The organism is Citrobacter rodentium NBRC 105723 = DSM 16636 (assembly GCF_021278985.1).
GTDB classification, from domain to species: Bacteria; Pseudomonadota; Gammaproteobacteria; order Enterobacterales; family Enterobacteriaceae; genus Citrobacter_A; species Citrobacter_A rodentium.
This window is the reverse complement of record NZ_CP082833.1, coordinates 634,388-689,460: the sequence shown is the minus strand read 5'-3', so window position 1 is coordinate 689,460 and position 55,073 is coordinate 634,388. Positions and strand designations below refer to the sequence as shown.

64 protein-coding genes, 3 tRNA genes and 1 pseudogene (2 of these 68 running past the window's edge) are annotated in these 55,073 nt (G+C 54.3%); 52 read left to right on the top strand and 16 right to left on the bottom strand.

Annotation, left to right across the window (positions count from 1 at the left end; all coding sequences use genetic code 11):
- From K7R23_RS03185 to K7R23_RS03165, 5 genes are all read left to right on the top strand, one after another.
- Positions 1–27, top strand: the 3' portion of a protein-coding gene (locus tag K7R23_RS03185; protein WP_148222121.1) for a hypothetical protein. It extends 822 nt beyond the left edge of the window; only the last 27 of its 849 coding nucleotides appear in the window; the start codon falls outside the window, past its left edge; it ends in the stop codon at positions 25–27.
- 179 nt (positions 28–206) lie between these two features.
- Positions 207–1,052, top strand: coding sequence for a prepilin peptidase (locus tag K7R23_RS03180; RefSeq protein ID WP_012908548.1), 846 nt, complete (start codon positions 207–209; stop codon positions 1,050–1,052).
- Positions 1,049–2,179 (top strand): M23 family metallopeptidase, encoded by a 1,131-nt coding sequence (locus tag K7R23_RS03175; protein ID WP_012908549.1) that lies wholly within the window; start codon positions 1,049–1,051, stop codon positions 2,177–2,179. Before K7R23_RS03180 ends, K7R23_RS03175 begins: the two co-directional genes overlap by 4 nt.
- A 214-nt stretch (positions 2,180–2,393) precedes the next feature.
- Positions 2,394–2,726, top strand: a complete 333-nt coding sequence (gene secG / locus K7R23_RS03170) for a preprotein translocase subunit SecG (protein ID WP_024133063.1) — start codon at positions 2,394–2,396, stop codon at positions 2,724–2,726.
- 9 nt (positions 2,727–2,735) lie between these two features.
- Positions 2,736–2,822: transfer RNA gene (locus K7R23_RS03165), tRNA-Leu, on the top strand.
- Between the two features lie 317 nt (positions 2,823–3,139).
- Here K7R23_RS03165 and K7R23_RS03160 read toward each other — a convergent pair.
- Positions 3,140–5,461 carry a glycoside hydrolase family 18 protein gene (locus K7R23_RS03160; protein ID WP_012908551.1) on the bottom strand — a complete coding sequence of 774 codons (2,322 nt, stop codon included), beginning with the start codon at positions 5,459–5,461 and terminating at the stop codon, positions 3,140–3,142.
- Between the two features lie 336 nt (positions 5,462–5,797).
- Positions 5,798–7,141: an argininosuccinate synthase gene (gene argG / locus K7R23_RS03155; RefSeq protein WP_012908552.1), complete on the bottom strand. Its 1,344-nt coding sequence runs from the start codon at positions 7,139–7,141 to the stop codon at positions 5,798–5,800.
- A 296-nt stretch (positions 7,142–7,437) separates the two neighbouring features.
- Between argG and K7R23_RS03150 the strand changes: the two genes are divergently transcribed.
- From K7R23_RS03150 to mtr, 12 genes are all read left to right on the top strand, one after another.
- Positions 7,438–7,514, top strand: a tRNA-Met gene (locus K7R23_RS03150).
- Positions 7,515–7,721: 207 nt separating this feature from the next.
- Complete coding sequence (gene rimP / locus K7R23_RS03145; RefSeq protein ID WP_024133064.1) at positions 7,722–8,174, top strand: ribosome maturation factor RimP; 453 nt, start codon at positions 7,722–7,724, stop codon at positions 8,172–8,174.
- Between the two features lie 28 nt (positions 8,175–8,202).
- Positions 8,203–9,690, top strand: coding sequence for a transcription termination factor NusA (gene nusA / locus K7R23_RS03140; protein WP_012908554.1), 1,488 nt, complete (start codon positions 8,203–8,205; stop codon positions 9,688–9,690).
- A gap of 24 nt (positions 9,691–9,714) precedes the next feature.
- Complete coding sequence (gene infB / locus K7R23_RS03135; RefSeq protein WP_012908555.1) at positions 9,715–12,399, top strand: translation initiation factor IF-2; 2,685 nt, start codon at positions 9,715–9,717, stop codon at positions 12,397–12,399.
- Positions 12,400–12,555: 156 nt separating this feature from the next.
- Positions 12,556–12,957: a 30S ribosome-binding factor RbfA gene (rbfA, locus tag K7R23_RS03130; protein WP_001040201.1), complete on the top strand. Its 402-nt coding sequence runs from the start codon at positions 12,556–12,558 to the stop codon at positions 12,955–12,957.
- The gene (gene truB / locus K7R23_RS03125; protein ID WP_012908556.1) at positions 12,957–13,901 is read left to right on the top strand and encodes a tRNA pseudouridine(55) synthase TruB; all 945 of its coding nucleotides are present in this window, start codon (positions 12,957–12,959) and stop codon (positions 13,899–13,901) included. Before rbfA ends, truB begins: the two co-directional genes overlap by 1 nt.
- 153 nt (positions 13,902–14,054) lie before the next feature.
- The gene (gene rpsO / locus K7R23_RS03120) at positions 14,055–14,324 is read left to right on the top strand and encodes a 30S ribosomal protein S15 (protein WP_000059465.1); all 270 of its coding nucleotides are present in this window, start codon (positions 14,055–14,057) and stop codon (positions 14,322–14,324) included.
- Positions 14,325–14,567: 243 nt separating this feature from the next.
- Positions 14,568–16,703 (top strand): polyribonucleotide nucleotidyltransferase, encoded by a 2,136-nt coding sequence (pnp, locus tag K7R23_RS03115; protein ID WP_024133065.1) that lies wholly within the window; start codon positions 14,568–14,570, stop codon positions 16,701–16,703.
- Between the two features lie 109 nt (positions 16,704–16,812).
- Positions 16,813–17,697, top strand: a complete 885-nt coding sequence (nlpI, locus tag K7R23_RS03110) for a lipoprotein NlpI (protein WP_012908558.1) — start codon at positions 16,813–16,815, stop codon at positions 17,695–17,697.
- A gap of 105 nt (positions 17,698–17,802) precedes the next feature.
- Complete coding sequence (yrbN, locus tag K7R23_RS03105) at positions 17,803–17,883, top strand: protein YrbN (protein WP_010723222.1); 81 nt, start codon at positions 17,803–17,805, stop codon at positions 17,881–17,883.
- Positions 17,876–19,756, top strand: a complete 1,881-nt coding sequence (gene deaD, locus K7R23_RS03100) for an ATP-dependent RNA helicase DeaD (RefSeq protein WP_012908559.1) — start codon at positions 17,876–17,878, stop codon at positions 19,754–19,756. The genes yrbN and deaD overlap by 8 nt, the downstream gene beginning before the upstream one ends.
- 144 nt (positions 19,757–19,900) lie before the next feature.
- A complete protein-coding gene (gene mtr, locus K7R23_RS03095) occupies positions 19,901–21,145 on the top strand; it encodes a tryptophan permease (protein WP_024133066.1) in 1,245 nt (414 codons plus the stop codon).
- Positions 21,146–21,233: 88 nt separating this feature from the next.
- Here mtr and K7R23_RS03090 read toward each other — a convergent pair whose 3' ends face one another.
- From K7R23_RS03090 to ubiU, 3 genes are all read right to left on the bottom strand, one after another.
- Positions 21,234–22,241, bottom strand: a complete 1,008-nt coding sequence (locus K7R23_RS03090; protein WP_012908561.1) for a luciferase-like monooxygenase — start codon at positions 22,239–22,241, stop codon at positions 21,234–21,236.
- 320 nt (positions 22,242–22,561) lie between these two features.
- The gene (locus K7R23_RS03085) at positions 22,562–23,440 is read right to left on the bottom strand and encodes a U32 family peptidase (RefSeq protein WP_012908562.1); all 879 of its coding nucleotides are present in this window, start codon (positions 23,438–23,440) and stop codon (positions 22,562–22,564) included.
- An 8-nt stretch (positions 23,441–23,448) separates the two neighbouring features.
- The gene (ubiU, locus tag K7R23_RS03080) at positions 23,449–24,444 is read right to left on the bottom strand and encodes a ubiquinone anaerobic biosynthesis protein UbiU (protein ID WP_012908563.1); all 996 of its coding nucleotides are present in this window, start codon (positions 24,442–24,444) and stop codon (positions 23,449–23,451) included.
- Between the two features lie 220 nt (positions 24,445–24,664).
- On the opposite strand from ubiU, the gene ubiT reads away from it, so the two are divergent.
- Both ubiT and K7R23_RS03070 read left to right on the top strand, forming a co-directional pair.
- Entirely contained in the window at positions 24,665–25,189 is a 525-nt protein-coding gene (ubiT, locus tag K7R23_RS03075; protein WP_012908564.1) for a ubiquinone anaerobic biosynthesis accessory factor UbiT, read from the top strand.
- Positions 25,183–25,686, top strand: a complete 504-nt coding sequence (locus K7R23_RS03070) for a GNAT family N-acetyltransferase (protein WP_012908565.1) — start codon at positions 25,183–25,185, stop codon at positions 25,684–25,686. Before ubiT ends, K7R23_RS03070 begins: the two co-directional genes overlap by 7 nt.
- Here K7R23_RS03070 and K7R23_RS03065 read toward each other — a convergent pair.
- Positions 25,673–25,966, bottom strand: a complete 294-nt coding sequence (locus K7R23_RS03065) for a GIY-YIG nuclease family protein (RefSeq protein ID WP_012908566.1) — start codon at positions 25,964–25,966, stop codon at positions 25,673–25,675. The genes K7R23_RS03070 and K7R23_RS03065 overlap by 14 nt on opposite strands.
- Before the next feature lie 51 nt (positions 25,967–26,017).
- Between K7R23_RS03065 and K7R23_RS03060 the strand changes: the two genes are divergently transcribed.
- Complete coding sequence (locus K7R23_RS03060; RefSeq protein WP_012908567.1) at positions 26,018–26,461, top strand: YhbP family protein; 444 nt, start codon at positions 26,018–26,020, stop codon at positions 26,459–26,461.
- On the opposite strand, the gene K7R23_RS03055 is transcribed toward K7R23_RS03060, so the two are convergent.
- On the bottom strand, positions 26,441–26,959 hold the full coding sequence (locus tag K7R23_RS03055; protein ID WP_012908568.1) for a type 1 glutamine amidotransferase domain-containing protein: 519 nt from the start codon (positions 26,957–26,959) through the stop codon (positions 26,441–26,443). The two genes, K7R23_RS03060 and K7R23_RS03055, sit on opposite strands and share 21 nt — an antisense overlap.
- 128 nt (positions 26,960–27,087) lie before the next feature.
- Between K7R23_RS03055 and K7R23_RS03050 the strand changes: the two genes are divergently transcribed.
- Both K7R23_RS03050 and K7R23_RS03045 read left to right on the top strand, forming a co-directional pair.
- Positions 27,088–27,726 (top strand): NAD(P)H-binding protein, encoded by a 639-nt coding sequence (locus K7R23_RS03050; RefSeq protein WP_012908569.1) that lies wholly within the window; start codon positions 27,088–27,090, stop codon positions 27,724–27,726.
- A gap of 277 nt (positions 27,727–28,003) precedes the next feature.
- Positions 28,004–29,041, top strand: a complete 1,038-nt coding sequence (locus K7R23_RS03045; protein ID WP_012908570.1) for a permease — start codon at positions 28,004–28,006, stop codon at positions 29,039–29,041.
- A 93-nt stretch (positions 29,042–29,134) separates the two neighbouring features.
- Here K7R23_RS03045 and dolP read toward each other — a convergent pair whose 3' ends face one another.
- From dolP to K7R23_RS03025, 4 genes are read right to left on the bottom strand one after another with little or no spacing between them, the layout of a single operon-like run.
- Positions 29,135–29,710, bottom strand: a complete 576-nt coding sequence (gene dolP / locus K7R23_RS03040; protein ID WP_012908571.1) for a division/outer membrane stress-associated lipid-binding lipoprotein — start codon at positions 29,708–29,710, stop codon at positions 29,135–29,137.
- 9 nt (positions 29,711–29,719) lie between these two features.
- Positions 29,720–30,310 carry a DnaA initiator-associating protein DiaA gene (diaA, locus tag K7R23_RS03035; RefSeq protein ID WP_012908572.1) on the bottom strand — a complete coding sequence of 197 codons (591 nt, stop codon included), beginning with the start codon at positions 30,308–30,310 and terminating at the stop codon, positions 29,720–29,722.
- A gap of 19 nt (positions 30,311–30,329) precedes the next feature.
- On the bottom strand, positions 30,330–30,725 hold the full coding sequence (locus tag K7R23_RS03030; protein WP_012908573.1) for a YraN family protein: 396 nt from the start codon (positions 30,723–30,725) through the stop codon (positions 30,330–30,332).
- Positions 30,683–32,734: a penicillin-binding protein activator gene (locus K7R23_RS03025; protein ID WP_012908574.1), complete on the bottom strand. Its 2,052-nt coding sequence runs from the start codon at positions 32,732–32,734 to the stop codon at positions 30,683–30,685. Before K7R23_RS03025 ends, K7R23_RS03030 begins: the two co-directional genes overlap by 43 nt.
- A gap of 64 nt (positions 32,735–32,798) precedes the next feature.
- Between K7R23_RS03025 and rsmI the strand changes: the two genes are divergently transcribed.
- Positions 32,799–33,659: a 16S rRNA (cytidine(1402)-2'-O)-methyltransferase gene (gene rsmI / locus K7R23_RS03020; protein WP_012908575.1), complete on the top strand. Its 861-nt coding sequence runs from the start codon at positions 32,799–32,801 to the stop codon at positions 33,657–33,659.
- A 162-nt stretch (positions 33,660–33,821) separates the two neighbouring features.
- Here rsmI and K7R23_RS03015 read toward each other — a convergent pair whose 3' ends face one another.
- From K7R23_RS03015 to K7R23_RS03005, 3 genes and pseudogenes are all read right to left on the bottom strand, one after another.
- Complete coding sequence (locus K7R23_RS03015) at positions 33,822–34,595, bottom strand: DeoR/GlpR family DNA-binding transcription regulator (protein WP_012908576.1); 774 nt, start codon at positions 34,593–34,595, stop codon at positions 33,822–33,824.
- 110 nt (positions 34,596–34,705) lie between these two features.
- Positions 34,706–35,302, bottom strand: a pseudogene (locus tag K7R23_RS03010) (zinc-binding dehydrogenase); the annotation flags it as partial.
- A gap of 272 nt (positions 35,303–35,574) precedes the next feature.
- Entirely contained in the window at positions 35,575–36,129 is a 555-nt protein-coding gene (locus K7R23_RS03005) for a helix-turn-helix domain-containing protein (protein ID WP_012908577.1), read from the bottom strand.
- A gap of 176 nt (positions 36,130–36,305) precedes the next feature.
- On the opposite strand from K7R23_RS03005, the gene K7R23_RS03000 reads away from it, so the two are divergent.
- The 15 genes from K7R23_RS03000 (at position 36,306) to K7R23_RS02930 (ending at position 44,721) form a co-directional block, all read left to right on the top strand.
- Complete coding sequence (locus tag K7R23_RS03000) at positions 36,306–36,536, top strand: helix-turn-helix domain-containing protein (protein ID WP_001575658.1); 231 nt, start codon at positions 36,306–36,308, stop codon at positions 36,534–36,536.
- 2 nt (positions 36,537–36,538) lie between these two features.
- A complete protein-coding gene (locus K7R23_RS02995) occupies positions 36,539–38,626 on the top strand; it encodes a Mu transposase C-terminal domain-containing protein (protein WP_012908578.1) in 2,088 nt (695 codons plus the stop codon).
- A 75-nt stretch (positions 38,627–38,701) separates the two neighbouring features.
- Positions 38,702–39,634, top strand: coding sequence for an AAA family ATPase (locus tag K7R23_RS02990; protein ID WP_012908579.1), 933 nt, complete (start codon positions 38,702–38,704; stop codon positions 39,632–39,634).
- A gap of 2 nt (positions 39,635–39,636) precedes the next feature.
- A complete protein-coding gene (locus K7R23_RS02985) occupies positions 39,637–39,858 on the top strand; it encodes a hypothetical protein (protein WP_012908580.1) in 222 nt (73 codons plus the stop codon).
- Positions 39,859–39,870: 12 nt separating this feature from the next.
- Positions 39,871–40,290, top strand: coding sequence for a hypothetical protein (locus tag K7R23_RS02980; RefSeq protein ID WP_012908581.1), 420 nt, complete (start codon positions 39,871–39,873; stop codon positions 40,288–40,290).
- Positions 40,277–40,507 carry a hypothetical protein gene (locus tag K7R23_RS02975; RefSeq protein ID WP_001536811.1) on the top strand — a complete coding sequence of 77 codons (231 nt, stop codon included), beginning with the start codon at positions 40,277–40,279 and terminating at the stop codon, positions 40,505–40,507. Before K7R23_RS02980 ends, K7R23_RS02975 begins: the two co-directional genes overlap by 14 nt.
- Positions 40,508–40,581: 74 nt before the next feature.
- A complete protein-coding gene (locus K7R23_RS02970) occupies positions 40,582–40,857 on the top strand; it encodes a hypothetical protein (RefSeq protein ID WP_012908582.1) in 276 nt (91 codons plus the stop codon).
- A gap of 4 nt (positions 40,858–40,861) precedes the next feature.
- Positions 40,862–41,155, top strand: a complete 294-nt coding sequence (locus K7R23_RS02965) for a hypothetical protein (protein ID WP_012908583.1) — start codon at positions 40,862–40,864, stop codon at positions 41,153–41,155.
- Between the two features lie 11 nt (positions 41,156–41,166).
- Positions 41,167–41,697 carry a host-nuclease inhibitor Gam family protein gene (locus K7R23_RS02960; protein ID WP_012908584.1) on the top strand — a complete coding sequence of 177 codons (531 nt, stop codon included), beginning with the start codon at positions 41,167–41,169 and terminating at the stop codon, positions 41,695–41,697.
- Positions 41,698–41,781: 84 nt separating this feature from the next.
- A complete protein-coding gene (locus tag K7R23_RS02955) occupies positions 41,782–42,360 on the top strand; it encodes a DUF5420 family protein (RefSeq protein WP_012908585.1) in 579 nt (192 codons plus the stop codon).
- Between the two features lie 3 nt (positions 42,361–42,363).
- Positions 42,364–42,897: a hypothetical protein gene (locus tag K7R23_RS02950; RefSeq protein WP_012908586.1), complete on the top strand. Its 534-nt coding sequence runs from the start codon at positions 42,364–42,366 to the stop codon at positions 42,895–42,897.
- Entirely contained in the window at positions 42,897–43,412 is a 516-nt protein-coding gene (locus K7R23_RS02945) for a hypothetical protein (RefSeq protein ID WP_012908587.1), read from the top strand. The genes K7R23_RS02950 and K7R23_RS02945 overlap by 1 nt, the downstream gene beginning before the upstream one ends.
- Before the next feature lie 3 nt (positions 43,413–43,415).
- The gene (locus K7R23_RS02940; RefSeq protein ID WP_012908588.1) at positions 43,416–43,967 is read left to right on the top strand and encodes a DNA-binding protein; all 552 of its coding nucleotides are present in this window, start codon (positions 43,416–43,418) and stop codon (positions 43,965–43,967) included.
- A complete protein-coding gene (locus K7R23_RS02935; RefSeq protein ID WP_012908589.1) occupies positions 43,964–44,296 on the top strand; it encodes a hypothetical protein in 333 nt (110 codons plus the stop codon). Before K7R23_RS02940 ends, K7R23_RS02935 begins: the two co-directional genes overlap by 4 nt.
- A 137-nt stretch (positions 44,297–44,433) precedes the next feature.
- The gene (locus tag K7R23_RS02930) at positions 44,434–44,721 is read left to right on the top strand and encodes a hypothetical protein (RefSeq protein ID WP_012908591.1); all 288 of its coding nucleotides are present in this window, start codon (positions 44,434–44,436) and stop codon (positions 44,719–44,721) included.
- Here the strand turns inward: K7R23_RS02930 and K7R23_RS02925 are convergent.
- Positions 44,702–44,941, bottom strand: a complete 240-nt coding sequence (locus tag K7R23_RS02925; protein ID WP_012908592.1) for a hypothetical protein — start codon at positions 44,939–44,941, stop codon at positions 44,702–44,704. The two genes, K7R23_RS02930 and K7R23_RS02925, sit on opposite strands and share 20 nt — an antisense overlap.
- A gap of 70 nt (positions 44,942–45,011) precedes the next feature.
- On the opposite strand from K7R23_RS02925, the gene K7R23_RS02920 reads away from it, so the two are divergent.
- The 13 genes from K7R23_RS02920 (at position 45,012) to K7R23_RS02860 (ending at position 54,660) form a co-directional block, all read left to right on the top strand.
- Positions 45,012–45,524, top strand: a complete 513-nt coding sequence (locus K7R23_RS02920) for a gp16 family protein (RefSeq protein WP_012908593.1) — start codon at positions 45,012–45,014, stop codon at positions 45,522–45,524.
- Between the two features lie 105 nt (positions 45,525–45,629).
- Positions 45,630–46,967 (top strand): IS4-like element ISCro3 family transposase, encoded by a 1,338-nt coding sequence (locus tag K7R23_RS02915; RefSeq protein WP_012904641.1) that lies wholly within the window; start codon positions 45,630–45,632, stop codon positions 46,965–46,967.
- 68 nt (positions 46,968–47,035) lie between these two features.
- The gene (locus K7R23_RS02910; protein ID WP_000852372.1) at positions 47,036–47,458 is read left to right on the top strand and encodes a Mor transcription activator family protein; all 423 of its coding nucleotides are present in this window, start codon (positions 47,036–47,038) and stop codon (positions 47,456–47,458) included.
- 71 nt (positions 47,459–47,529) lie between these two features.
- Positions 47,530–48,030, top strand: coding sequence for a lysozyme (locus K7R23_RS02905; RefSeq protein ID WP_012908594.1), 501 nt, complete (start codon positions 47,530–47,532; stop codon positions 48,028–48,030).
- A 112-nt stretch (positions 48,031–48,142) separates the two neighbouring features.
- Entirely contained in the window at positions 48,143–48,493 is a 351-nt protein-coding gene (locus tag K7R23_RS02900; RefSeq protein ID WP_231851626.1) for a hypothetical protein, read from the top strand.
- Positions 48,453–48,695 carry an Rz1-like lysis system protein LysC gene (gene lysC / locus K7R23_RS02895; protein WP_231851587.1) on the top strand — a complete coding sequence of 81 codons (243 nt, stop codon included), beginning with the start codon at positions 48,453–48,455 and terminating at the stop codon, positions 48,693–48,695. The genes K7R23_RS02900 and lysC overlap by 41 nt, the downstream gene beginning before the upstream one ends.
- A gap of 10 nt (positions 48,696–48,705) precedes the next feature.
- A complete protein-coding gene (locus K7R23_RS02890; protein ID WP_000342741.1) occupies positions 48,706–48,933 on the top strand; it encodes a TraR/DksA family transcriptional regulator in 228 nt (75 codons plus the stop codon).
- Complete coding sequence (locus K7R23_RS02885) at positions 48,914–49,225, top strand: DUF2730 family protein (RefSeq protein ID WP_012908596.1); 312 nt, start codon at positions 48,914–48,916, stop codon at positions 49,223–49,225. Before K7R23_RS02890 ends, K7R23_RS02885 begins: the two co-directional genes overlap by 20 nt.
- Positions 49,218–49,508 (top strand): VpaChn25_0724 family phage protein, encoded by a 291-nt coding sequence (locus tag K7R23_RS02880; RefSeq protein WP_001279080.1) that lies wholly within the window; start codon positions 49,218–49,220, stop codon positions 49,506–49,508. Before K7R23_RS02885 ends, K7R23_RS02880 begins: the two co-directional genes overlap by 8 nt.
- Positions 49,509–49,510: 2 nt before the next feature.
- The gene (locus tag K7R23_RS02875; RefSeq protein WP_000360581.1) at positions 49,511–50,092 is read left to right on the top strand and encodes a phage protein Gp27 family protein; all 582 of its coding nucleotides are present in this window, start codon (positions 49,511–49,513) and stop codon (positions 50,090–50,092) included.
- The gene (locus tag K7R23_RS02870; RefSeq protein WP_012908597.1) at positions 50,092–51,756 is read left to right on the top strand and encodes a hypothetical protein; all 1,665 of its coding nucleotides are present in this window, start codon (positions 50,092–50,094) and stop codon (positions 51,754–51,756) included. The genes K7R23_RS02875 and K7R23_RS02870 overlap by 1 nt, the downstream gene beginning before the upstream one ends.
- Positions 51,756–53,345: a DUF935 domain-containing protein gene (locus tag K7R23_RS02865; RefSeq protein WP_012908598.1), complete on the top strand. Its 1,590-nt coding sequence runs from the start codon at positions 51,756–51,758 to the stop codon at positions 53,343–53,345. Before K7R23_RS02870 ends, K7R23_RS02865 begins: the two co-directional genes overlap by 1 nt.
- A complete protein-coding gene (locus tag K7R23_RS02860) occupies positions 53,329–54,660 on the top strand; it encodes a phage head morphogenesis protein (protein WP_012908599.1) in 1,332 nt (443 codons plus the stop codon). Before K7R23_RS02865 ends, K7R23_RS02860 begins: the two co-directional genes overlap by 17 nt.
- 1 nt (position 54,661) lies before the next feature.
- On the opposite strand, the gene K7R23_RS02855 is transcribed toward K7R23_RS02860, so the two are convergent.
- A tRNA-OTHER gene (locus K7R23_RS02855) sits at positions 54,662–54,741 on the bottom strand.
- A 40-nt stretch (positions 54,742–54,781) separates the two neighbouring features.
- Between K7R23_RS02855 and K7R23_RS02850 the strand changes: the two genes are divergently transcribed.
- Positions 54,782–55,073: the 5' portion of a phage virion morphogenesis protein gene (locus K7R23_RS02850; protein ID WP_012908600.1), read on the top strand. The gene runs 182 nt beyond the window's last position; only the first 292 of its 474 coding nucleotides appear in the window; it begins with the start codon at positions 54,782–54,784; its stop codon lies off the right edge, out of view.

Sequence of the window (55,073 nt, the reverse complement as noted above, 5' to 3'; positions counted from 1 at the left end):
GCGCTTATTCCGGTTAACTGCCCGTGACGGAAAGCTGTTTTTATCAAATAAAAGGAACTTGGCCTTTTATTGATATCCGGTTGGCTTTTCCTGTCATACCTGTAACAGATGGCGTAAGAAAGAAAAACAGGTTGCATTAACTCTCCTTAAATAAGGTGGGTGATACGCCATTATGTTGTAAGCAATATTAAAAGGTTTACCTACGCATGGACGAATTTTTTACCCCCTGGTATCCGTGGCTGGCGCTGATGCTGGGCTTACTGATCGGCAGCTTTTTAAACGTGGTGATTTACCGTCTGCCGCTGATGATACTTCGCGACGCTGTGGATGACGCGGAGCGTGACCGTCTACCTAACGTCAATTTATGGTGGCCGCCGTCCCACTGTCCACGCTGCCAGCGGAATATCCTGCCGTGGGATAATATTCCCGTGGTGAGCTGGCTGCTGTTAAGGGGAAAGTGCCGTCACTGCCGCTGCGCGATCCCTTTTATCTATCCGCTTAGTGAAGCTGCAATCGGCGCCGTGTTCTGGGCGCTGGTCTGTTATCTGTACCCACAGTACAGCCTTGTCCAGCTTGCTTTTTTCGCTTTCTTTCTCTGCCTGCTCTATGCGCTGGCGGTTATCGATCTCAACACTTTTTTGCTGCCGGACAGTCTGGTTTATCTGTTGCTGTGGGGCGGACTGATTGCTTCGGTCCGCAACCTTATTCCGGTATCTCCGCGCGACAGCGTCATCGGCGCCGCCATGATCTGGAGCTTTACCTGGCTGATGGCGGAGGGATTTCAGCGGATCGTTGGGCGCGAAGGGTTCGGCAAGGGGGATGTTAAGCTATTTGCCGCCTGTGCCGCCTGGCTGGGTACGACCCACATTGCCGTTCTGATGCTGGGTTCCGCGCTGCTGGGACTCTGTTTTTTTCTGCTGCGCTTCGGCTATCTCCGTATCTGCAAACGCGCGCCGCGTAGCGACCTGGCTGAAAAAGGGTATCTTCCTTTTGGCCCGGCGATTGTTCTGATGGCGGTCTGGCTGATGTATGTGGAGGTGCTTCATTTATGATGGCTCTGGTGTTTCCTCTGCTGTTAACGCCTTCTCCGACCACGACCTTACCGCAGGCGGCCGTACCCGCAGTGTCGACGCAGCGTGAAAGCTACCAAAACTATTTCAGCACTCTGCTGACGGGAGAAGGGATTAAAGCGTCGCCTGAAAAACGTTTCCCGGCGGATCCGCTGGCGTGTCGGATTAGCGCCGCAACCCTCTGGAATGAAGCCTTCCCGTCATGGCCAGCGGCGGCGTTTCCTGACGGGGAGAAGAACGTTTGTTCTCTGGTGACGGCGCTGGCAACGTTTTTTCCTTTATCGCCGCGGACTAACGCTACGCAGGAAGATGCGGAAATGACGGACGATAAACCGGCCAGCAGCTTTATTTCCATTTTAAATCTGACTATGCCGTCAACCAGCGCTCTGCCCCCGACCTGGAAGCCGTTAACCACGCCACGCGTGGTATCCGGCGTGACGGACCTTCCGGAGGGGACCTTCATTTTTCCTCTGCCCCATGACATTGTGGTGACGTCACCTTATGGAATGCGCTACCACCCGGTGACGCATCAGTTTAAGCGTCATGAAGGGGTGGATTTGCGCGCGCCGATAAATAGTGAGGTGATGGCGGTTGCGGACGGTGAAATTGCGGCGACGGGCTACGGTCCGGTAACGGGATTCTACGTTACCGTCAATCATGCCGATGGCTGGAGCAGCCGCTATCTGCATCTGAATAAAATTAACGTGCAGACAGGCGATAAGGTTTTAAGAGGCAATGTTATTGCTTTGTCTGGGGCGAGCGGACGAACCAATGGTCCGCACCTGCATCTGGAGCTCAGCCATCGCCAGCAGCCGGCAAACCCCATGGCTATGCTTTCTGTTGCCACCTCAACGCCAAATCTTGCGCGTGCGCAGGCTGTTGCAGTAGAGGAGAAAAAGATAGTTGTGGAGCCTGTGGATATAACTCCGGTGATTACCCTGATTAGCGGTGAAGGGGAAGACATGCAAATAGGTGTGCGCATGGGTAAAAAAACCGCTTTTTACAGTCCGCGGGAGCCTGTGGAGACGGCTAACGGCATCTGGCGTATTGTGAAACGGTATGGAAAATACCGGCTCATAAAGCAGGGGGCCGAAAAGGAGCAGAAATAGCCGGCTGTTTTATGGTCGTTTGATGGTGTTAACCGCCGGAAAAAGCCGCTTTTGCTGTTTTTTTCCGCAGTTGATACAATGCACTAAAATTGCCCTTGCGAAGGTCATTCGCTTTGGTTAGTATTCACACCCGCTTCAGTGGGAAACAGTAAATTATCCCGCTTTATTGGTTGAAGCATTGGTACGCGGCAACTCCGCAAGGAACAGGTTGATTATGTACGAAGCTCTTTTGGTAGTTTTCCTTATTGTGGCAATTGGCTTGGTGGGTCTGATTATGCTGCAGCAAGGTAAAGGCGCTGATATGGGAGCCTCCTTCGGAGCAGGCGCTTCCGCTACGCTGTTTGGTTCAAGTGGTTCTGGTAACTTCATGACCCGCATGACGGCTTTGCTGGCGACCTTGTTCTTCATCATCAGTCTGGTGCTGGGTAATATCAACAGCAACAAGACCAATAAAGGAAGTGAGTGGGAAAACCTGAGCGCGCCGGCGAAGACCGAGCAGACTCAGCCAGCTGCTCCGGCTCAGCCGACCAGCGATATCCCGCAGTAAGATCTCAGTGCCGAGGTGGTGGAATTGGTAGACACGCTACCTTGAGGTGGTAGTGCCCAATAGGGCTTACGGGTTCAAGTCCCGTCCTCGGTACCAATATTCAGCGAATGGACGTCAATTGACGTCCATTTTCGTATCCGCAATCCACGTAAGCCCTGGCTTGTAGTTTGTCTTATTTCCCCTCTCCGTTACTCTATTTATTTGTGCCTGACGCTTATAAACGTGCTGGAGCGCTGCTGCTTGTGGCTCAGTTAGCAGAACGCGACTTACAGGTCTGACGCGCTCAGAATTCGTCCTGTCTGCTTTTCTGTCGAAGGCGGCGGAAATGACGGTTGCCAGTGCCCGGTTAACGTTCTCAGGTTCTCTATAAACAAAAATGCCCGGTTTCCCGGGCATGGCGTTGTTTTAAGACATTAATAGTAATCAAGACCACGGGGGACCGTCAGCGCAGCGGCCAGCGTTTTCTTATCCCCGTCAATGTGATAGACCTTAACGTTATCATTTTCCTTAACCACAATGCTGGCAACCGTGCTGTAAAGGACTCTTTTCGCAGTTTTCCAGCCGCACTCCATATTTTCCGTTACGCAATCACCTGTATTCTGGATATCGGCGCTGGCGACATACTGGTCGTTGAGGTAGATCTCGTAACGCGTATCAATAAAGCCATCCGTCAACAGCTGAATAGCATGGTCTGTGGTACTGGAACCGGCAATGTAGACATCTTTTAACACGCCACTTTCGTCAAAAACGGCATGTCCGAGCATTTCCCGGGTAACGGTTTTTGAGGCGTCAACATACTCTTTATCGCCATCCTGACGAACAACAGTAATAACATCGCCTTCATTAATGGTTAATCTGTTCGTGAGAATATAGGCGGTTTGCTCTTTATTGCCGGATTTACCTTCACTGACATAACCCTTTTTGCTTTTTGCTACAGAAACATTATTCAGACGAATATCAAAAACGCCGTTTTTAAATTCCGTCAGAGGCATTTCAGTATAAATGCCGGGATACATAACGTAACGATCTGTTTTGCTGTCAAAAATGAGTCCACGGTTAGCGCCGGGCTTTAAGTTCAAATAGGAGACGACGCCTGTTTCGTCGGCAGCATCATCACCATCCCCATCATCGTCGTCGCTGTCGCTATTTTTAAGCGTCGCAACAATTTTCCCTAACGTATGGTCGCTGGAATCACCGCTGATATCCCAGATGATTGCGCCGCCCAATGCCTGGTCTTTGATGTAATTCACTTTATCAGTGATAGACGCTTCATCATCATAGGTCAGGAACTCTCTGGTTTTCGCATTGTACAGATAGGGAACATGCGATTCCGCATCCCAATAGCGCGTGTAATCTCCGCTGGCAATTTTTTCCTGCAGGACATAGAAAGGATTCGTTCCGGTAAACTGGTCTTTATCATCCCAGGCGCCGTGTACGGTTGCGCTCCCTGGCGCAAATAATCCCGGCAACCCTTTAATGATTTCCGTTGGATTAACCTCTCCCCATCCACGACCATAGAAGGGAACCCCCATGGTAATTTTGCTTTTTGGTACATTCCAGGTGTTTACATATTCATTTATCGTTGCAGACACATTCAGCTTTTGATCTGCATCCTGGCTATTGGCATACAGCGGCGCATTGTGGCCCGTAATGGGATCGAAAGCGCCGTGGATGTCGTATGCCATCACGTTAACGGAATCAAGCAGAGGGGCCGTCACCTTAGGGTTAATATAAGCGATATTCTTATGGTTTACCGTAACTGCCGCCGACAGCTGATAGTAGATATCGTTTTGTTTACCCAGCACATCAAGTTTATTACGCAGGTTGGTAAGAAGATCGGTGAACTGCATTTTTTCAACTTCAGTGTCAGGATACTCCCAGTCGATATCAACCCCATCGAATTTCCATTTAACGACGTAGTCGACGATGCTTTGCGCCAGTTTTTCAACTCCTTCCGGCGTGGCGGTTGCTGTTTCAAATGCGCCTTCTTCAGAGTTGGTCCAGCCGCCAATTGAAAGAATATTTTTTACGCCCGCCTGCCTGCTGCTGTTGGCTATTTCTTTCATTAAGGTTGGGCCTTTCTCAGTATCGTGCGTCACGACGACACCATTTTTTACCACGCCGAATGCATACGCCAGATGGGTGAGCTGATCCCAGGCAATTTTATCCGGCGTAAAGTAATTGTGCGCCTCATACACGCCCCATTCAGGATAGTAACCATAAATGCGGGTTTGTTTCGCTACCTTGCTTTTTTGATCTACCTGATAGTCTTCCGCCTGCTGTCCTTGCCAGGGGGTAAAGTTATAAGTTCCGACAATATTCTGTTCGAGGTTAGTCGCGGCGCCTTTTAACCAGACTGCGTTCTTGCCAGGGATTTCGCCAGGGTTAGCCCACCACTGGTTTGTCCAGTAATAGCCGTCATAACGTACTCTCGTATTCGCGGTGCCGTAAGACAATGTTGGGTCATACAGCGGTGTTTTCATCACGTCGTCAAGTTTGTTGGCCACGACGACCGTTTCCGTACCCGGAAAATCGTTGTTTTTACCCTGATTGATTCCATCACTGATGCCTAATTCTAACCAGCTTTCACCATTATCAGTTGAACGCATCAAACTCTTATTATAAGTTCCTTCAATTTTATTCGTATCGTCATTCGCTCTTATTTCGGCCAGCGCATTCGCTGATAACAGGCAGGACGCGATCATAATAGCGATCCTGGAAGGTTTTAATCTCATACAATATCCTTATTAATTATCAATAAAACATATTAATTTATTGTTGGTATTGGCAAATAGCCATGGTGAGAATAGCAAAGTGCTATTTTAAAAACGAATGAAGAGGTATTTATAAAGTCTGAATATTAGCGGTGGGGTTATTTATTTGAAGTTATATATTAAAGTTATTTATTTTTGATTTATTATCCTGTGCAAAAATAAATCCCCTCCGCATGGCAGAAGGGGATGTATTTGTCGCAATTTCGATAGCTATTGTGCCGCCTGACTTCTGCTAAGTATCGGATAGAGAGGTGAAATCCGTATCCGACTTACCGCCATCAGGCTTCGCTTGTATCGTTACTTCGCTTTGTTTTCCAGATTCTCTACCTGCGGCAGACCGGTGGCGGAAGAGGCGGTCAACAAACCAGACCGGGCATAGCCGAACAGCTTCTCACGGGTATCGGTAATATCCAGGTTACGCATGGTCAGCTGACCGATACGGTCGTCCGGGGAGAAGACCGAGTCGCCTTTCTCCATCGTCAGACGTTCTGGTTTGTAGGTCAGATTATCCGATACCGTATTCAGGATGGAATAGTCGTTGCCGCGGCGCAGTTCCAGCGTCACTTCGCCGGTGATCTGGCTGGCGACCCAGCGTTGCAGACCATCGCGCAGCATCAGCGCCTGGGAGTCGAACCAGCGACCCTGATACAGCAGACGGCCTAACTGACGGCCATGGGCGTGATACTGTTCGATGGTGTCTTCGTTGTGAATGCCGGTCAGCAGACGCTCATAGGCGATGTGCAGCAGCGCCATCCCCGGGGCTTCATAGATGCCGCGGCTTTTGGCTTCAATGATCCGGTTTTCAATCTGGTCGCTCATGCCGAGACCGTGGCGGCCGCCAATGCGGTTCGCTTCCAGCATCATTTCCACATCGTCGCTGAACGTTTTACCGTTCAGGGCGACCGGATGACCCTGTTCAAAACGCACGGTCACTTCTTCCGCCGGGATCCTGACGTTTTCATCCCAGAACTTCACGCCCATGATGGGGTTAACGATCTTGACGCTGGAGTTAAGGTATTCCAGATCTTTGGCTTCGTGCGTGGCGCCGAGCATGTTGGAGTCGGTGGAGTAGGCTTTTTCGACCGACATTTTGTAGTCAAATCCGCAGGCTGCCATAAATTCAGACATCTCATGGCGACCGCCCAGCTCATCAATAAAGTCGGTATCCAGCCAGGGTTTGTAAATCTGCAGCTCGGCGTTGGTCAGCAGGCCATAGCGATAGAAACGTTCAATATCGTTTCCTTTATAGGTACTGCCATCGCCCCAGATATGGACGCCGTCTTCTTTCATTGCCGCAACCAGCATCGTGCCGGTTACCGCACGTCCCAGAGGGGTGGTATTGAAATAGGTGAGGCCGCCGGTGGTGTTATGGAATGCGCCACACTGAATCGCCGCGATACCTTCGGCAACCAGTTGTTTACGGCAGTCGATCAGGCGAGCGTTCTCTGCGCCATATTCCATTGCACGACGAGGAATCGCATCATAATCGTCCTCGTCTGGCTGGCCCAGATTCGCAGTATATGCATATGGGACAGCCCCTTTTTGTCGCATCCACAGTAGCGCAGCGCTGGTGTCCAGGCCGCCGGAAAAAGCGATGCCAATACGTTGACCTACGGGAAGATGCTTGAGAATCGTCGTCATAAAATAAAACCCTGCTTGGTAGACTGATGATGAGATCGGTTTTCTGCTCTCAGTGCATTTTTATGCAAAATAAATGAGTTTTCATTTAATCATCTTTTTTACGAGACAGGAAGCGTTTCGTGTTTTTTTCCGTAAAAACGCCGGGCTGGCGGGCGCGACACGCCATGAACAGTGGTTGACACAATGGGAAATTAGTCATTATAATGGCAGCAGATTTTACGTCCCGTCTTTGGTACCAAATCCCAACAGTGTTTGCATCTTTTACCCAAAACGAGTAAAATTTGCCACGTTTCAGGCGCGGGGTGGAGCAGCCTGGTAGCTCGTCGGGCTCATAACCCGAAGGTCGTCGGTTCAAATCCGGCCCCCGCAACCACTTTCCCTTAGAGTTCTTTTTCAAATATACTGTGAAGACTTAGGCCTTCGTAGCAGGATTTGAAAAAAATTCTTTCGGAAGGTTCTCCAGACCGCAGTTGCGGTTATAGGGTTCAGTTATCTAAAGCCCCGATTTATCGGGGTTTTTTGTTATCTGACTACAGAATAACTGGGCTTTAGGCCCTTTTTTTATGTCTTGGGGGTGGGCTTGTCCACATTAGAGCAAAAATTAACAGAGATGATTACAGCACCGGTCGAAGCCCTGGGTTACGAGTTGGTCGGCATCGAATTTATCCGCGGTCGCACATCCACACTGCGCATCTATATTGATAGTGAAGATGGCATCAATGTTGATGATTGTGCTGATGTGAGCCACCAGGTCAGCGCGGTAATGGACGTAGAAGATCCGATTACTGTGGCTTACAACCTGGAAGTCTCCTCACCGGGTCTCGACCGCCCGTTGTTTACTGCTGAACACTATGCGCGTTTCCTGGGGGAAGAAGTTTCGCTGGTGCTGCGTATGGCGGTGCAGAACCGTCGTAAATGGCAGGGCGTTATCAAAGCGGTGGACGGTGAAATGATCACTGTCGCAGTCGAAGGAAAAGATGAAGTGTTCGCGCTGAGTAACATCCAGAAGGCGAACCTGGTTCCCCACTTTTAACAGTCTGGATTGAGGTGAAAAGCCCGCGATGAACAAAGAAATTTTGGCTGTTGTTGAAGCCGTATCCAACGAAAAGGCGCTGCCACGCGAGAAAATTTTTGAAGCGCTGGAAAGTGCGCTGGCTACAGCAACAAAGAAGAAGTATGAACAAGAGATCGACGTGCGCGTTGAGATCGATCGTAAGAGCGGTGATTTCGACACCTTCCGTCGCTGGCTGATTGTGGAAGAAGTGACCCAGCCGACGAAAGAAATTACCCTTGAAGCCGCGCGTTTTGAAGATGAAAGCCTGAACCTGGGCGGCTATGTTGAAGATCAGATTGAATCTGTCACCTTTGACCGCATCACGACCCAGACGGCGAAGCAGGTTATCGTGCAGAAGGTGCGTGAAGCTGAACGCGCGATGGTGGTCGATCAGTTCCGTGAACACGAAGGCGAAATCATCACCGGCGTGGTGAAGAAAGTAAACCGCGACAACATCTCTTTGGATCTCGGCAACAACGCTGAAGCGGTGATCCTGCGTGAAGATATGCTGCCGCGCGAAAACTTCCGCCCGGGCGACCGTATTCGCGGCGTATTGTACGCCGTTCGTCCGGAAGCGCGCGGCGCGCAGCTGTTCGTGACCCGTTCCAAACCGGAAATGCTGGTGGAACTGTTCCGCATTGAAGTGCCGGAAATCGGCGAAGAAGTGATTGAAATTAAAGCGGCGGCTCGCGATCCGGGCTCCCGTGCGAAAATCGCGGTGAAAACCAACGACAAGCGTATCGACCCGGTCGGCGCCTGCGTTGGTATGCGCGGCGCGCGCGTGCAGGCGGTTTCTACCGAACTGGGCGGCGAGCGTATCGATATCGTTCTGTGGGACGATAACCCGGCGCAGTTCGTGATTAACGCAATGGCGCCTGCTGACGTCGCGTCTATCGTGGTGGATGAAGATAAACACACCATGGATATCGCCGTTGAAGCCGGTAATCTGGCGCAAGCTATTGGACGTAACGGTCAGAACGTCCGCCTGGCTTCGCAACTGAGCGGTTGGGAACTCAACGTGATGACCGTTGATGACCTCCAGGCAAAACATCAGGCTGAAGCACATGCCGCCATCGATACCTTCACCAAATATCTTGATATTGATGAAGAGTTCGCAACAGTTCTGGTTGAAGAAGGTTTCTCAACGCTGGAAGAACTGGCCTACGTGCCAATGAAAGAACTGCTGGAAATTGATGGCCTTGACGAGCCGACCGTTGAAGCGCTGCGCGAGCGCGCGAAAAACGCACTGACCACTCTGGCACTGGCCCAGGAAGAAAGCCTCGGTGATAACAAACCGGCTGACGATCTGCTGAATCTGGAAGGCATGAATCGTGAACTGGCCTTCAAACTGGCTGCCCGTGGTGTTTGTACGCTGGAAGATCTCGCCGAACAGGGCATTGATGATCTGGCTGATATTGAAGGGTTGACCGACGAAAAAGCCGGTGAGCTGATTATGGCTGCCCGTAATATTTGCTGGTTCGGCGACGAAGCGTAATAAACTGTAGCAGGAAGGAACAGCATGACAGATGTAACCGTAAAAGCGCTGGCCGCAGAGATACAGACCTCCGTGGATCGTCTGGTACAGCAATTTGCTGATGCCGGCATCCCGAAGTCTGCTGATGACTCTGTGTCCGCACAAGAAAAACAGACCTTACTGGCGCACCTGAACCGTGAAAACGGTTCCGGCCCGGATAAGCTGACGCTGCAACGTAAAACGCGCAGCACCCTGAATATTCCTGGTACCGGTGGAAAAAGCAAATCGGTACAAATCGAAGTCCGCAAGAAGCGCACATTTGTGAAACGCGACCCGCAAGAAGCAGAACGTCTCGCCGCGGAAGAGCAAGCGCAGCGTGAAGCGGAAGAGCAGGCCCGTCGTGAGGCTGAAGAAGCAGCCAAACGCGAGGCGCAACAAAAAGCTGACCGTGAGGCCGCAGAACAAGCTAAGCGTGAAGCTGCTGAAAAAGCGAAACGTGAAGCAGCGGAAAAAGACAAAGTGAGCAATCAACAGACTGACGATATGACCAAAACCGCCCAGGCCGAAAAGGTCCGCCGTGAAAATGAAGCTGCCGAGCTGAAGCGTAAAGCGGAAGAAGAAGCGCGTCGCAAGCTTGAAGAAGAAGCGCGCCGCGTAGCGGAAGAAGCTCGCCGCATGGCGGAAGAAAACAAATGGACTGATACCGCTGAGCCGACTGAAGACTCCAGCGATTATCACGTCACCACCTCTCAGCATGCTCGCCAGGCCGAAGACGAAAACGATCGTGAAGTGGAAGGCGGCCGTAGTCGTAGTCGCAGTACGAAAGCGGCGCGTCCGGCGAAGAAAGGCAACAAGCACGCTGAATCTAAAGCTGACCGCGAAGAAGCGCGTGCGGCGGTTCGCGGCGGTAAAGGCGGCAAACAGCGTAAAGGTTCCGCTTTGCAGCAGAGCTTCCAGAAACCTGCGCAGGCCGTTAACCGTGACGTTGTGATTGGTGAAACCATCACCGTTGGCGAACTGGCGAACAAGATGGCGGTAAAAGGCTCTCAGGTCATCAAAGCGATGATGAAACTGGGTGCGATGGCGACCATCAACCAGGTTATCGACCAGGAAACTGCGCAGCTGGTTGCCGAAGAGATGGGCCACAAAGTTATCCTGCGTCGTGAGAACGAGCTGGAAGAAGCGGTAATGAGCGACCGTGACACGGGCGCTGCGGCTGAACCGCGCGCGCCGGTCGTGACCATCATGGGTCACGTTGACCACGGTAAAACCTCTCTGCTGGACTACATTCGCTCCACGAAAGTGGCCTCTGGCGAAGCGGGCGGCATTACCCAGCACATCGGTGCTTACCACGTTGAAACTGACAACGGGATGATCACTTTCCTGGATACCCCGGGCCACGCCGCGTTTACCTCTATGCGTGCTCGTGGCGCCCAGGCGACGGATATCGTGGTTCTGGTTGTGGCGGCAGACGACGGCGTAATGCCGCAGACCATCGAAGCAATCCAGCACGCGAAAGCGGCGGGTGTGCCGGTGGTGGTTGCCGTCAACAAAATCGATAAGCCGGAAGCGGATCCGGATCGCGTTAAGAATGAACTGTCCCAGTACGGCATCCTGCCGGAAGAGTGGGGCGGCGAAAGCCAGTTCGTTCACGTATCTGCAAAAGCGGGTACAGGTATCGACGAACTGCTGGATGCGATCCTGTTGCAGGCCGAAGTTCTGGAACTGAAAGCCGTCCGTAAAGGGATGGCGAGCGGTGCGGTAATCGAATCCTTCCTGGATAAAGGTCGTGGTCCGGTTGCTACCGTTCTGGTTCGTGAAGGTACCCTGAACAAGGGCGATATCGTTCTGTGCGGCTTCGAATATGGTCGCGTGCGTGCGATGCGTAACGAACTGGGTCAGGAAGTGCTGGAAGCAGGTCCGTCCATTCCGGTTGAGATCCTCGGCCTGTCCGGCGTACCGGCTGCCGGTGACGAAGTGACCGTCGTGCGTGACGAGAAGAAAGCGCGTGAAGTGGCGCTGTACCGTCAGGGTAAATTCCGCGAAGTTAAACTGGCGCGTCAGCAGAAATCGAAACTCGAGAACATGTTCGCCAACATGACCGAAGGCGAAGTTCACGAAGTGAACATCGTGCTGAAGGCTGACGTACAGGGTTCTGTGGAAGCGATCTCCGACTCCTTGCTGAAACTCTCCACCGACGAAGTGAAGGTGAAGATTATCGGTTCCGGCGTGGGCGGCATCACCGAAACCGATGCGACCCTGGCAGCGGCTTCCAACGCCATTCTGGTAGGCTTCAACGTGCGTGCCGATGCTTCTGCGCGTAAAGTGATCGAAGCGGAAAACCTGGATCTGCGCTACTACTCCGTCATCTATAATCTGATCGACGAAGTGAAAGCGGCGATGAGCGGTATGCTCTCTCCGGAACTGAAACAGCAGATCATTGGTCTGGCTGAAGTGCGCGACGTGTTTAAATCACCGAAATTCGGTGCGATCGCGGGCTGTATGGTTACCGAAGGGACCATCAAACGTCACAACCCGATCCGCGTTCTGCGTGACAACGTGGTTATCTACGAAGGCGAGCTGGAGTCCCTGCGCCGCTTCAAAGATGACGTCAACGAAGTCCGTAACGGCATGGAATGTGGTATCGGCGTCAAGAACTACAACGACGTTCGCGTGGGCGATATGATTGAAGTGTTCGAGATCATCGAAATCCAACGTACCATCGCATAATCTTCGTAATGCCCGGTGGCACATCGTTTACCGGGCCTACGTAGCCGGGTTGTAGGCCTGATAAGCGTAGCGCCATCAGGCTTTAAAGCGCCACCCGGCATGAATTTCAAAAGGGGCTGATAGCCCCTTTTTTGTCTTTATTCTGGAGAATTCATTATGGCGAAAGAATTTGGTCGCCCGCAGCGCGTGGCGCAGGAAATGCAAAAAGAGATCGCGATCATTCTGCAGCGCGAAATTAAAGATCCGCGCCTGGGCATGATGACCACCGTTTCGGGCGTCGAAATGTCCCGCGATCTGGCGTATGCCAAAGTGTATGTCACCTTCCTCAACGACAAAGATGAAGACGCGGTAAAAGCGGGCATCAAAGCGTTACAGGAAGCTTCCGGCTTTATCCGTTCCCTGCTGGGGAAAGCGATGCGTCTGCGTATCGTGCCGGAACTGACCTTCTTCTACGACAACTCGCTGGTGGAAGGGATGCGCATGTCTAATCTGGTGACCAACGTGGTGAAACATGACGAAGAGCGTCGTGTGAACCCGGACGACAGCAAGGAGGACTAATGAGTCGTCCTCGTCGTCGTGGTCGCGACATTAACGGCGTCCTGCTGCTGGATAAGCCGCAGGGCATGTCCAGCAATGACGTACTGCAAAAAGTAAAACGTCTCTACAACGCGAACCGTGCCGGACACACCGGCGCGCTGGACCCGCTGGCGACCGGTATGCTGCCGATTTGTCTCGGCGAAGCGACCAAGTTTTCACAGTACCTGCTGGACTCCGACAAGCGTTATCGGGTGATTGCCCGTCTCGGGCAGCGGACCGATACCTCCGATGCCGACGGACAGATCGTGCAGGAGCGCCCAATAACCTTTACCCCTGAGCAGCTTGCTAGCGCGCTGGAAACCTTTCGCGGCGACATTGAGCAGGTCCCGTCGATGTACTCGGCGCTGAAATATCAGGGTAAAAAGCTTTATGAATACGCGCGCCAGGGGATTGAAGTCCCGCGTGAGGCGCGACCGATTACCGTTTATGAGCTACTGTTTATTCGCCACGAAGGGAACGAACTGGAGCTGGAAGTGCACTGTTCGAAAGGCACCTATATTCGCACGATCGTCGACGATCTGGGTGAAAAACTGGGTTGCGGCGCGCACGTTATCTTCCTGCGCCGCCTGGCGGTAAGCAAATACCCGGTCGAGCGGATGGTGACGCTGGAACGCCTGCGCGAGCTGGCGGACCAGGCTGAGCAGCAGGGTATTCCGGCAGCGCAACTGCTGGACCCGCTATTGATGCCAATGGACAGTCCGGCTTCGGATTTCCCTGTCGTCAATCTGCCGTTAACCTCTTCCGTTTACTTTAAAAACGGCAACCCGGTGCGTACGTCGGGCGCGCCGCTGGAAGGGCTGGTACGCGTAACGGAAGGTGAAGAGGGTAAATTTATCGGCATGGGCGAAATTGACGACGAAGGCCGCGTCGCCCCGCGCCGGTTAGTGGTGGACTATCCTGCGTAACGCCGCTCCGTCTTGCGATAAGAGGGCGCTGCGAGTAGAATACTGCCGCTTAACGTCGCGCGAATTTTTTAACAGTAAGTTAGCGCGGCGTACACTGGGATCGCTGAATTAGAGATCGGCGTCCTTTCATACTTAATACTTTGGAGTTTTAAAATGTCTCTAAGTACTGAAGCTACAGCTAAAATCGTTTCTGAGTTCGGTCGTGACGCAAACGACACCGGTTCTACCGATGTTCAGGTTGCTCTGTTGACTGCACAGATTAACCACCTGCAGGGTCACTTTGCAGAGCACAAGAAAGATCACCACAGCCGTCGTGGTCTGCTGCGCATGGTTTCTCAGCGTCGTAAACTGCTCGACTACCTGAAACGTAAAGATGTTGCACGCTACACCGCGCTGATCGAGCGTCTGGGCCTGCGTCGCTAATTCTTGCGAGTTTCAAAAAAGGGGGCCTTTATGGCCCCTTTTTTCAAGTGGACGGCAGCAATTCACTGGAAACTAATGTATTGTTGCTATGAATGATCTTCCGTCGCAGAGGTTCGCGCGGCTAATGAGAGGCTTCACCCATCGCGTGGGTTAGGGTTGTCATTAGTCGCGAGGATGCGCAGAAGATCGGGTCTTAACGGCGACTCAGCATGGGGTCGCCAGAAATCAGTAAAGGAAATTATTTTGTTAAATCCGATCGTTCGTAAATTCCAGTACGGTCAGCATACCGTTACGCTGGAAACTGGCATGATGGCTCGTCAGGCCACTGCCGCTGTTATGGTTAGCATGGATGACACTGCGGTATTCGTTACCGTTGTTGGTCAGAAAAAGGCGAAACCGGGTCAGGACTTCTTCCCGCTGACCGTTAACTATCAGGAGCGTACCTACGCTGCTGGTCGTATTCCGGGAAGCTTCTTCCGTCGTGAAGGCCGCCCGAGCGAAGGCGAAACGCTGATCGCGCGTCTGATTGACCGCCCGGTTCGCCCGCTGTTCCCGGAAGGCTTTGTCAACGAAGTCCAGGTTATCGCGACCGTGGTTTCCGTTAACCCGCAGGTTAACCCGGATATCGTTGCGATGATCGGCGCCTCTGCCGCGCTGTCCCTGTCCGGCATTCCGTTCAACGGCCCGATCGGCGCCGCGCGTGTCGGTTACATCAACGACCAGTACGTGCTGAACCCGACTCAGGATGAACTGAAAGAGAGCAAGCTGGATCTGGTTGTTGCCGGTACTGAAGCGGCTGTGCTGATGGTTGAATCCGAAGCGGAACTGCTGAGCGAAGACCAGATGCTGGGCGCGGTCGTGTTCGGTCACGAACAGCAGCAGGTGGTTATCCAGGCGATCAACGATCTGGTGAAAGAAGCCGGTAAACCACGTTGGGACTGGCAGCCGGAAGCGGTCAACGAAGCGCTGAACGCGCGCGTTGCAGCCCTGGCCGAATCTCGCCTGAGCGATGCTTACCGCATCACCGACAAGCAGGAGCGTTACGCGCAGGTTGACGCGATCAAATCGGAAACCATCGACGCGCTGCTGGCGGAAGACGAAACCCTTGACGCTAACGAACTGGGTGAAATTCTGCACGCTATCGAGAAAAACGTGGTGCGTAGCCGCGTACTGGCAGGCGAGCCGCGTATCGATGGCCGTGAAAAAGATATGATTCGTGGTCTGGACGTGCGCACCGGCGTGCTGCCGCGCACCCACGGTTCCGCGCTGTTCACCCGTGGCGAAACGCAGGCGCTGGTGACCGCGACCCTGGGTACAGCCCGTGACGCGCAGGTTCTTGATGAACTGATGGGCGAGCGTACCGACAGCTTCCTGTTCCACTACAACTTCCCTCCGTACTCCGTAGGCGAAACCGGCATGGTCGGTTCTCCGAAGCGTCGTGAAATCGGTCACGGTCGTCTGGCGAAGCGTGGCGTGCTGGCGGTTATGCCGGATATGGATAAATTCCCGTACACCGTGCGCGTCGTGTCTGAAATTACCGAATCCAACGGTTCTTCTTCCATGGCTTCCGTCTGTGGCGCATCTCTGGCGCTGATGGACGCGGGCGTGCCGATCAAAGCCGCCGTTGCCGGTATCGCAATGGGTCTGGTGAAAGAAGGCGACAACTTTGTCGTGCTGTCTGACATCCTGGGCGACGAAGATCACCTGGGCGATATGGACTTCAAAGTGGCGGGTTCCCGCGACGGTATCTCTGCGCTGCAGATGGATATCAAAATTGAAGGTATCACCAAAGAGATCATGCAGGTTGCGCTGAACCAGGCGAAAGGCGCGCGTCTGCACATTCTGGGCGTGATGGAACAGGCCATCAACGCGCCGCGCGGCGATATTTCTCAGTTCGCTCCGCGTATCCACACCATCAAGATCAACCCGGACAAGATCAAAGACGTGATCGGTAAGGGCGGTTCTGTGATTCGCGCGTTGACCGAAGAAACCGGCACCACTATCGAAATCGAAGACGACGGTACCGTGAAGATCGCTGCGACCGACGGAGAGAAAGCGAAACACGCTATCCGTCGCATCGAAGAGATCACCGCGGAAATCGAAGTGGGTCGTATCTACAATGGTAAAGTGACCCGTATCGTTGACTTTGGCGCATTTGTTGCCATCGGCGGCGGTAAAGAAGGTCTGGTTCATATTTCTCAGATTGCCGACAAACGCGTCGAGAAAGTGACCGATTACCTGCAGATGGGCCAGGAAGTACCGGTGAAAGTTCTGGAAGTTGACCGCCAGGGCCGCGTACGTCTGAGCATTAAAGAAGCAACTGAGCAGTCCCAGCCAGCTGCTGCGCCGGAAGCGCCGGCCAGCGAACAGGGCGAGTAAGGTTGTCTTTGCCCTCCGCGCTTGCGGAGGGCGTTTAGCCTGGCAGGACGCCTTGTGGAACCGCCGGTGGACAGGACGTTCGATTAATCGTTGTCTTCGGGAGTGGGAAATGAAGCCTTTTTTGCGCTGGTGTTTCGTAGCGACAGCACTCACGCTGGCAGGATGCAGCAACTCCGCCTGGCGTAAGAGTGAAGTCCTCGCAGTACCATTGCAACCGACTTTGCAGCAGGAAGTGATTCTGGCACGCATGGAACAAATTCTTGCCAGTCGGGCTTTAACCGATGACGAACGCGCGCAGCTTTTATATGAGCGCGGAGTGTTGTATGATAGTCTCGGTCTGAGGGCATTAGCGCGGAATGATTTTTCACAAGCGCTGGCAATCCGACCGGATATGCCTGAAGTATTCAATTACTTAGGCATTTATTTAACGCAGGCAGGCAATTTTGATGCTGCCTATGAAGCGTTTGATTCTGTACTTGAGCTTGATCCAACTTACAACTACGCGCACTTAAATCGCGGTATCGCACTGTATTACGGCGGTCGCGACAAGTTAGCGCAAGATGATCTGCTGGCGTTTTATCAAGACGATCCCAACGATCCTTTCCGCAGCCTGTGGCTTTATCTCGCCGAGCAGAAGCTCGATGAGAAGCAGGCAAAAGAAGCGTTAAGACAGCGCTTCGACAAATCGGACAAGGAGCAATGGGGATGGAACATTGTCGAGTTCTACCTGGGCGACATTAGCGAATCCACGCTAATGGAAAGGCTTAAGGCGGACGCAACGGATAACACCTCGCTCGCTGAGCATCTCAGTGAAACCAACTTCTATTTAGGTAAGTACTACCTAAGTCTGGGGGATTTGGACAGCGCTACGGCTCTGTTCAAACTGGCGGTGGCTAACAACGTTCATAACTTTGTTGAGCACCGATATGCATTGTTGGAATTATCGCTCCTGGGCCAGGACCAAGATGACCTGGCAGAATCGGACCAGCAATAGCTGACGAACACATCAGCCCATAAGCTTTTTGATTGCCATCACCTTTGCGGGTGAGGGCGTTGTTGTTCGTTAATACACCTACTTTGAGCCGGTTCACACTTTTCAATGAAAATTGCAGATCAATTTCATGATGAGTTATGTAGACTGGCCGCCATTAATTTTGAGGCACACGTACTACATGGCTGAATTCGAAACCACTTTTGCAGATCTGGGGCTTAAGGCTCCTGTCCTTGAAGCCCTTAACGATCTGGGTTACGAAAAACCATCTCCAATCCAGGCAGAGTGCATTCCGCATCTGCTGGGCGGTCGCGACGTTCTGGGTATGGCCCAGACCGGTAGCGGCAAAACCGCAGCGTTCTCATTACCGCTGCTCAACAATCTTGATCCTGAGCTGAAGGCACCTCAGATTCTGGTGCTGGCGCCGACCCGCGAACTGGCGGTTCAGGTTGCCGAAGCCATGACGGATTTCTCTAAACATATGCGCGGCGTAAACGTGGTTGCCCTGTACGGCGGCCAGCGTTATGACGTGCAGTTACGCGCCCTGCGTCAGGGGCCGCAGATCGTCGTCGGTACGCCGGGACGTCTGCTCGATCACTTAAAACGCGGTACGCTTGATCTCTCTAAACTGAGCGGTCTGGTGCTGGACGAAGCCGATGAAATGCTGCGTATGGGCTTCATTGAAGACGTCGAAACCATCATGGCGCAGATCCCGGAAGGTCATCAGACCGCGCTGTTCTCTGCCACCATGCCGGAAGCGATTCGTCGCATTACCCGTCGCTTTATGAAAGAGCCGCAGGAAGTGCGTATTCAGTCCAGCGTGACCACCCGTCCGGACATCAGCCAGAGTTACTGGACCGTCTGGGGCATGCGTAAAAACGAAGCGCTGGTGCGTTTCCTGGAAGCGGAAGATTTTGATGCGGCGATTATCTTCGTTCGTACCAAAAACGCGACCCTGGAAGTCGCGGAAGCGCTGGAGCGTAGCGGCTATAACAGCGCCGCGCTGAACGGCGACATGAACCAGGCGCTGCGTGAGCAGACTCTGGAGCGCCTGAAAGACGGTCGTCTGGATATCCTGATTGCGACTGACGTTGCGGCCCGTGGTCTGGACGTTGAGCGTATCAGCCTGGTCGTTAACTACGATATCCCGATGGATTCTGAGTCTTACGTTCACCGTATCGGCCGTACCGGTCGTGCGGGCCGTGCGGGCCGTGCGCTGCTGTTCGTTGAGAACCGCGAGCGTCGTCTGCTGCGCAACATCGAACGCACCATGAAGCTGACCATTCCGGAAGTCGAACTGCCGAACGCAGAACTGCTGGGCAAACGCCGTCTGGAAAAATTCGCCGCGAAAGTACAGCAGCAGCTGGAAAGCAGCGATCTCGATCAGTATCGTGCGCTGCTGGCGCAGATTCAGCCTACCGCTGAAGGCGAAGAGCTGGATCTGGAAACGCTGGCCGCCGCGCTGCTGAAGATGGCGCAGGGTGAACGTACCCTGATCGTTCCGCCGGATGCGCCGATGCGTCCTAAGCGTGAGTTCCGTGACCGTGATGACCGTGGTCCGCGCGATCGTAACGATCGTGGCCCGCGTGGCGACCGTGAAGATCGTCCGCGTCGCGAACGTCGTGACGTTGGCGATATGCAGCTGTACCGCATTGAAGTGGGCCGTGACGACGGTGTTGAAGTGCGTCATATCGTTGGCGCGATCGCTAACGAAGGCGATATCAGCAGCCGTTACATTGGCAACATCAAGCTGTTTGCCTCTCACTCCACCATCGAGCTGCCGAAAGGTATGCCGGGTGAAGTGCTGCAACACTTTACGCGTACCCGCATTCTGAACAAGCCGATGAACATGCAACTGGTAGGCGATGCGCAGCCGCATACCGAGCGTCGTGGCGGTGGTCGTAGCTTCGGTGGCGAACGTCGTGAAGGCGGTCGCGGCTTCGGCGGTGAGCGTCGTGAAGGTGGTCGTGGTGATGGTCGTCGTTTCAGCGGCGAGCGTCGCGAAGGTCGCGCTCCACGTCGTGAAGAGGGTTCCAGCCGTCGTCGTTTCGGCGACGCGTAAACCCTGCGTTTACTGACGTAAAGTAAAAGATACAGGCCCCGATAAAATTATCGGGGCTTTTTTTATTTCAATTGTACTCGTGTACTGGTACGGTGCAGCGTATTAAAATGCAGTAGCAAAATAATACACTGGAGATCAGGCTGTATGGCAACACTAACCACCACCCGGACGTCACCGTCGCTGCTCGGCGGCGTGGTGATCATTGGCGGCACCATTATTGGCGCGGGGATGTTCTCCCTGCCGGTGGTGATGGCAGGGAGCTGGTTTTTCTGGTCGATGGCGGCGCTGATCTTTACCTGGTTCTGTATGCTGCACTCCGGGCTGATGATTCTCGAAGCCAACCTTAACTACCGGATTGGCGCGAGCTTTGACACCATTACCAAAGATCTGCTTGGTAAAGGCTGGAACGTGATTAACGGCATGTCGATTGCCTTCGTGCTGTATATCCTGACCTACGCCTATATCTCGGCCAGCGGTTCGATTCTGCATCATACCTTTGCTGAAATGTCGCTGAACGTTCCGGCGCGGGCGGCAGGCTTCGGCTTCGCGCTGCTGGTGGCCTTTGTGGTGTGGCTGAGCACCAAAGCGGTGAGCCGGATGACGGCGATTGTGCTGGGCGCGAAGGTCATCACCTTCTTCCTGACCTTCGGCAGCCTGCTGGGGCACGTTACGCCCGCCACGCTGTTTAACGTCGCACAGAGCAACGCCTCGTATACGCCGTATCTGCTGATGACGCTGCCGTTTTGTCTGGCGTCGTTTGGCTACCACGGCAACGTGCCGAGCCTGATGAAGTACTACGGTAAAGATCCGCGCACCATTGTGAAATGCCTGGTTTACGGCACGCTGCTGGCGCTGGTGCTGTACAGCGTCTGGCTGCTGGGGACGATGGGCAATATTCCGCGTCCTGAGTTTATCGGCATCGCGCAGAAGGGCGGCAATATCGATGTGCTGGTACAGGCGCTGAGCGGCGTGCTGAACAGCCGCAGTCTGGATCTGCTGCTGGTGGTATTTTCTAACTTTGCGGTGGCCAGCTCGTTCCTCGGCGTTACGCTTGGCCTGTTTGACTACCTGGCGGATCTGTTCGGCTTTGACGACTCGGCGACGGGACGGTTTAAAACCGCGCTGCTGACCTTTATTCCGCCGGTGGCGGGCGGTCTGCTGTGGCCGAACGGTTTCCTGTACGCCATTGGCTACGCAGGGCTGGCGGCGACGATCTGGGCGGCGATTGTGCCGGCGCTGCTGGCGCATAAATCACGCGAACGCTTCGGTAGCCCGAAATTCCGCGTCTGGGGCGGCAAACCGATGATCGCGCTGATTCTGCTGTTCGGCGTCGGTAACGCGCTGGTGCATATCCTGTCGAGCTTTAATCTGTTGCCGGTGTATCAGTAAACTTATTGCCCGGTGGCGCTCCGCTTACCGGGCCTACGGGGACGCCCGGGCCGGATAAGGCGTAGCCGCCATCCGGCAATTTCACACGCTACCCCACCAACTCCTCTTTCACCTGCATTGCCAGATCGAACGAATGCAGACGCGCCTGATGGTCGAAAATCTGTCCGTTAACCATAATCTCATCCGCCTGGGTTTCGCGCAGAATGGATTCCAGCCCGTGGCGCACTTTCGCTTTATCTCCCACCAGCGACATGCTCAGCGCCTGCTGTACGCCGTACTGCTCTGACGGCGACCAGAACTGATCCATATTCTGAATCGGCGCTGGGAGCTGGCCGGTTTCGCCACGACGCAGCTTCACAAACGCCTGCTGCATGGAGGTAAACAGATACTCCGCGTCGCGGGTGCTGTCGGCGGCGATGATATTAATGCACACCATCGCATACGGTTTTTCCAGCCGCGCTGACGGTCTGAACTGGCTGCGATACAGATGCAACGCCTGGAACAGCATATCCGGCGCAAAGTGCGAGGCGAATGCGAACGGCAGCCCGAGCTGCGCCGCCAGCTGGGCGCTGTACAGACTGGAGCCTAACAGCCACACCGGGATCTTCTCACCATAGCCGGGCACCGGGCGTACCTGCGGGCTGGGATCGCGGGCGTCAAACCAGTCGACCAGCTCCGCTACGTCGCGCGGAAAGTTATCGATATCGCCACTCATATGGCGACGCAACGCGCGCATGGTTGGCTGATCGCTGCCCGGCGCGCGTCCCAGCCCCAAATCAATGCGTCCCGGATAGAGGGTATTGAGCGTGCCGAACTGCTCGGCAATCACCAGCGGCGAATGATTAGGCAGCATCACGCCGCCGGACCCCAGATGCAGCGTGGTGGTGTTTGCCGCCAGATAGCCAATCAGCACCGACGTCGCCGCGCTGGCGATGCCGGTCATGTTGTGGTGCTCAGCCAGCCAGTAGCGATGATAGCCGCGCTGTTCAGCGAGGCGGGCGAGATCGAGCGAATGGGTGAAGGCCTCTTTTGCCGAGGAACCTTCGGGAATCGGCGCCAGATCCAGCACCGAGAATGGAATGGTTTTGTCAGTCATAACGGCTCACTTTGTTCCGGTTAATCTTTTCATACTGCATTAAAGATTAGCGAATGTTATTAACAAAGTGAGCTTTATTAGACGGAATGCCTGATGGCGCTGTGCTTATCAGGCCTACGGCAAATTTGCGCCTGTCACTGCTGGTGGGTGCCTGTTGGCGCTATGCTTATCAGGCCTGCGGCAAATTTGCGCCAGTCACTGCTGGTGGGTGCCTGATGGCACTATGCTTATCAGGCCTGCGGCTTGCCGTCATCCGGTATCCTAAGTCCCGCTGTTTGTAGGCCGGATAAGGCATTTATGCCGCCATCCGGCGAAGTGTTTCAGGCTTCCAGCGTAAGACCCGCCAGCCGTTTCCAGTAGCCATTGCAGTCGCTACGCGCGGCGAGCGGCAGCGGCGAAGCGCCGTTTTCATTTGCCCGGAAGGCGTCCAGCATGGCGAAGGTTTCCGGGCCGAGCGGCGACAGACGGACAATATCCACCAGCCCCTGCATCGACGTCAGTTCGTTGCCGAGGTTATAGACATAGCCGCTCATGGTCTGAATGCCGTTCAGCACAAACACCTGCTGATCCTCCTGGGAGAGCACATCGCGACCATTCGGATACTTAATACAGCAGGTTTCGCACTCATCTTTCGGCCGGTCTTCCGAACGGGCGGTAAAGCAGCGGGCGGAGTACGCCAGCGGCAGATGCCCGTAGCTCAGCACCTCCACCTCAAACTGATGGCGAATACCCAGCTCATCGCACTGCGCCAGCAGATTCGCCAGCCAGTCGCGTGACAGTTCCACCGGCATACACCAGCGCACCATCCCCTGCCTGAGCAGCAGGCGCAGCGTCACCGCGTTGTAGCAGTTCAGCGCATGACCCGCGACAAACGGCAGTTTACGCTCGGCGCACATGTTCACCACCCCGAGGTCGCTCGCTTCCAGCAGGAACTCGCCGTTTTCCACATAGCGCTTCAGTTCGTTCAGCTCAGATGTGGCCTGCACCAGCGCCAGCGTTGAGAGCACCACCTGCTTACCGCTGCCGGCGAGCGATTTCGCCATATCCAGCCAGTCGCCGACTTTGGTGGCGCGGCGCTTGCTGCACACTGCTTCGCCGAGGTAGATCACATCAGCGCTGCTTTGCGCGGCCTGTTGGTAAAAATCTTCCAGCGTCTCTTTCGGCCAGTAATAAAGCACCGGCCCTAAGGAATATTTCATTGCTTCTCTCACTGCCATTTCCGGTGATACGCGCCAAGCGTGGTTTGAGTGCCTTCGGACATCGCGCCGAGCGTCTCCATCCACGCGCTTTGCGGCACGAAGTTTTGCGGGTCGGCCTTGCAGCGGTCGATCGCCTGGCGCCACACTTTCGCTACCTGGCTGACGTAGGCCGGGCTGCGCTGGCGTCCTTCGATTTTCACTGAGGCAATATTCGCCGCCAGTAGTTCCGGCAGCAGCTCCAGCGTATTGAGGCTGGTCGGTTCCTCCAGCGCGTGATAGCGCTCGCCGTCGACCAGATAGCGGCCTTTGCACAGCGTCGGATAGCCGGCGTTTTCCCCATCCTGGTAGCGGTCGATCAGCACATCGTTCAGACGCGATTCCAGCCCTTGCGGCGTCTGCTGCCAGCGAACGAAGCGCGCAGGCGAGCAGGCGCCCACCGTATTCGGCGATTCGCCGGTTAAGTACGAAGAGAGATAGCAGCGGCCTTCCGCCATAATGCACAGGCTGCCGAAGGCAAAGACCTCAAGCGGGACCGGCGTGACGCGGGCCAGCTGTTTTACCTGATGGATAGAGAGGACGCGCGGCAGCACCACGCGCGCGACGTCGAAATTACGCTGGTAAAAGTTTATCGCTTCTTCATTGGTGGCCGATGCCTGAACAGAGACATGGCGCTCAATATGCGGGTAACGAACTGCGGCATACTCGAGCATGGCGAGGTCGGCGAGGATCAGCGCGTCGGCGCCGAGCTGTGCCGCCATATCGACAGCACGCTGCCAGCGGGCATAGCCGTCCGGGTGAGCAAAGGTATTGATTGCGATGTGCAGCTTGCGGCGATGTTGATGGACGAAACTCACCGCTTCCTGCAATTTCTTCTCGGTAAAATTAAGGCCGGCGAAGTGACGGGCGTTGGTATCATCTTTCAGCCCGATATAGACGGCGTCAGCGCCGTTTTCGATGGCCGCCTTAAGCGCCGGGAGATTTCCGGCAGGGCAGAGCAGCTCCATAATTTATCCTGAAGGTTGCGCCGCCTGGGACGCATAATTGTTAACGAACTGGGATTTTAGTTAACCTTGCTGCGACAATTTTTGATTTAAGGCAGTTAAAGTCGTATTGATATTAGCAATAAAGAGGTACGGTTAACGCATGCAATTGTTGATTTACGCCGCTATGTCGTTTATCTGATATGGCAAAATAGCGGGACTACTGAAACAGGGAGTAAAGCTTGTGTTAGATAAACTGCGTTCACGCTTAGTGCATTTAGGTCCGTCTCTGATGAGCGTGCCGGTGAAACTGACGCCCTTTGCGCTGAAGCGCCAGGTTCTGGAACAGGTTCTGAGCTGGCAGTTTCGCCAGGCGCTGGCGGACGGGGAGCTGGCGTTCCTCGAAGGTCGCTGGTTGAGCATTACGGCTCGCGACATTGGCCTTCAATGGTATACCTCTGTTGAAAATGACAAACTTATCGTCAGCCAGGAGGCGCAGGCCGACGTCAGTTTTCGCGCCGATGCCAGCGATCTGCTGATGATCGCCGCGCGCAAGCAGGATCCGGATACGCTCTTTTTCCAGCGTCGGCTGGTGATTGAAGGGGATACGGAGTTAGGGTTGTATGTGAAAAACCTGATGGATGCCATTGAGCTGGAGCAAATGCCGAAAGCTTTGCGCGTTATGCTGTTGCAGGTGGCGGATTTTGTTGAGGCGGGCCTGAAACACTCGCCGGAAACCAAACAGACATCGGTAGGTGAACCATGCTGATTCGAGTAGAAATTCCCATTGACGCGCCGGGTATCGACGCCCTGTTGCGTCGTTCATTCGAAAGCGATGCGGAAGCGAAACTGGTTCACGATCTGCGTGAAGATGGTTTTCTGACGCTCGGTCTGGTCGCCACGGACGATGAAGGTCAGGTGGTGGGTTACGTGGCGTTCAGCCCGGTCGACGTGCAGGGCGAAGACCTGCAATGGGTCGGCATGGCGCCGCTGGCGGTGGATGAAAACTACCGCGGGCAGGGGCTGGCGCGCCAGCTGGTCTATGAAGGACTCGACTCCCTCAACGAATTCGGCTACGCCGCCGTCGTCACGTTAGGCGATCCGGCGCTGTACAGCCGCTTTGGCTTTGAACTGGCTGCCCATTACGATCTGCGTTGCCGCTGGCCGGGCACTGAAAGCGCGTTCCAGGTGCATCGTTTAGCGGAGGATGCGCTGAAGGGCGTGACGGGGCTGGTTGAATATCACGAGCACTTTAATCGTTTTTAAGCGTCAGTTCGTTCAGTAACGCCGCAAACCCGTCTCCGTCAGCCACCAGGCGCTCTTTCTGGCGCCTGGTGAGCTGTTTGATGCGGTACTCCAGGCGCAGGGCCAGCGAGCGGTCGCCTACCGGGGCGGAGAAAGCCAGCGTCAGTTCGCCTTTTCCCCGCAGCGCTTTCGCCCCTTTTCCACTCTGATGCTGCTGATAGCGGCGCGCCACGTCGGTGGTAATACCGGTGTAGAGAGTATTGTCGGCGGTACGGATTAAATAGAGATACCAGGGTGTCATCGTGGCCTTCGCGTGTTACGTTTCTGGCGCCCAGTATAAAAGAGAACTGCAATGGAAACACTCACCGCCATCAGCCGCTGGCTGGCAAAACAACACGTAGTGACCTGGTGCGTACAGCATGAAGGTGAGCTGTGGTGCGCCAATGCGTTTTATATTTTTGATGCGCGAAAGGTGGCCTTTTACCTGCTGACGGAAGAAAAAACGCGCCACGCGCAGATGTCAGGCGCGCAGGCCCGCGTTGCCGGTACGGTGAACGGCCAGCCGAAAACCGTGGCGCTGATTCGCGGGGTGCAGTTTAAGGGCGAGATTCGCCGACTGGAAGGGGAGGAAAGCGACGCCGCGCGCAGCGCTTACCATCGCCGCTTTCCGGTTGCCAGAGCGCTGTCAGCGCCGGTGTGGGAAATCCGGCTGGATGAAATCAAGTTCACCGACAACACGCTGGGCTTTGGCAAAAAACTTCACTGGCTCCGGCAATCAGGCGCCGAGAATGCGTAACGCTTCACGGTTAAAGGCGGGCAGATCGTCAGGGGTACGGCTGGTCACCAGCTGGTCTTTATCCACTACCACTTCCTGATCGTAAAATTCCGCACCGGCGTTTTTCACATCAATGACGATAGGCTTAACGGCGGTGAGCTTGCGCCCGCGCACCACGTCGGCGCTGATCAGCAGCTGAGGCCCGTGGCAGATGGCAAAGACCGGTTTGCCGGAATTGACAAAGTCACGCGTAAAGGTGACGAAGCGATCGTCGCCGCGCAGGTAATCCGGCGAGTGGCCGCCAGGCAGCAGCAGGGCGTCAAAATCGGCAGGGCGCACGTCATCGATGGCTTTATCGATGGTGACGCTGGCCTCGCCTTTTTTCCCTTTCAACGTTTTACCGGCCTGCTTCTCAATGGTGATGACCTCATGTCCGGCCTGACGAAATTCTGCTGCGGGTGAGGTGAATTCTGAATCTTCAAACTCGTCGGTAATTAAAACGGCAATCTTCTTACTCATGCTTCCTCCGCGGTATTAGCCCTGGATAAGGCAAAAATTCCATGTTGAGGGATAATTACCCTGTGAACTAATAAGTCTGGTCGATGAGACCGGGAGTGCAAGTTAGACAATTCTGTAAAGGGGTGAGGATGAGTCAGGTTTTGATTACAGGCGCGACGGGGCTGGTAGGCGGACATCTGCTGCGGATGCTGCTGAACGAGCCGCGGATCCATTCGATCGCTGCGCCTACCCGTCGTCCGCTGGCGGATATGCCCGGCGTGTTTAATCCTCACGATCCGCAGCTGACCGATGCGCTGGCGCAGGTGACCGATCCGCTGGACATTGTTTTCTGCTGTCTGGGAACTACCCGGCGCGAGGCGGGAAGCAAAGAGGCGTTTGTCCATGCGGACTATACGCTGGTAGTGGATACCGCGCTGACCGGCCGTCGGCTTGGCGCGCAGCATATGCTGGTGGTCAGTTCGATGGGCGCTAACGCGCATTCGCCGTTCTTCTACAATCGGGTAAAAGGGAAGATGGAAGAGGCGCTGATCGCGCAAAACTGGCCGAAGCTGACCATCGCCCGGCCATCGATGCTGCTCGGCGATCGGGCGAAACAGCGGATGAATGAAACGCTGTTTGCGCCGCTGTTCCGGTTACTGCCCGGCAACTGGAAATCGATAGAGGCGCGGGACGTGGCGCGGGCGATGCTGGCGGAAGCGCTGGCGCCGGAAAAAGAGGGCGTAACGATCCTGACCTCATCGCAGCTGCGGGAAAGAGCGGCGCAGTAGGCCAGCATGTTGTGCCGGATGGCGGCTGCGCCTTATCCGGCCTACAGCGATACGAACGTAGGCCGGGCAAGCGAAGCGCCCCAGCAGACCGCCGGATGGCGGCTGCGCCTTATCCGGCCTACGTTCATACTCCTGTAGGCCGGGCAAGCGAAGCGCCCCCGGCAAATTGCCGGATGGTGATGCAATATTGCCCTCCGGCCAAAAACGACATTTCCAAACATTTCCTGAAGGCGTAGTATTCACCGGCAAAATATTCTAACACTCCCTGGGGAATGCTATGGCTGGTCAGTCTTCATCTCAGGCGGCAGCGCCATTTCAATGGTGGAAACCCGCTCTTTTCTTTCTCGTTGTTATCGTTGGTCTCTGGTATGTGAAATGGCAACCGTACTACGGCAAAGCCTTCACCGCCGCGCAAACGCACAGCATTGGTCAATCGATTCTCGCCCAGGCTGACGCGAATCCGTGGCGAGCGGCCTGGGATTACGCAATGGTCTATTTCATTGCCGTCTGGAAGGCGGCGGTACTGGGCGTTCTCCTCGGCTCGCTGATCCAGGTGCTGATCCCGCGTGACTGGCTGCTGCGCACGCTGGGGCAATCCCGCTTTCGCGGAACGCTGTTTGGTACGCTGTTCTCCCTGCCGGGAATGATGTGTACCTGTTGCGCCGCGCCGGTGGCGGCGGGAATGCGTCGTCAGCAGGTGTCGATGGGCGGCGCGCTGGCGTTCTGGATGGGAAACCCGCTGCTGAACCCGGCGACGCTGGTATTTATGGGCTTCGTGCTCGGCTGGCATTTTGCGGCGATCCGCCTGGTTGCGGGTCTGGCGATGGTGCTGGTGGTGGCGACGCTGGTGCAAAAATGGGTGAAAGAGCCTGCGCAGGCTGAAGTGCCGCTGGAGATCGCCGCGCCGCAAGCGCAGGGCGGTTTTTTTACCCGCTGGGGTAAAGCGTTGTGGACGCTGTTCTGGAATACCATTCCGGTGTATATCCTGGCGGTACTGCTTCTGGGCGCGGCGCGCGTCTGGTTGTTCCCGCATGCCGACGGCGCTATCGATAACAGTTTGATGTGGGTGATTGCGCTGGCGGTGGCCGGATGCCTGTTCGTGATCCCGACGGCGGCGGAAATACCGATTGTGCAGACGATGATGCTGGCAGGCATGGGCACAGCGCCCGCGCTGGCCTTGCTGATGACGCTACCGGCGGTAAGCCTGCCGTCATTGATTATGCTGCGTAAAGCGTTTCCGGCGAAAGCGCTGTGGCTGACCGGCGTGCTGGTGGTGGTATCAGGCGTGATTGTCGGCAGCCTTGCGCTGCTGTGAGATGGAACTGCCGGGAGCGCTTCGCTTGCCCGGCCTGCGTTCATATTCCTGTAGGCCGGATAAGGCGCAGCCGCCATCCGGCAAGACGCGGTGTTACTTAATAAACGTAAAGGCGGTGGTCACGCGCTTCACGCCGCTCACCCGGCTGGCGATGTCCGCCGCCGCTTTGGCTTCACGCTCGGTCACCAGACCCAGCAGGAAAACCTCGCCGTTTTCGGTGGTGACCTTCACATTTGATGATTTCACCTGGTCGCTGGTCAGCAGCTGAGAGCGTACTTTGGTGGTGATCCAGGTATCGTTAGACGCCGTTCCCAGGCCAATCGGTTGACCCTGACGGATCTCATTGAAGACTTCGGTTGCGCCATCCACGCCCATCGCAATCTGTTTCGCGCGCGACGACAGTTCGCTATTCGGCGCCTGGCCTACCAGCAGCACCTTGCCCTGATAGGCGGTCACGTTGATACGCGCTTCTTTCTTGATCTGCTCATCTTTCGACAGCGCGCTGTTCACGCGCAGCTCCAGGGTGCCATCGTCCACCTGGGTGCCGACGCTACGCGGGTCAGTCGCCGCTTTGGTTCCAACCGCCGCGGTGCCGACAACGGCGGCGGCCACACAGCCTTGCAGCAGCAATGCAGAAATAAGGACTGCGATTGGCGATAAAGCCTTCATGTGAACTCCTTAATCATCCTGGTGAGGGAAAAGCGTGTTATCGATCAGATCGCACAAACAATTCACCGTCAGCATATGCATCTCCTGAATGCGCGCGCTGTGGTGTGACGGAATGCGGATTTCAACATCCTGCGGCCCTAACAGCCCGGCCAGCTCTCCACCGTCATACCCGGTCAGCGCCACAATCGTCATATCACGCGTGACGGCGGCTTCCACGGCTTTCACGATATCGCGACTGTTGCCGCGCGTCGAAATAGCCAGTAAAACATCGCCTGCATGTCCCAGCGCCCGGACCTGTTTTGCATAAATTTCATCGTGCAGGCGATCGTTGGCAATCGCAGTTAAGACCACGTTATCGGTATTTAGTGCGATTGCGGGTAAGCTGGGGCGCTCCGTTTCAAAACGGTTGATCATGCTGGCAGCAAAATGCTGTGCGTTGGCAGCGGATGTCCCGTTGCCACAACAGAGAATTTTGTTGCCGTTAAGCAGAGAATGAACCAGCGTCATGGCGGCGCGGGAGATGGCATCCGGGAGCGCTTCAGCCGCAGCTATCTGAGTTTGTATGCTTTCCGTAAAGCAGACTTTAATTCTTTCTAACACGCTAATCCTTAAATCTTTCTCATGAACAGCCGTTAAAGGCGTCCTTTAACCACTCAACTTCATTTCCGGTGAAGGCTAACACATCGAACCGGCAATCCACAGTATCAAAACTTCCATTGTGTTGCGCGAGCCACAAACGGGCAGTGTGTAATAATTTGCGTTGTTTGCTGTGGGTCACGCTGGCCGCCGCGCCGCCAAACGCCGCAGAGCGGCGGTAGCGGACCTCGACAAAGACGGTGGTTTTGCCTTCACGCATTATCAGATCGATTTCGCCGCCACGTACGCAGACGTTGGCGGCGATAAAATGCAGTCCTTTGCGCTCCAGCCAGCGCCGCGCGGTTTGTTCCCACGCGTCGCCGGTCTGTCTGCTCGTTAACTGGCGGGGACGATCTGCCCTTGCTGGTATTTGAGCCATAATAACTTCCTGTTAATCACGCAGTCCGGGTTGGCGGTCAGCGCGCCGGTATTGCCGTTGATTTCAAAGCCCTGCATCTGACGCATCTGCGAAAAGTGGTTCGCCAGCGTCCAGGCGTCGACGCCCATCGCGTACATGCGCGCCAGCGAATAGTCGTTGCCGACCGCGGCGAGCGCCTGCTGCATCAGCGATGGGTTAGCGCCAGCCAGCATCGGGATCTCGCTGTACTGTAAGCCTTCCATTTCCAGACGGAAATCCGGCCCGGCGCTGCCCTGCGCGCTGCGGGAGCTGGCGTAGAGCGTAGCGCCGCTCTGGCTGCCGTTGCGCATGGCGATCATCGGTTTGATAAAGGCGATTTCGCCTGGCGTCGCCAGAATATAGACGGCATCAACGCGACCACCGTTACCGGTGATTTGGGCATCGGTCGGCGGGGCCGGAATGGTCAGGTCGCCGATGGTCACGCCAGGCTGCGAAGGCGTGCTGGCGGCGACAGGCGTGCCGGTTAGCGCAATACCGGAGCCGCCGTTGACGCCCATACGTAATTCTGCGGCCGAGCCGAACGTCTGTTGCAGGACAGTGCCGCCGCCCAGCTTCAGCCACTCTTCGGCAAAGGCGTTAGCCACCCGATCGCCCAGCGCGCTGCGCGGGATCAGCAGCAGCGGCGACTGTTTGCCCTGCTCATGGATATGGCGGGCGGCATCGCGCGCTTCATCTTCCGGCGAGAGGGCGAAATAACAGATATTGCCGCGGTTCTGCACCGTTTCCGGCTGGTTAAGCGCCAGCACGTTCAGTGACGTATTGCTGCTCAGCAGTTCATTGATGTTGCTTTTCAGCAGCGGACCAACCACGATGCTCGCGCCATCCTGCTGCACCTGATTCAGTATCTGGCTAAGCGGCTGGGAGCTGGTGTCATAAATTTTGAGCGCAGCGGAAGGGTTCGCCGCCGCGCTCGCCGCTGCGGGCTGCGCAGACGGGGTTGGCGGCGCGCTGATCGGCGCAGGCGTGACGGGCTGCTCGTTGGTTAAATCGTTCACCGAAGCCTGAGACGGGCTGGCAACGCCGTCGGTCGCCTGCGGCTGTTGTTCCTCCGGCGCAGAGGCCGCTACCGGTTCAGGTTGGGCGGCTGACTGGGCTTCAACGGGCTGCGTGCCGAGGTTTTTCGCCGCTTCAAAACCCTGCTGAATGGTGCGGCCAAAAACGGCGGCCTGGCCGTTCAGCGGCAGCAGCAGGGCGATTTTGCTGGTGGAGGCTGGCGTAAAGCTTTGCACATTCGCCAGCTGCGTCGGCAGCATTTTCGCGCCCGGATTCTGCGGATAACGTTTTTGCCAGTCGGCAATTCCGGCTTTCATCATGTCCGGATCGCTGCGGTTATCAAACCAGACGCGTTGCAGATCCAGCCAGCCCTGCAAGACATTCTCATCGGCATTGATGACCAGCGTCTGCGCCTGTTGCGGAGACATGGCGGTCAGCGCCTGCCACGTGGCGTCGATATTCGCCTGCTTCTCTTTGCCGCCGAGCAGCGGTTCCTGGGCGATTAGCGCCCGCAGCAGCGTGAGCGAAGGGCGTCCCTGTTCGGCTGCAATGCCCGTTTGCCAGAAACGCTGCTGCTGGTTTTTATTTAGCGCGGAGATGTCGATCGCGCCTAACTGCTTCTTCGCGCCCGCATAATCCTGCTGGACGAGCTTCACTTCCGCCGCCAGCAGCGCCTGTTCGCGACGCTGGGCATCGTTCAGGTTTTGCGGCAGCTGGTTGAACAGCTCGATGGCCTGCTGGTTTTTGCCTTCTTTCAGCAGCGCACGAATGGCGAGTAATTGCCAGTTGGTCTTGCTATCATCTGCGCTCTGCTGCATTTGCTGCAAATAAAAACCAGAGTCAGCCTGCGCTGCGCCCTGCATATGGGCCGCGCTCCGATCGGGCGCCTGGGTGCCGCAGCCGGCGAAAATCAGTGCTGCCAGAACGATGGGCAGACAGCGCGCGGCTTTTAAATGAGAAAATGTTAGGGGTACCATACTGTATCCAGTGATATTTTTTATACGCAATGCTCAATATTAAATCGGCAATACGGACGACACAATGAAACAACACGAATCGGCGGATAATTCTCACGGCCAACTCTTTATTGTACCTACTCCCATCGGGAATTTGTCCGATATTACTCAACGCGCGCTCGACGTTTTACAAGCCGTTGATTTAATTGCCGCTGAAGACACCCGTCATACCGGTTTATTGTTACAGCATTTTGCCATTAGCGCCCGTCTGTTCGCGCTGCACGATCATAATGAGCAACAAAAAGCCGAGACGCTGGTGGCGAAGCTGAAAGAAGGGCAGAACATTGCGCTGGTTTCCGATGCCGGAACGCCGCTGATCAACGATCCCGGTTATCACCTGGTGCGCACCTGCCGTGAACAGGGGATTCGCGTGGTGCCGCTGCCCGGCCCCTGTGCGGCTATCGCGGCGCTAAGTGCGGCGGGGCTGCCTTCCGACCGCTTCTGCTATGAGGGTTTTTTACCCGCCAAATCAAAGGGGCGGCGCGACGCGCTGAAAGCGCTTGAGGCCGAGCCGCGTACGCTGATTTTTTATGAGTCGACCCACCGTCTGCTCGATAGCCTGGAGGATATGGTCGCGGTGTGGGGCGAATCCCGTTACGTGGTGCTGGCGCGCGAACTGACCAAAACCTGGGAAACGATCCACGGCGCGCCGGTTGGCGAACTGCTGGCGTGGGTCAAAGAGGATGAGAACCGTCGTAAAGGCGAGATGGTGCTCATTGTGGAAGGGCATAAGGCGCAGGAGGACGATCTGCCCGCCGACGCCCTGCGCACCCTGGCCCTGCTGCAAACCGAACTGCCGCTGAAGAAAGCCGCGGCGATGGCGGCGGAAATCCACGGCGTGAAGAAAAACGCGCTGTATAAATATGCGCTTGAGCAGCAGGGATAGACCCGCTACTTACGGGAACGGTTAACCAGGTTTCTGGCGGGAAGACTATCTTCAACCCTGTTGCAAAAAATAAAAGTAAGAGAGAGTTCGCAGGATTATACAACAGTAAGCGTTTTCGTCAGGCTACAGGCAGGCAACAGCCTGCCTTTAATGATAATTCATTTAAACAATCAGCAGTTCAACCCCTGTTTTTTCCAGCGCGGCTTTATCCTGCTTGCTGATACCGTCATCGGTAATTACGCAGTTAATCTTATCCATCGACAGCACCTGGTTAAACCCGCGACGGTTAAACTTTGTCGCATCCAGTACGGCCACCACTTTGTGCGCGGCGGCGGCCATCACGCCGCTGATCGAATAGCCTTCGTTAAAGGTGGTGATGCCGTTTGTCGCGTCGATACCGTCCGCGCCGACAAACATCAGGTCGGCGCTGATGCCATGCAGGGAGCGTTCGGCAATGGTGCCGTGCATGGAGTGCGTTTTATGCCGCACCGTACCGCCGCAAACCACCAGCGTCAGGTCTTTATTGTCGGACAGGGTAAAGGCCGCCGGTAAGCTGTTGGTGATGACGGTGATATTGCTTTTACGGTTCAACGCCTCAGCGATCAGTAACGTGGTGCTGCCGCTGTCGAGGATCACGGTCATGCCTTCGTTCACCATTGCCGCTGCCGCCTGGGCAATCCGCTTTTTCGGATCGCTGGCAAGCTGGTAACGATCTTCGAGTATCACTTCCTGATTATCGCCTTCCGCCAGATGGCTACCGGGTTTTGCCGCGCCGCCGTGAAAGCGCGTGACCAGACCCTTCTCCTCCAGCAAACGCAGGTCGGCACGGATGGTGACTTCAGAAATTCCAAAGATATTCGAAAGATCCAGCACCAGTACGCTCCCCTGCGTATTAATCAGGTCGACAATTTTGTTCCTTCTCTCAAATGAGTTCATATTGATTTGCCTGATAATTAACTGTCAGTAGTTTAATCGAAGGATTGCGAAAGGTGAACGCTAAATTTCGAAAGCAAATGTGAGCCAGCGCAGGTTGCTGGCTCGTGAGATTATGAAAGGTCTAGCAGAATTTTTCCTTCCATTGGCGCGCCGTTCAGCGCCTTCAGCGCATCGGCGAAGCTCTCCGCGTTTCCTGTGTGCGCAATCAGCGGCGCCAGCTGAAGCCGCTTTTCTGTTAACAGCCGTACCGCCGTGCGCCACTCTTCACCCGGCCAGGGATGTGAATAGTTCATCCAGCTACCGTATATCGTCAGCTCTTTACGCAATATCTGCCCGAACACGGCGTTCGGCAGCGTCAGATCGTGATGCAGCGTCCCCACTAACGCCAGCTGCGCGCGCGGACCGGCAATTTCAATCGCCAGAGCAACCGTCTGCGGCGTACCCGCTGTTTCAAGCACCAGCTGGTCGAATTGCCTGTCGACCAGCGCCGCCTGAATTTCCACGGCGCTCATCTCACGGCTATTGAAGGTATGCGCTGCCCCCAGCGCTTTCGCCAGCGCCAGCTTCTGTGGATTGATATCAATGGCGGTAACGCTGCTCGCGCCCAGCTCCCGCGCGCACTGTAAGGCGAGCAGACCGATGGTGCCTGCGCCGACGATAATCACGTTTTTCCCTTCGCAGCCCTGCGCCAGATGAAACGCATGTAATATAACCAGGTGAATCATTTGATACCGACAAGGGTTTTAGTGAAAGGAGGTGAAATCACCTGTAAGATACTGAAATAAAACAGGTGATGACTGGATGAGTAGATAAAGTCTATTTGATACCGATTGATTGATAATTAGTCGTTTATTCTAAAATCGGCAAAACATTTGATACCACAAATTAACTCTTAAATTGGCTTTAAAAAATCTTAAACCGTTTTTCACCAGCATGTATTGAAAGGAGTGTACCACAGCACAAAAATTGCACCACTCCCTTACGCGCTGGTCTTTTTATAGGTTACATTGAAATGATCACCCTTAGTCTTACAAAACTCGTAAATCTCTCTAACTTGTTCATCAGTTAACTCATTTAAGCTTAATGCTAATGCTCTACGTTGACCATGCAAGCTGTGTAGTGCCTGGATGTCATGATCTAAAAGAATCGTCAAAAAATCCGCTCCCTTACGACCTAATTTCTTTGATAATTTCTCCAATTCTGTTGGTTCTAAAGAACTCCATATGGCGCTAATTGTCTGGTAATCCCTCCCCTCAGAAGCCTCTGTGGTTGTCTGTGTTATCTTCTGTGGTTGTGTTGTATCTGTACCCAATATGAGCCATTCCAAAGATACATTTTCTACCCTGCAAATGTTTTTCACTACTTTTAGACCAGGAGTCGTTCCTTTCTCAAAATAGTTGTTTAGAGTTGAGTATGACAACCCCCAGTCCATAGCAGCCTGCCGCATACTTCTGGTGCCAATCAGCTGTTTGATCCTGTCCTGGATACTTTCTTTTCCCTCTTCGACAAAAGCAAAATCTTTTTCGTTTCTCATGTTTTTTTCTTTTCTCCGTATTCTATTGAATTTAAATGGATTTTCTATATGTAGATTGAAGTGACAGCAAGATAGAAAAGAAAGCTTGAAATTTTCTTTTTATAGGCCAATAATCTACTAAACTTGATAACAAAATTTAGTTATCAAATTTCGTAACTTTTTAGGATAGATGAATCATGGCGAGAAATGAAGTGAAGCCTGATTGGCATCCTCAAAGAATCTTGGGGGAAGTCAGAGCCAGAGAAGGAAGTATGAGGGCGCTGGCCCGTAAAGCTGGTGTAGGCCAGAACAACCTGTATAACGCGGTATACCGCCATGTTCCCAAGTATGAGGGAATTATTGCGGAATGCCTGGGTGTTCCACCCGAGGAGATTTGGCCCAGCCGCTACATTCGTAAGGTCGCGTAATTATGTTTGCTTCAGTTAAAGAGCTGGTTGGATTACCGGGAATGCCGGGAACAGAGCAAGGCGTCCGCTATTCAATCAGGAAGTATGCAACCAGCGAAACCAGCAGACGCCGCCAGGAAGGCACTAAAGGTTTTGAATACAGCATCGACTGTTTACCTGAAGTGACGCAGCAGGCATTGCGTGAACGCTACGCCCTGCAACTGATGACGCAAAAAGCCGACGAATCACCGGCTCCGGTGGTGACAAAGGCCAGACGCTCACCTGACGTGGTTGATGCGGTGGAGGCATATCGCGGTTCACCCCAACTGATGGTCGAACGCCTCAATGCCCTGACTGAAAAACAGCGCCAGGTGGCTGATGCACGAATTGCGATTGTCAGCGAGGTGCTGAAATTCGCGCAACAACCCGGTTTCAACTGCGCTAAAGCCATCCGTTTTATCGTTGACCGCCTGTCACGCTCACAACTGGACGAGCGCATTGTGGCAATGGTTGAGACGGCGAACGCCAAAAAGGGAAACCGCCGCGCGTTGAGTGAAATCACGCTGAAACGCTGGATTGCGGCCTTTAACAAGGCGCAGAACGCTGCTGAACGCCTGCTTTTACTGGCACCGGGTAAACGTCAGGAAATAAAAGCCGAAGATATTAGCTGGTTGCCCGAGTTTCTGGCGCAGTATCGCCAGTCAAACGGCCGACCAATGACCGAGGCTTACGAGGATTTTGTTGCTGAATGGCAGCACCGGCACGCTGATGAGCCTTATATGCTCGATATCATGCCCTCTTATGACACCATTCGCCGCGCAATGAAGAAACTGCCGGAAGTGGTGAAACAAAAAGGCCGGGTGACCGGCAGTGAATACCGCCAGCTTGAGGGATTCACGCGCCGCGACTGGTCAAAAATGCCGGTGAATTATGTCTGGATTGGTGACGGTCACGGCATGAAACTGAAATGCGCGCACCCGGTTCACGGGCGGCCATTCGCACCGGAAGTGACCTTTGTTATCGATGGTGGCACGCGCTTTGTGGTGGGCTGGAGCCTTGACCTGGCTGAAAATGTTTTCGCCGTAGCCGGTGCCATACAGCACGGCATTCGCCATCACGGCAAACCGTTTCTGTATTACTCGGATAATGGCTCGGGGGAAACTGCCGACATCCTGGATAAGGAGATTGTGGGGATACTGCCGCGACTGGGGATTAATCACCCGACAGGGATTGCCGGTAACCCGCAGGGACGGGGCATTATCGAACGGCTTAACCGCACATTACCGATGCGCATAGCCCGTAAATACCGCACCTATTTCGGGAAAGGTGCAGATCGCGAGACGTTACGTAAAACCAACCGCGATTTACGCTCGGCATTCACTGCCCTGCAACAGGGCAAACGGCTGAACGCCCGGCAGCAGTCAGCGATGCGTGATTTACCGTCCTGGTCTGAACTGATTGATGCCATTCGTGACGGCGTTGAGTGGTACAACAGCCGGCCGCACGATGAATTACCCATGAAGCCGAACGGCAAACATTACAGCCCGGCGGAGTTCAGAAAAAAACGCCTGGCGGAAGAGGACACGGAAATTGAATGGCTGTCCGATGTTGAACTGCGGGACATGTTCCGGCCGATGGTGGAACGCCCTGTAAGACGCTGTGAAATACGCTGGCTGAATAATATTTACTACGCGCCCGAGCTGCGTGATGAACATGGCCGCAAAGTGCTTATCAGCTATGACATTCATGATGCCGAACGAATTACCGTGCGTCGCCCGGATGGCAGCGTGATTTGCGAGGCGGTATGGGACGGCAATAAACGCGAAGCCTTCCCGGTCAGCGCGGAATACTACAAACAGCAGCAGCGCCTTAAAGGTATGCGTAAACGCGCAGAGGAAAAAATCCGTGATGCCGAGGATGAGGTTGTCAACGTGCTGGAGCACAAGCCACAGGAGCCATGGCTGGAAAATATATACCGCCCTGTGGGTAATACAGTGACCGTTCAGCAACCGGTCGCTGAGGATGAACCTGATGAAGAATACGAGCGTAATTTCCAGCGGGGATTGCAACTGCTCGAAGCGAAATTAAAAGAAAATGACCCTCTGGCCTGAAATAAAAAAATAACCCGAGCGGCGACTCAGGTTATTTGATTAAACAAAGGAACTACACAAACGCGAGGTAATAATATGACCGATATAAACGATGTAATCAAGACCATTGATGAACTTATTGATGGCGGCGTACTGACGCAGTATGCCATCGCCAGAGAGGCGGGAATTTCCGACGGCACATTATCGGCTTTCCGTAAGGGGAAATATAAAGGCGATAACGCTGCTGTGGCTGCATCCCTGTGTTCCTGGTATGAGAACTGGAATAAACAAAGCGCACTGCCCGAGCCGCCGCAGTTTGTGGAAACGCAGACAGTCCAGGAGCTGCGCGCACTGTTTCAGGCGGTTCGCCTGATGGGCTGTATTAACGTCATTGTGGGCGTACCGGGTGTGGGTAAAACGGCCACGGCCCGCAATTACTGTCAGGAGCAACCGAACACCTGGATGATCACCCTGTCGCCCGCGCATTCCAGCGTCACGGAGTGTCTGCTGGAGCTGGCAGAGGAACTGGGGATTGATTACACCCGCGCGAACAAGGGGGCGTTATCCCGCGCCATCCGCCGTCGCCTGATGGGAACGCGTGGACTGGTGATTGTGGATGAGGCGGATCATCTTGGTATTGACGGTCTGGAGCAACTCCGGGCAATCCAGGACGCCACGGGGATCGGGATGGTGCTTATTGGTAACCCACGCGGACTGTTTAAGGGTGGACGCCGCGCCGTTGATGATTTATCGCGCCTGTTCAGCCGTCTTGCCCGTACAAAACAACTTCGCAAGGCCAAAAAGGCGGATGTGCTGGCTATTGCCAGGGCGTGGGGTATCAGTGGTGAGGCCGAGCTGGCTGTCATGCAGGCTATCGCTGAAAAACCGGGAGCATTACGTGTTCTGACACATACGCTTAACCAGGCATGGATCACCGCCAGTGGTGAAGGCGCGGCGCTGACAGAAAAACATATTAATGCAGCCTTTAAAGAGGTTTATACCAACCCTGAATTACTCTCACAGGTGTGATTATGGTGATATTTAATATTCCTGATATTTACGGACGCTTTTACCTGATTAATTTCGATAACGTCAAAGCAGTCTCCATGTCTGACAGTGAAGAATGTGGCGATTTACTCTTTGAATTTAATGATCGTACCCGAATGGCAATATCGGCAGGGCTTGATCGTGAAGGTGCGAAAGAAGCTTACAGCAATATTTGTCGCTTTATCGGTGCAAGACGGGTTAGTTAAACGAGGTGTTATATGAATACGCAGATACAGCAGGAAATCAATGTTCTCCGCAGTTTTCGTGAGTTTAACGACAATGACTGTGAGGTTCGCGATTATATCTATGAATTGATGAACGGTGACGGTGTGTGTTTTCTGTTTATCGACCTGTATCAGTGGTATGCAGACCAGCAGTGTGAATCTGTCCGGCAACGTTTTGATTATGAGTGCTTTGATGTGGATGTGTGGGAAGGCCTGCGCTTTGGTTTTCTGATCCCGGGTGATTATCGCCGGGAGTGGCGACATGGTTACTCCATTCTTCGGGCAATCATGCGTGGCGAAACCCGAAAAATTCCGGGGATGGGTAAGGTTAATCGCGGCCTCCTGTCAGAACTGGCTGCATCGCGCATGAATCCATTACTGATACAACCGGAGTTCACCTATGAATTTGTTTGATTCACTGAATAACGCCCGTCGCCTGACCGAACTTGCCGGTGCGGTACTGGAGCGCAGCAAACGCTACCCGCAACGCTTTGCACTGAAAACCACGCCGCCGCTAAGCAAGGTTCAGGGGACTGGGGAGGAAATTGAAATCACCGTTAAGACCAATGGCCTGCGCCGCCGTGTAAAAGCCACTCGCATCAGCGGCTGCACGGTTTACTGGGAAGTATGAAGTTGCTTCATGGTTCGGCTCTGTCATCAGGTCAGACGCCGGGTCAGTTATCCGAACAAAACGAGGACCAGAGGATGAGTAAGGTTGTGCGCGTTATTTTTGAATACAAAGAAGATGTTATCTGTAAAAACGCTGATGGCAGCACGCACAGGGGGGTAAGTCTGGATATACGTTCAACCGGAATAGCAAAGCAGAAAGATGATAGCCCCGCCATGATTTTTGGGGTGGTTATGCTGGCAGAAAGCAGAAACTTCGCAGAGTTTGTGGCAATGAAAGCCAGTGCATTCATGAAAAACAGAGGCATGGCTTCCGGGCTTATTAACGGTAATGAATTTAATCAACAGGGGTAATTCCATGAGCAAAGTACGCGTTATTTTTGAATTTAAGCATATTTCACATGACGAAAAACCGGCAGGCAATGACTGTGTTGAAATGCATGAAAAGATTGGTGTGGATGTGAAAACAGAACGTGATACGAATAACAGCCTGACGTCACTCTGTGACGTTTATGCAAGTATTCTCCAGTATCACAGTCCTGCAATTATTCAGTTTCTCTCAGCGGAATTTCAGGCATCTGCACAGGCTTTTGGAGCGGATGCCATCATTAAACGCCACCGCGTGCATAAAGCATCAGGCACACTGCAATAAGGAAAAACAAAATGGCTAAACGCGTTACAAAATTAAAGGCCGCAGCCGAGGCGGCACCGCAGACCCGTGAAGAGGTCAGCAGCGATATCCGCACTCTGGGAGATATTCAGCGAGAGGCGCTGCGCCTGGAAACGGCAATGAATGATGAAGTGGCAGAAATCACCGCCCGTTATACGCCGCAGATTGAAAATCTTAAAAAGCAAATCAAAGTGCTTTTTAAAGGGATTCAGGACTGGTGCAAAACCAACCGCGATGAGCTGACGAACGGCGGCAAAACCAAAACAGCCAATCTGACCACCGGAACGGTGTCATGGCGACTGGGGAATCCATCATGCAGCGTCAGCCGTGATGTGGAAGGTGTGATTGACATGCTGCGCCGTATGGGGCTTGAGCGTTTCATCCGCACGAAAGAGGAAGTGAACAAGGAAGCGGTCCTGGCGGAGCCGGATGCGGTGAAAGGCATTGCCGGTATTAAGGTGAATAAAGGCGCTGAAAGTTTTTATGTCGAGCCTTTTGAACAGGATGCCGGACTGAATAAATAACACCGCATTAATTATTTAAATATCACTTCATTTTAATTATGGCGCCTGCGTCAGGGGACTGCTCGCGCCTGAATGAGGCATATCATGAGTATTAAATATCGTTATTTTAAAATGAATGAGCACGATTCCCGTCATTATCACCGGGAATGGCTTGATAGTGTTGGCAGGGAGCGCCAGAAATTGATTGATGATTTTCTCAGTAATCAGAATGCCAGAGGATATCGTTGCTCCTGGTATTGTGGGGATTTTTTTGTCAAATCAATACTGGTGCATGAGGATGTTGATGTCGGAAGAAATAAACGGGTGTTGTCTGATAAATTTGATGAAGATGGCCGTACTTTATTTTCAGTTACGCCCGACCGCAGATTCAGAGAAGGAAAAAAACTGAACAAAGCACTGAATATCTTAAACGAGAAGTTAAAACAGCTTCCGGCATTCAGTACCTGGATGGTTAATAAACTGGACTGCTATTTTGAGGTTTTTGGTGTCAGCAACGGCCGCACAGTTATGGCGTGTTCTTCTGCCGGGTTCTATGGCGACAAAGGGGCTGTTGTGGTTCGTATTCCTGTCGGTGAATCAGATAATGCCTTTTCACCTGAAAAGCTGCATCCGTCATTGATGGCAATTAAGCATTCCGAATTTATCGCAATAACGGAGGAATAATTCATGATTGATGCAAAAGTTCTTGAAGGGGTTAAAAACTGGCTGCGTATTTATGGCCGCCTGACCTGCGGTGTACTGGCTGAAAAAATGAATATGCCGCCATCCTCCATGGTTTATTTTCTGCGTGATGCGGTTGATGCAGGCGTGCTGACGGAATGCAACGGTTTTTATGATATTCCGCGTCCCCGCCCGGTGCAGCCGGTTCGTCGCAAATGCAGCCAGGAATGTGCGGCTGATGATGTTCAGTGGTGCAGCTTCAGAAAGTCCCTGCCGTGGATTGAGGGGCATGATATTCCGTCGATGGCGTGGGAATTTGCTCAGGGCGTTCTGACCTGTGAAACCGTTTATGTGGTGGCTGAAGTTGATGAGCAGGCCATGAAAGAAGGTGTGCCCCAGTTTGTGATGGCGTATATCGACATACGCCTGGGTGTCATTATCTGCGGTTTAAGCGGCTGGAATATCACTGAACATGTTCTGCGCTACCTGATTGTTGACCGGACAGCAGCGCCTGCCGGGATATCTGCGGAGGTAGCGTAATGTTCTTTAAAACATCAAACCCTTCCGCGCTGGCTGCGTGGCAAAAATACCAGCAGGACTGCCAGACGGTAAAAGATGAAGCGAAACGCCTTGAGGCTGTGCTGAATGTTGCGTGCCGGTCGGTATTTGAATTCAGTATCAGTGGTTTTTGTTTTAAGGGGCTGCGCTTTATGGATGACAAATATCCTTTTCATCGCGACTTATGGCGAAAACCAACTGCGTCGAATGGCTGGAGCTGCACGCCACGCACATCACGTATCCCTAAAGCTCTGCGTGTTGCCTCTGATGAACTGAACATTCTGTGGTTTGAATATTCGCCCGTCACGTATGCCAGAACCGATGCCCTGTTGTTCTGGCTGGGTATTGACTTCTCAGCAATATTGTATGGTCCCGTGAAGTGGTTCTGCGTTGAGGATGTGATTTACCTTCAATGCGGCGTAAAACCTGAAAAACAGAGAGTGACCGAAATTCTGTCTGATGAGTTTTATGCTGCCGAAAAGCGAGTCAGGGGGTGATGCATGATGATATTACAACCCATGGGGCGAAAAGGTCGGGCACCCGCTCATGTCCGCGCATGGACACCTGAAGAAGATGCGCTGCTGATTGCGCTTTATTCATCCACCCCGGTTAAGGATATTGCTGTCAGAGTAAAAAGAAGTTACTGGGGAGTATATAACCGGATTGTTTTATTACGCGGTACTTACCCGGAATCGCTCAAATGCAAACGCCCCAGATTTAAACCTGATGAAGATAAATTTATCCGAAAAAATGCCAGAACGATGACCAGCAGGCAAATGGGGGAGTATCTCGGGCGACATCATGACAGCATCCGCTGCCGGGCACGAGTGACTGGCGTCAGCTTAAAAAAGTGCGGTGAATTGCTGCCCTTTACCCGTATACCTGACGATGATGTTCGTCTTATTCGTGAATTACGGGATGCTGAATCACCACGACGTCTTACCTTCCGGGAAATAGGCGAGAAATTTGAATTATCCGAGAGTACGGTGAATTTTATTTATCACCATCGCCGGACTGCCGGGGACGCTGTATTACGGGAGTTAACGCCATGATAACGACCTTATTTGTTGAATCAGATGAACCACTGGTATGTGCCGCCGGAATGCCGATCTGTGGCGGAACGCTGACCGGTGTTTATTTCGGGGATTTACGAGGTTATCCCTGGCATTCACTGAATGATGCTTTCCCACCTGATATGGAGGCTGTCGTGCTGATTGTTCAGTATGGTCACCGTCAGGAGCTGCGCATCGGCCATATGGGGTATGAAGGCTTTTTTGTTGATGAAGAAACTGGAGCCTGCCTTGAAGATGACGACGGACAGGTGACGCACTGGTGCCATCTTTCGGCCTTACCGGAATTACAGGGGATACATAATGGATGAGCAAATTGTTGAATGCCCCACCTGTGGAAATGAGGTCCCGGAGTATCTGAAAGAGTGCCCACATTGTGGTGAGGTAAAATGTAATCACTGCGATATGGGCGACGACACTGCATGTATGAATTGTGAGGATTAGTAATATGGAAAAAGAAATCAAATTTGCGCCTAAAGATATCGACGAAGAACTGGCTAAAATCGGCATGCTTGAACGTATGCGGGACATTATCGAATATGCAATAAAAGAAAATCTTGCAGCCAGAGAAGCCCTTTTGATAATGGAGCGGGAGATTAACCTGATTAAGGATGCTGTATCTCTGGATAATAAAATAGCCCGCGAGGAATACGTTCGCCGCAGGCTCGGTGTTGATGGTTCAGCAATTCTTACATCTGAACATTATGCAAAAAGTTTTAATCTTTTTCAGCGGTAATCCCCATGCAGGCCCGGAGATTGTCGAAATGCCAGTTTGTATTAATATATGAGCCATCCTGGTGTCCCTCTGCGCTTTGGGGGGCGGCACTTTTTTGAGCAATATTGATAATATGTGTTGCCTCCTCACGGGAAATCAGCCCCTTATCGAGCAGGGTTACTATAAGATTTCCAGCCATTGTAAATGCGGCAACATCAAGTGCATTTTTTATATCTGACATAGATTTTTCCTTTTATGTTAATTGACATGGCGGTGCGGTAACACCGCCCATTTTTTATGGAGCCACGATAATGAATCGCGCTTCCCTGATTACCTTAATACATGTCGCAAAACGCGATCTACAGCTTGACCATGAAACTTATACATCCGCGCTGCTGGCTGCCGCCGGCAAAACCAGTTGCCGTGATATGTCACCGGATGAGTTATCCCGCGTGCTGGATGTTTTCAAAAAACGCGGTTTTAAAGTGCGTCAGAAGCCGGTTAACCGGGCCTTAAAACCGGGTACGGTGACCGCCAAAACTCGCGCCATCTGGAAGGTGATGCACCGGCAGGGCTTTATCTCTGATGGCGGGGAAACAGCCCTTAACCGCTGGGTGAAATCGCAGACGGCCGCGCAGAACGGCGGCGAAGGTGTGGCTAACTGGCAGTGGCTGGAGCAACACCCCGCGCTGGCCTCTGATGTGCTGGAGCGCCTCAAACGCTGGCACCGCCGCAAAATGCTGTCTGTACTGGGGATGCCAGCACATACAGTGATGAGTTATGAGCGCGTTTACAGGCTGTATGAAGAATCCTCCCCCTTTTAACTCCAAATCCCGCCACAGCGCGTAATGCCGATCAGTTAAGGATCGGTTGACCGATCCTTAATCTGCGGCACTATAACGGCTTCCACAACAGGGAGCCGTTTTCTTATGCCACTTCTCAATGACCTGCTCGATTTCAGCGACCATCCGCTGATGCCGCCCCCTTCTGCACAACTGTTTGCTCAGCATCTTCCCGTCGAATGGATACAACACTGCCTGACTCTTTCTGCACATGCGACCGTTCGCCGCCGTCGTTTACCTGGCGACATGGTTATCTGGATGGTCGTGGCTATGGCCTTCTTCCGTAATGAGTCGATTACCGATGTGGTTCGTCGTCTGAACCTGAGCGCGGATGGTGAAGCGGGGATGAACCTGCTGGCCCGCAGCGCTGTCACCCAGGCGCGTCAGCGCGTGGGTGCTGCACCGGTGGAATGGCTTTTCCGCCAGACCGCGCAGACATGGGGAACTGAGCGTTACCAGAAAGATGACTGGCATGGCCTGCAACTTTTTGCCATCGATGGCGCACAGTTCAGGACACCTGATGAACCTGAGCTGCGTGAACATTATGGCTCTGCCAACACATCCACTGAGCGGCAAAGCGCATACCCGGTAATGCGTCTGGTGGCTTTAATGAACCTGGGTAGTCACATTCTGCTGGATGCCGCGACCGCGCCTTACCGACGGAGCGAAACCCTGCTGGCCCACTCAATGCTCGTCACCATTCCGGATAACTCCATTACGCTGTTTGACAAGCTGTTCTACAGCGCAGACCTGTTGCTGTCGCTGAACCGGCAGGGTTGTAACCGCCACTGGCTGCTGCCCGCCTGGAAGAATATCGCAGCAGAAACGGAAGAAAGTTACGGTCCCGGAGACCGGCTTCTGAAACTGAAAGTGTCACCACAGGCAAGGAAAAAGAATCCTTCGCTGCCGGAATACTGGTATGCGCGGGCGGTAACTTATGAACTGAACGGAGTGGAAAAAACGGTCCTGACGTCACTTCAGGCAGACCGTTATAAGGCCAGAGAGGTGGCAGAGCTTTATCACTCAAGATGGGAAATCGAAGTCGGGTTCAGAAACCTGAAAAGCAGCCTGCTGAATAACGCTCTGGTACTGAGAAGCCGGAAGGTTGAGTTGCTGGAACAGGAGGTGTGGGGCATGTTGCTGGCTTATAATCTGATACGGCGTGAGGCAACAAAAGCAACGGAGAAACACAAAAAAGCGGCGTCGGAAATCAGCTTTAAGTTCGCGTTCCAGTTTATCGCCACAGAAATGATAGTGCTGGGAAATACGGTGTCACCGGGGACCATCCCGAAACGGCTGGAGCATCTGCGGGGGGCTCTGGAAGCGGTGTTCATAACAAAACGCCCCCGACCATCAAGGCCGAGGGCGGTTAAGATATCAAAAACCCGTTATCCGGTGAAACGCAATGCCGCACCGCTTAAGTGAACGGCATTAGCCACAGCGCGGGATTTTTATTTTAAACTTGCCCTGTGTAATGATGACCGGAGGCGGGTATGGCTGAAACACAGATGAGCATGTTTGGTGACAGCGAACAGCTGCACGCGCTGATTGACCGTCTGGATGACATTCCTGATGATGAGCTGAAAAAGAACTGGCCCGGCACACTGCGTGACCTGGTTGATGTGATAAGTGCTGAACTGCACCGTCAGGGGATTGAACCTGCTCAGGCGGGAATGCTTGCCCGTAAAGTTGCGGCCGCACAGGCCGGGTACATGGGCGGGCGTGGTTATTATCTCCCGGTCGGTGAATCCCTTTTCACCGAACTGCGCAATAATGAGATTTTTTCCCGCTGGAGCCAGGGCGAAAAAATTGAAACCCTGCGCCGCCACTACCAGATGTCAGAGACGCAGATTTACTCCGTTATCCGCAACCAGCGTCGCCTGCATCAGGAACGCACGCAGCCACGGCTTTTCTGATATTCCGCAAATCCTGCCCCCTTTTTTCCACGGTTACGCTGACTCAGAGAACACCATGAGACAGCGTAACAATGCCAAAACTCCCCGCGCCACTGCGTAAAAAGCTGATTGCCCTTGTTCTGGCCGGAGCCGGGACGTTCACCATTGCCACGCACTACACCGGCTACTGGGAAGGGAAAGAAAACACCACGTACATTGATCCCACCGGCACCCCCACCATCTGCCACGGCCATACCGGCCCGGATGTGAAACCGGGGATGACAAAAACTGATGAAGAATGTCTGGCGCTGCTGGAAAAGGACATGAAATGGGCCTTTGCGGCCATTGATCGTTATGTTCAGGTGCCGCTTACCCGTGGTCAGACGGTGGCGCTGGCCTCCTGGATTTTCTGGGCCGGTGAAACGAACTTTCGCAACTCCACGCTCCTGCGCCTTATCAATGCCGGGCAGATGCCCGCGTCCTGTAAGCAGTACATCCGCTGGATTTATTCAAAGGGAGTAAAACTCCCCGGTCTTGAGGCCCGCCGTTCGGCGGATGAATGGTTATGTCGCTACGATTTGCCGAAAGTCTGAACCGCTTCTGGCGACCACTCATGATTGCGCTGTTGTGTGTCGTTGTGGTGCTCCGGGGTGTGCTGTGGCTGCGGTGAATAATCCCTTACCGGCCCTGATTGCCGGAGGGTGTATGGCGGCGCTGGGGATAATGGCTGTGCTGGCTGCTGTGGTATGGGGAATGCACCAGAAGACGCAGCGCCTTGAGGACAATAACCAGGTGCTTGTGCGTGAACGGGACGAAGCCCGTCTGGTACTGGCAAATCAGCAACGCACCCTGCAACTCATTTCACAAATCAGTAAGGCGGCCACGAATGAAAAACAGCAGAACATGCAGCACAGCGAGGAACAGCAGAGCATTGTCCGCCGGTCACTGGCAACGGTGCCTGCTGCCGCTGTGCCTGTGCCTGATGATGTGGCTGACCGGGTGCGGCGGGCCGTCTGTGAAATTCGTCCCTGTGCCGCCGGTGCCGATCCCCGTTGAATGGCTGGCTGACTGCCTGGTCCCTCCCGCGCCGCAGCCGTTCACGTTTGGTGCATCGGTCACTTACAACCTGCAACTGCTGGCGGTGATTAAAAACTGCAACGTGGACAAGGCCAGCATCCGCCGTCTGGAGACACAGCGACAGCATGAATTTACTGATATGGCCGGAACGACTGCTGTTCCGGCAGGAAAGACGAAGTAAGGAAAAAGGTATGGATGATTCAGATTGTGCTCAGGCAGTCATGGAGCGTGCAACAGAACGCGCCCTTTGTGACCGGCTGACACGTAAGCGCCGGGTGGCGGAAACACCGGGCAGGCGTGTATGCGCGGACTGCGGGGGTGACATTCCGGCTGCCCGTCTGGTTGCCGTGCCGGATGCCATCCGTTGTGTGAACTGCCAGAACATCATGGAGGCCGGTCATGTGGGTCAGCATCGTTAAAGATTATGTCGTGCCGATCCTGTCGGCAACGGCCACGGCCGGGGGGATTTTTATGGCGCTGATGCGCAAAACCTTTGTCCCCCGCGAGGCCTTTGAAAAACTTTCCGACCGGGTTGAGCGGGTGGAGAACCGTATTTCCGGCCTGCCCACGCAGCAGGAGGTGAACAGACTCAATATCGAAATCACCACCCTGCGCGGTGAGCTTAAGGCCACCAATGCCACCCTGAAATCCGTCTCCCATCAGAACGAACTGCTGCTGGAGCAGGCTGTAAGGAAAAAACACAATGAGTGATTTCATTACTGAAGATCAGCGTCTTGTCATTCTGCGGTCGCTGGCGGATTACAACGGCGAACTGGGTGAGTCTGTGCTTCAGGACTGTCTGGATGATTACGGTCACCGCGTGTCCCGCGACACCGTGCATACCCACATTGCCTGGCTTGCCGAGCAGGGGCTGGTGCGTAAGCGCACGCTCGTTAATGGTTATTTCATCGCCGAGCTGACCGGCCGGGGTCAGGATGTGGCGGAAGGCCGCGCCACCGTTCCGGGTGTGAAGAAACCACGCGCAAGGGGGTAACGATGGATAAGCCAACGCGTGGCCGTGTACGCAAGGTGGATTTGCTCCCCGACAGCATCCGTAAGCCGCTGCTGGAAATGCTGCGTGAAAAACGTCTGACGCAGGTCCAGATCCGCGAGGAAATCAACCGTCTGATCCGTGAGGCAGGCCTGCCGGAAGAGCAGCAGCTTTCACCGGCGGCCATCAGCCGGGAAGCCTCCCGTAATGAACTGATTGCCCGTAACCTGCGTGATTTGCGCGAGCAGACAAAAGCCATGATGGCCGAACTGGGGGACAAACCGACCGGTGAAACCACGGCACTGATTCTGGAGATGTCCCGCGCCCTGATGTACCGCCGTCTGCGTGCTGCCACCGAATCCCTGAACAGCGACAGCGATGTGGATATGCGCCTCATCAAGGACATCCTCCTGTCGGCACAGCGTGCGGAAAGTGCCGCCGAGCGCAGCATTAAGCGTGAAAAAGAAATCCGGGCCGCATTTGCTGAAGAGATGGCGAACGCGGTCACCGATGAGCTGCGCGGCGTGGACGGGATGAGTGAACAGCTTGAGTCCCGTATTAAGGGGATTCTGTTGGGTAAAGCCTGATGAATAACGCCGAAGAACTCTCCCCCTTACTGACGAATACCGTCACCACCCGCAAAATTGATCTGGCCGGTGAAAAAGCCCTGCTGGGCGTGGATGTGCCGGACAGCCTTGATTTGCCCGGTGATATGCCGGTGTTTCTGGATTATCAGGCCCGCTGGTTTGCGGATGAAAGTCAGGTCTGCATCGCGGAGAAATCACGACGCACCGGTCTTACCTGGGCGGAAGCCGGGCGTAACGTCATTACCGCCGCAAAACCGAAGCGGCGTGGTGGCCGTAATGTGTTTTATGTAGGATCAAAGCAGGAGATGGCGCTGGAATATATTTCTGCCTGCGCGCTGTTCTCCCGTGCCTTTAACCAGCTGGCAGATGCTGATGTGTATGAACAGACCTTCTGGGATCGGGATAAAAAAGAAGAAATTCTGACCTACATGATCCGCTTTCCGAACAGTGGATTCAAAATTCAGGCACTGTCTTCCCGTCCATCAAACCTGCGCGGCCTTCAGGGGGATGTGGTGATTGATGAAGCCGCGTTCCACGAGTCGCTGGATGAACTTCTCAAGGCGGCAATGGCGCTCACTATGTGGGGCGCGCGCGTGCGTATTATCTCCACGCATAACGGCGTCGATAATCTGTTTAATCAGTACATTCAGGAAGCCCGCGAGGGGCGCAAGGATTACAGCGTCCACCGCATAACCCTGGATGATGCCATTGCGGACGGGCTGTACCGTCGTATCTGTTACGTCACCGATCAGGAATGGTCACCGGAAAGCGAGCAGAAATGGCGTGATGATCTCTACAAAAACGCCCCGACCCGTGAGGATGCCGACGAGGAATACGGCTGTATCCCGAAAAAATCCGGCGGTGCCTATATCCCCCACGCGCTTATTGAAATGGCGATGATTCGTGACATCCCGATTCTGACGTTTGAAGCTCCGGACGACTTCATCAGCCGTGCCGCATGGCTGCGTGAATCGGAAGTTTTAACCTGGTGTGAAGAACATTTAAAACCGCTTACAGAGAAATTAAATCCCCGTTCCCGCTTCAGCTTCGGGGAAGACTTTGCCCGCACCGGTGACCTGTCCTGCTTTGTGCTGCTGGAAATCACCGAACTCCTGGCAAAGCGCGAGGTGTTTCGCGTGGAGCTGCGCAACCTGCCGTATGCCCAGCAGGAACAGGTGATGATGTACATCCTGACCCGCGTTCCGGCGCTGGTCGGTGCGGCGTTCGACGCCACCGGTAACGGCGGCTATCTGGCAGAGGCCGCACTGCTGGCCTTTGGCCCGGACATCATCGACTGCGTGATGTTGTCGCCGAAGTGGTACGGCGAGTGGATGCCAAAACTGAAAGCCGAGTTTGAAGATCAGAATATCCTCGTCGCCCGCCATCAGACCACGCTTGATGATTTGCGCCATGTGAAGGTGGTGAATGGTATCCCGCAAATCGACAAGGGGCGCACGAAGGACCAGAACGCAACGGCTGCGAACGCCCGCCGCCATGGTGATTTTGCCGTGGCACTCTGTATGGCAAACCGGGCGTCATACATGGAGGGTTTCATCCTGGATGAATCAGCCTGTCAGGCGCTGCCGGAGCGGTCGCGGGCAATGGAGGGCTGTTATCGTGATGACGATGAGGCATATCATGAATTTGATCGGGGGTGCTGGTAGTGGGACGCATTATTGATCTTGACGGAAAACCTTTCTCCTTTGACCCGGAGATGCAAAGTACCGCGCTGGATATTCCGCAGATTGCCAGCCGTTATGTTGAGCATCCCGCCTCGGGTATCACCCCGAACCGGGCGGCGCAGTGCCTTCGGGGGGCTGAACGTGGCGACCTGATTGCCCAGTCCGATCTGGCGGCTGACATTGAAGAAAAGGACACCCACCTTTTTGCGGAGCTGGGCAAGCGACGTCTTGCCATTCAGGGGGTGCCATGGAGCATTGAGCCGCCACCGAACGCCAGCGCGAATGAGAAAAAGGACGCGGAAATGCTCGACGAATATCTGCATTCCGCAGACTGGTTTGATGCCATGCTGTTTGACGCCACGGATGCCATCCTGAAGGGCTATTCCTGCATGGAAATTGAGCACGGGATGCTCGGTAAAATGCACATCATCCGCGCCATCCGCTGGCGTGACAGCGGGCATTTCTGCCTTAACCCGGATGATTTGAGCGAACTGCGGCTGCGTGACGGCAGCCATTCCGGGGTGGCGTTTCAGCCATTTGGCTGGATAGTGCATCAGTCGCGTTCACGCACCGGCTATGGTGGTGCAACCGGGCTTGTCCGGACGCTTATCTGGCCGTTCATTTTCAAAAACTATTCCGTGCGCGATCTGGCGGAATTTCTGGAGGTGTACGGCCTGCCGATGAAGGTCGGGAAATACCCGTCCGGGGCAACACCGGAGCAGAAAAGTGCCCTGATGCGGGCGGTGATGGATATCGGGCGACGTACAGGCGGGATCATCCCGGCCGGGATGTCGCTGGAGTTCCAGGCGGCAGCGAACGGTCAGGCCGATCCGTTTGAAACCATGATTTCGTGGGGGGAGCGTTCCATCTCCAAAGCAATACTCGGCGGCACGCTGACCACGGAAGCCGGAGACAAAGGCGCGCGCTCACTGGGTGAGGTACATAACGAGGTGCGCCGGGAAATCAGGGATTCTGATTTACGACAGCTGGCTGCAACCCTGAACCGCGATCTGGTGTATCCGCTGTACGCCCTGAACACCACGCACACTATTGATATCCGCCGTCTGCCACGTATCTGCTTCCAGACAAAAGAACCAGGTGATATCACCAAAATCACCAGTGCGGTGATGCAGCTCAGTACGGGGATGGATATTTCTGATCCCTGGATACGTGAGCAGACCGGTATTCCGCAGCCCACGCCCGGTGAAGCCATCTTCCGTGTCCGGCAGAGCAGCAATGAACCCGCACAGAATGACAGGGAAACGCCACCGGAAAAACAGGAAAAGACAGAACAGACGGCGCTGGCTGCCAGACTGCCGGAAGCGAAAAGCACACCGCGTGATGAACTGGACGACATGGGGGACGCGGTGCCTGCCCGCCGCTTACAGGAGGCCATCGATCCGGTGCTGGAGCCGGTCATTGATGCCATCAGAACGCGGGGGCTGGCGGATGCGCTGGCAGACCTGCCTGCCCTTTATCGTGAAATGGATGATTCCCGCCTGATGACGCTGCTCAGTGATGCCATGTTTGCTGCGGAAATGAAGGGGATGCTGGATGGCTCAGGGGATTGATTTAGGTTATGCCGCCACGCTTCCCTCAAAAGAGGCGGTGGCATACTTCCGCGCCAAAGGAGCGCATATCAGCTGGAACTGGTTCGAAACAGACGCGGATGTGCACGCCCGCTCATTCACGGCAGCAAAAGTGGCACGGCTGGACGTACTGACCACACTACAGGCGGAAGTGCAGCGGGCCATTGATGAGGGAATTTCACAGAAAGAATTTATCCGCACGCTGACGCCACGCCTGCAAAAGCTGGGATGGTGGGGAAAGCAGGTGGTGGTGGACAGCGACGGTAACGCGGAAGAAGTGCAACTGGGCAGTCCCCGTCGTCTGGCGCTGATTTACAACGTGAACACCCGTGTGGCTTACAATGCCGGGCGTTACACGCAGATGATGAACAACACGGACACGCATCCGTTCTGGCAGTATGTGGCCGTCATAGACAGCAGAACGAGGCCAGAACACGCAAAACTGCATCTGCTGGTTTTTCGTTTCGATGATGTATTCTGGCAAACGCATTATCCCCCTAATGACTGGGAATGCCGGTGCCGTGTTCGGGCTTTATCTGCCGCCCGCATGAAAGCCATGGGACTGACAGTCAGCTATGGCGCATCGTATATGCACACCCATGAAGTGGATGCCGGTACAGATAAGGCCTCAGGTGAATTGTTTCGCACCACTTCCACTACGTTTGATAATGGACGAGTGAAAATGACGCCGGGTGTGGGCTGGTCATATAACCCCGGCTCGGCGGCGTTCGGCACAGACCAGGCGCTTATCCGTAAACTGATCGAGGTGAAAAGCCCGGCGTTACGGGAAATGGTGGTGCAGGAGATGAATAACAGCCCGGAGCGGCAGCTGGCGTTCCGCATCTGGGCAAAAAACATCATGAAAACCCGGCGAGGTGGTAACGATATCCGCACGCTGGGCTTTATGACCGAAAGTATTGCTCAGGCGGTGGAAAGCCGGACGGGAACGCCACCGGCCCGTCTGCTGGCGATGAGCGGTAAAAATGTGCTCCATGCGGACAGTGTGAAACATCAGAATGACGGCATCGCCCTGATGCCAGAGGACTTCGGGCGCTTACCGGCAATGCTGGCAAAGCCAAAAGCGGTGCTGTGGGACAAACGGCACAACAATCTGATGTATATCGTGGAAAATAAGGATGGCAGTGTGCAGATTGCCGTTAATGCACCGTACAGTCTGAAACGTCAGCCCGACAAACTGGATGTGATTGTGAATGCTTACCGGGTTATCAATATGGATAAGCTGAAATCGGATATCCGGGGCGGAATGCTTGAGGTGCTGGAAGGACAAATTGATTAACGGTCAGTGGCGGGGGTCGAACCCGCATACATGATCCACCCGGAGGCAGGCACCGACTTTACCAGTTAAGCGTACACTGACCGCCTGTTTATTTTATATTCATCCTTTATGCGGAGGCAATATGTCATCCATTGATGCCGCTGTCGTTGTTGACGTTACGCGTCTCCAGCGGGTGTTTGCCCGACTTCAGTTTGTGGGCGGCGGAAAAGACCTGGCCCGCAGTGTGGCGGCGAGTCTTCTGTCATCGTCAGAAATGGCGTTTGAACAGGAAAAAGAGCCGGACGGCGAACGCTGGCATGACTGGTCAGATCCTTACCGCAACTGGCGTACCCGTAAGGGATACACGCCCGGCAAAATCCTGACGCTGAACGGCGATCTGGCCCGCCGCCTGACCACGGATTATGGCGATACCT

Coding starts and splice junctions, on each gene's coding strand:
- K7R23_RS02970 (WP_012908582.1), top strand. CDS start 40,582: ATGAGTAAGGTTGTGCGCGTTATTTTTGAATACAAAGAAGATGTTATC.
- K7R23_RS02905 (WP_012908594.1), top strand. CDS start 47,530: ATGCCAAAACTCCCCGCGCCACTGCGTAAAAAGCTGATTGCCCTTGTT.
- K7R23_RS03085 (WP_012908562.1), bottom strand. CDS start 23,440: ATGAAATATTCCTTAGGGCCGGTGCTTTATTACTGGCCGAAAGAGACG.
- K7R23_RS03070 (WP_012908565.1), top strand. CDS start 25,183: ATGCTGATTCGAGTAGAAATTCCCATTGACGCGCCGGGTATCGACGCC.
- argG (WP_012908552.1), bottom strand. CDS start 7,141: ATGACGACGATTCTCAAGCATCTTCCCGTAGGTCAACGTATTGGCATC.
- K7R23_RS02885 (WP_012908596.1), top strand. CDS start 48,914: ATGTGGGTCAGCATCGTTAAAGATTATGTCGTGCCGATCCTGTCGGCA.
- K7R23_RS02925 (WP_012908592.1), bottom strand. CDS start 44,941: ATGTCAGATATAAAAAATGCACTTGATGTTGCCGCATTTACAATGGCT.
- nlpI (WP_012908558.1), top strand. CDS start 16,813: ATGAAGCCTTTTTTGCGCTGGTGTTTCGTAGCGACAGCACTCACGCTG.
- K7R23_RS03025 (WP_012908574.1), bottom strand. CDS start 32,734: ATGGTACCCCTAACATTTTCTCATTTAAAAGCCGCGCGCTGTCTGCCC.
- K7R23_RS02875 (WP_000360581.1), top strand. CDS start 49,511: ATGGATAAGCCAACGCGTGGCCGTGTACGCAAGGTGGATTTGCTCCCC.
- rbfA (WP_001040201.1), top strand. CDS start 12,556: ATGGCGAAAGAATTTGGTCGCCCGCAGCGCGTGGCGCAGGAAATGCAA.
- K7R23_RS02890 (WP_000342741.1), top strand. CDS start 48,706: ATGGATGATTCAGATTGTGCTCAGGCAGTCATGGAGCGTGCAACAGAA.
- secG (WP_024133063.1), top strand. CDS start 2,394: ATGTACGAAGCTCTTTTGGTAGTTTTCCTTATTGTGGCAATTGGCTTG.
- K7R23_RS03050 (WP_012908569.1), top strand. CDS start 27,088: ATGAGTCAGGTTTTGATTACAGGCGCGACGGGGCTGGTAGGCGGACAT.
- rsmI (WP_012908575.1), top strand. CDS start 32,799: ATGAAACAACACGAATCGGCGGATAATTCTCACGGCCAACTCTTTATT.
- ubiU (WP_012908563.1), bottom strand. CDS start 24,444: ATGGAGCTGCTCTGCCCTGCCGGAAATCTCCCGGCGCTTAAGGCGGCC.
- truB (WP_012908556.1), top strand. CDS start 12,957: ATGAGTCGTCCTCGTCGTCGTGGTCGCGACATTAACGGCGTCCTGCTG.
- yrbN (WP_010723222.1), top strand. CDS start 17,803: ATGAAAATTGCAGATCAATTTCATGATGAGTTATGTAGACTGGCCGCC.
- K7R23_RS03160 (WP_012908551.1), bottom strand. CDS start 5,461: ATGAGATTAAAACCTTCCAGGATCGCTATTATGATCGCGTCCTGCCTG.
- K7R23_RS02900 (WP_231851626.1), top strand. CDS start 48,143: ATGGCGGCGCTGGGGATAATGGCTGTGCTGGCTGCTGTGGTATGGGGA.
- K7R23_RS02920 (WP_012908593.1), top strand. CDS start 45,012: ATGAATCGCGCTTCCCTGATTACCTTAATACATGTCGCAAAACGCGAT.
- K7R23_RS03060 (WP_012908567.1), top strand. CDS start 26,018: ATGGAAACACTCACCGCCATCAGCCGCTGGCTGGCAAAACAACACGTA.
- deaD (WP_012908559.1), top strand. CDS start 17,876: ATGGCTGAATTCGAAACCACTTTTGCAGATCTGGGGCTTAAGGCTCCT.
- K7R23_RS02995 (WP_012908578.1), top strand. CDS start 36,539: ATGTTTGCTTCAGTTAAAGAGCTGGTTGGATTACCGGGAATGCCGGGA.
- K7R23_RS03180 (WP_012908548.1), top strand. CDS start 207: ATGGACGAATTTTTTACCCCCTGGTATCCGTGGCTGGCGCTGATGCTG.
- K7R23_RS02990 (WP_012908579.1), top strand. CDS start 38,702: ATGACCGATATAAACGATGTAATCAAGACCATTGATGAACTTATTGAT.
- rpsO (WP_000059465.1), top strand. CDS start 14,055: ATGTCTCTAAGTACTGAAGCTACAGCTAAAATCGTTTCTGAGTTCGGT.
- K7R23_RS02965 (WP_012908583.1), top strand. CDS start 40,862: ATGAGCAAAGTACGCGTTATTTTTGAATTTAAGCATATTTCACATGAC.
- K7R23_RS03000 (WP_001575658.1), top strand. CDS start 36,306: ATGGCGAGAAATGAAGTGAAGCCTGATTGGCATCCTCAAAGAATCTTG.
- K7R23_RS03055 (WP_012908568.1), bottom strand. CDS start 26,959: ATGAGTAAGAAGATTGCCGTTTTAATTACCGACGAGTTTGAAGATTCA.
- K7R23_RS03015 (WP_012908576.1), bottom strand. CDS start 34,595: ATGAACTCATTTGAGAGAAGGAACAAAATTGTCGACCTGATTAATACG.
- K7R23_RS03090 (WP_012908561.1), bottom strand. CDS start 22,241: ATGACTGACAAAACCATTCCATTCTCGGTGCTGGATCTGGCGCCGATT.
- nusA (WP_012908554.1), top strand. CDS start 8,203: ATGAACAAAGAAATTTTGGCTGTTGTTGAAGCCGTATCCAACGAAAAG.
- K7R23_RS02880 (WP_001279080.1), top strand. CDS start 49,218: ATGAGTGATTTCATTACTGAAGATCAGCGTCTTGTCATTCTGCGGTCG.
- K7R23_RS03065 (WP_012908566.1), bottom strand. CDS start 25,966: ATGACACCCTGGTATCTCTATTTAATCCGTACCGCCGACAATACTCTC.
- K7R23_RS02975 (WP_001536811.1), top strand. CDS start 40,277: ATGAATTTGTTTGATTCACTGAATAACGCCCGTCGCCTGACCGAACTT.
- K7R23_RS03045 (WP_012908570.1), top strand. CDS start 28,004: ATGGCTGGTCAGTCTTCATCTCAGGCGGCAGCGCCATTTCAATGGTGG.
- K7R23_RS02935 (WP_012908589.1), top strand. CDS start 43,964: ATGATAACGACCTTATTTGTTGAATCAGATGAACCACTGGTATGTGCC.
- K7R23_RS02955 (WP_012908585.1), top strand. CDS start 41,782: ATGAGTATTAAATATCGTTATTTTAAAATGAATGAGCACGATTCCCGT.
- K7R23_RS02950 (WP_012908586.1), top strand. CDS start 42,364: ATGATTGATGCAAAAGTTCTTGAAGGGGTTAAAAACTGGCTGCGTATT.
- mtr (WP_024133066.1), top strand. CDS start 19,901: ATGGCAACACTAACCACCACCCGGACGTCACCGTCGCTGCTCGGCGGC.
- K7R23_RS02860 (WP_012908599.1), top strand. CDS start 53,329: ATGGCTCAGGGGATTGATTTAGGTTATGCCGCCACGCTTCCCTCAAAA.
- K7R23_RS02870 (WP_012908597.1), top strand. CDS start 50,092: ATGAATAACGCCGAAGAACTCTCCCCCTTACTGACGAATACCGTCACC.
- K7R23_RS02980 (WP_012908581.1), top strand. CDS start 39,871: ATGAATACGCAGATACAGCAGGAAATCAATGTTCTCCGCAGTTTTCGT.
- infB (WP_012908555.1), top strand. CDS start 9,715: ATGACAGATGTAACCGTAAAAGCGCTGGCCGCAGAGATACAGACCTCC.
- K7R23_RS02985 (WP_012908580.1), top strand. CDS start 39,637: ATGGTGATATTTAATATTCCTGATATTTACGGACGCTTTTACCTGATT.
- K7R23_RS02930 (WP_012908591.1), top strand. CDS start 44,434: ATGGAAAAAGAAATCAAATTTGCGCCTAAAGATATCGACGAAGAACTG.
- K7R23_RS02940 (WP_012908588.1), top strand. CDS start 43,416: ATGATGATATTACAACCCATGGGGCGAAAAGGTCGGGCACCCGCTCAT.
- K7R23_RS02945 (WP_012908587.1), top strand. CDS start 42,897: ATGTTCTTTAAAACATCAAACCCTTCCGCGCTGGCTGCGTGGCAAAAA.
- K7R23_RS03175 (WP_012908549.1), top strand. CDS start 1,049: ATGATGGCTCTGGTGTTTCCTCTGCTGTTAACGCCTTCTCCGACCACG.
- K7R23_RS02960 (WP_012908584.1), top strand. CDS start 41,167: ATGGCTAAACGCGTTACAAAATTAAAGGCCGCAGCCGAGGCGGCACCG.
- K7R23_RS03030 (WP_012908573.1), bottom strand. CDS start 30,725: ATGGCTCAAATACCAGCAAGGGCAGATCGTCCCCGCCAGTTAACGAGC.
- dolP (WP_012908571.1), bottom strand. CDS start 29,710: ATGAAGGCTTTATCGCCAATCGCAGTCCTTATTTCTGCATTGCTGCTG.
- K7R23_RS02915 (WP_012904641.1), top strand. CDS start 45,630: ATGCCACTTCTCAATGACCTGCTCGATTTCAGCGACCATCCGCTGATG.
- K7R23_RS02910 (WP_000852372.1), top strand. CDS start 47,036: ATGGCTGAAACACAGATGAGCATGTTTGGTGACAGCGAACAGCTGCAC.
- K7R23_RS03005 (WP_012908577.1), bottom strand. CDS start 36,129: ATGAGAAACGAAAAAGATTTTGCTTTTGTCGAAGAGGGAAAAGAAAGT.